This window comes from Pedobacter immunditicola, assembly GCF_037482985.1.
In the GTDB taxonomy this organism is placed as follows: Bacteria; Bacteroidota; Bacteroidia; order Sphingobacteriales; family Sphingobacteriaceae; genus Pedobacter; species Pedobacter immunditicola.
On record NZ_JBBHKC010000001.1, the window covers coordinates 1 to 57,671 of the forward strand.

Sequence of the window (57,671 nt, forward strand, 5' to 3'; positions counted from 1 at the left end):
TGAAAACTACAGGCTTTTCTTGTTTACAGGAAATTTGACTTCAGGCGGTTTTTGTTCATGTGTTCTTCAATCTAGTAAAGAATTGCTTGCACTTAAAGGTGATTTTACAGCAGTAATAAAGAATCCCTAACTTATCTCCACTGGATCCTCAATGCTTCGCTGGTTGACTCTGACAGCCGGGTTGCCCTGGTAAACTGAATAACTTTCCAGATCTTTAGTTGCCACTGACCCTACCCTCAGTACAGCATGTGATTTTACAGTAACACCGGGACAAACAATGGCTTTTGCGCATATCCATGCCCCATCTTCTAATACAATTGGCGCCGTCATTAAATTGAATGTAGAAAGCTTATAATTGTGGTTGCCTGTTAAAAGCATCGCTTTTTGAGATATACATACGTGTTTACCAATGTTAACTGCTGCTAAATTCTCTATATAGCAGTCGGCAAGCCAGCTATGGTCACCAAGTTTTAATTTCCACGGATATTTTATGACTACCGAAGGTTTAACCCTTACATCCTTGCCAATTTTAGCGCCAAATATCCTTAGAATAGCAACAAGAATGGTGCTTGAGGGAATTATTCCTGATTTAAAAAACAACAGATTGGCAATATACCAGGCGATCATTTTTGGCTTTGATGCTCCAATTTGAAAGCCTGATGTGTTAAAATCTCTTTTTAATTGAGTGGTGCTCATATGCAGGGTTTGTTTTAATGCTTTTTTGATTTAACCAGTAGTAAATAGAGCTCGCAATGATTAGATATATGATGCTATTGAAGATCTCATGCGAATTAATTTTCAACAGCATTGGCGCGGGCTTCCAGTATAAGGCGATAAGGATTAACCTCATCGTATTTAATACCTGGAAAGTAATTACTCCTGTTAGGAGAAAAAATAGCTTCTCTTTTATGGGTTTTGGATAGGCGAGTACAAATGCACTGAAAAGACTAAGAATGCCATAGCCTAAACAAGAATATACAAGGATGAAACCTGCTTTTCCTTCCACATGCAATCTGAATTCGTTGGTGATAACGTCATAACCGAAACTTTTAAGTATGGTTGCACTTGCCGCTATATTGAATTCCCTCCAATACTTGATATAATTGAAGTGTTGATCCAGGAAATGAATATATAATCCACCGGGACTGGTTAAACCGATGAATCCGATATTAAAATAATAGAGGACCAGGAATAACAAGGGAAAGAGTCCTGCAAATCTCAAAACATCTTTATTCTTAGGTTTGATGACCAGCGGCTGAGCGTTGTCTGTTTGTTTTATTTCATGTAGTTTTTCTTCTATTTTAATATCAACGATTAAACGAAACCAAAATCCCTGCAGGAAATGAAATACGATTCCTTTTTTACCATCCAATATTCCTTTTTGGACTAACATCCGGTAACCGAAATATAAAAATGGCCTGATATAACGAGGCAACTTCCACCATAACCGTTTCAACCATGCATTTCTGGCGTTCGGATCTCCCCATAAATCAGGTTTTATGCTTTGACCCCTTAAGTGTAACCTTCGCTCAATTTCTTCAGTCGCCAACAGGTCACTGTAATGGTTATGTTTTTCAATCCAGAAACTAACTGCATTTTCCTTTAAATTCTCTTCCATGATATGCCCTTTCTTCCATATCCTGGTTTTTCCCGGAACCTGAAATTTGTGGTCCATGTTCTCATTCAGGTCAGAATAGCCGATGTTAAACCTGAACATCTTTAATAAATAGAACGGATAATATCCTCCATGTTTGATCCATCTACCTTTGAATATATTTTTTCTGTTAAAGTAAATTCCATCTATATCCAAGTATTCGTCATTGCTAAATGTTTCCAGTAACTGGTATAACTCCGGCGTTACCACCTGGTCTGCATCCAGGCAGATTACCCATGGTGTTTTAATCGGGAAAAGCTTCAATGCGGCAACCCATTGTTTGGGGTGATTTTCGAAAGGATGATAAGCAACAGCAACATCATATTGGTTGCAAATGCTCCTGGTTTGGTCTGTACTTCCCGAATCCAAAACAAATGTATCGGCCATTAGCCCGGCTATTGATTTTACTAACCGCGGTAAATGCTGCTCTTCATTAAGGGTAAGGATAATAAAAGAAAACTCAGTTGACATGCTCCAGCAATTGATGATACATCGCTGTATATTTTGTAACCAGCGCTTTCTCCGTATAATCCTTACGGATAATCTTAGGTCCTTCTTTTCTTATCCTTGCCCGCTTTCCATGTTCGCCTGCAGCCTGCGTAAGCACGACGGCCATTTTCTGCGAATGTAATTCCGTAACCCAACCCAGGTTATTTTTTAAAACATAGGGCGCCAAGCCTACTTCTGTGGAGATCATCACAGGGGTGCCCGCAGAAAGACTTTCAATAACAACATTACCAAAATTTTCATTGTGTGATGGAAGTATCAACAGGTCATGATTCCGGTAAACCTCGTATTTTTTAGTGTTGTTCACCTCTCCGAGCCAGGTAATTTGCTGTTCAATCTTTAACTGCCTGCATAGGTTTTTCAATTTACTGACATAGGAAGATTCGCCCTGGCCTGCAATAGTTAGCTGCCAATGTATTCTAAGTTCATATAAGGCGATCAATAAGATTTCTAATCCCTTTTTCTCTTCTATCCTTGACAGAAAAAGAAGTTTAAAGGTGTGGGAGCTCTTGTTTGGAGATTGTACCTGATGGTCAAATGCCGGATACTTTACCAAATTCGGAATAACCAGAATTTCTTTATAACTTCTAGTTATTTTCGCGATATCCTTTTTTTCTTTTTCAGTGGTGGCATGTATCAAACATTGCTTTAATAAATGTTTACCGAGGAGTTTATGGATCATTTTTTTATAAAAGGAATTCCTATTGCTCCAAGTGTAAGGCGTTAACATTCCCCTGGGGGATAAAACAACCGGGATTCTGTATAAGGCGGCAGTTAAACAACTTAAGATGGCAATGGTATTCCACCAGGAATGTATGTGGATGACCAGTTGACCTGGATGGTTTTTTTTATTTTCCCTGATCATTTTAATCAGGTTAAAGATTAAAGACGGGCTAAAATGAGTATGGTCTTTGGTGAGCCGTTTATAATAATAAACTTCTACCTGGGCGACTTTATTTGGCATACTGGTGCTTACCGGCAATTCCGTTGTGCCATTGGCAGTAGTTGTTAAAACCTTTACTTGTAACTGCGTCTTATGGAGTTCCTCACATAATTTTGAAACCGATAAGGTTGGCCCTCCATAAAAATAGGCTGGCTTATAAGCTGGTGTAATTTGCAATATGGTTATCATAGGTTTTGAGTTTTAATGATTTTAAGGTGTTTCATTGTGTAAAAAAGCAGCAGCATTAAGATGAACCCATACACCATATTATTGATGATGAATTCCCAGTTGTTGCCTCTCCATAAGGGTTGGAAAATGCCGTTAAAGATGATCATACAGCCGAGTTCATAACTGCCAAAAAGCTCCTCACTTTTATTACAAAGCCATTGTGCAATTAAACCATAGACCAGCATAGAAATAAAAACGCCTGGTAATCCTGCACTTAAATAGCCATCAATGATGGTGCGTGTTTTAGCCGAAACGGGTGATAATCGGTGCACAACGCCTGCCTTGTAAACTCTTTCCATGGATAGCTTTTCAGTATTTGGTTTTTGAATCCATAATACCCTTGGTATTAATGCATAACCTGCATTTTTTAAAATTTTTGTACCATAGTAAGGCTGTTGTTCCGGCGTGTTTTTAATGTATTGACAGAACATCGCAATCTCACTTAAACGCCTTGTCAAAAATGCCCAGTTGTTATTGGTAATCAGGTCTTCATTACGGCCACTGGCAAATACCTCATATGCTTCAGCTCTTGCTTCCTGCGGACTTTTATTCCCTGTCCAGGATTCTTTTCGAACAACAGTAGTTAGCGTAGGTAAAGTGTACATCAATAAATACAGTATGGGAATAAAGAGGAAAGCAGTTGCTTTCTTAAAATACGGATAGGCTAAGAAACTGAGTGTAATAACATTGATCAGCAGGATTTCCTTATATCCGGTCAGGGTGGCATTTAAAATATGCAGGCCAAAAAATAAGCCGCCAAAAAGCAGGAGCATTGGTTTTTTCTTGTATAGCCCAATAATTAGGAGATAGGCCTGGGCTGCAACAGAAACCGCGAGAAGGTAATATTTGAACTGTAACATGGAGGGCAGGTAGTTCAATAATAATCCAACAAGCATGGTGGCGATACTTAGTTTGATCAGAGCTTCTTCTAGGGAAATCGTTAATTGATGTTTTTTAGAAAATTTGCTTTTTTGCTGGGAGATGATGCCAGCCACTAAAGCGATCTGTCCGAGTAGGACCATTCTCTGGCTTTTAGCCAGCAAATAGGTTTGTTCATTTACGTGGAAATCCCTGTAACTTTTTTGGCTTAAATATTCAAATCCCAAATGATCAGCAAAGTAAAAGATGGATGTGCAACACATGTAACCTGCAAAGATGAGTTGCAGTAGAATGATGGGGCGCATGATCTGTTGACTAGCCATCCGGTCAATACTGATACATCTTAGGGGAGATAGGATGGTTGCATAAAAGATAAAAAACGAGCCCATAAATGCCAGGATAAAAGACAACACAGGGTGGTGCGTCAAAAGCTGCGCAAATAACCATGGCAAAGTGATGGTAAGCAGGAGGGTGATTTTTGCAGTGTTTTCAGGCATACAGACATGTGATGATGTTTTCTACCTGAACATTGAAATTCCAATGACGGATGATTTCAAAAGAGTGCTTTCCTGCTTCCTTAAGAAACAGTGGCTGACGGAGCAAATAATTGAGTTGTCTTTTAAGATCTTCGGGTTCGTTACTTTTAAAAATCACCCCATTACCTGTTGTCACCAGGTCGACCGCTGCGCCACATTGGTCGGAAACGAGCACTGCCTTTCCGCATGCCATGGCTTCATTAATGGAGAGGCCCCAGGATTCGTTTTTTGATGGGAGGCAAAATAAATCGCAGACCTGGTATATGCCTGGCATGGCTAGCTGATTTTGAAAGGGTAAAAAATGAATATTCTTGTGTTGCATGGCCTCTTGTTTAAGTTGTTGCTCGAGGATGCCATTGCCTACAAAAAGAAGATGGGCGTTTTTCATGGAAATTTCGATAAATGCCCGTAATAACCCAAGCACATTTTTGTTGTCATTAAACTTTCCAGCAAAGAGCACCAGCGTATCTGTTTGTAACAAGCCCAGCTCCGCCCTCAAGTTTGATGGGGTTGGTTGTTGAAAGGAAAACCTGTCATTGTCAATGGCATGCGGTGCAAATGTCAACTGCTTTTCTTGTAATCCGTATTTTAGAAAATAAGCTTTGTTATGCGTACCGGCATAAACTGCATAGTTTACATGTTGATATACCCAGGTTAAGGCAAATTCTTTGAGCTTATCTTTCCACCAGGGCAACTTTTTAAGGAGGGTGGAATCTCCACTAAACACTATTTTTGTTTTATTTTTAAAATGCCTTAATAGCTGGAGATGCCCCTTAGATGCCCAGCCATAAATGAAAAGGCATTGAGGCTGGTAGCGGGAAATCTGCTCAATTCTTGTTCGGCCAACAATCCATTCATAATTATAGCCCGACAGCAAGGGGATATCCCATTGAATTTTACGTTGAAATTCTTTGTCATAAGTGTTGCCCAGCCCCTCTGTATAGAACACTTTTAGTTCAACTCTTTTTGCCAGTAGTTGAAACACAGGGGCGGCATATTGTACCGGGTGGGTGGATATTATAGCAAGTTTCATATGTGCGAAGGAGTATCTGTATGCAATAGTTTGTTAACATGCTGTTTATACGTCAGATAGTTAAAGTGTTGAATACAAGTTTGCTGGATGCTTCTGGTCTTATTTGAATTTGACTCAGCCTTTAAAAGTTGCCTGATGGTGCTTTGTAATTGTGCGCTGTTGTCCGGATCAATGATTTCTCCTAGCTTCCCGTCCAGAATTGCTTCTTTACTGCCATCCTGGCCGCCGCAAATGATCTTTCTCCCACAGGCAGCAGCCTCGATTAAGACCAGGCCAAAACCTTCTTTTTTACTAGTGAGTATAAATATATCGGCCAACAGGTAATGGTTGATCAGTTCTTCTTCAGGGATGAAGCCGAGCAGCTTCACGTGATCTTGCAAGTTGTTTTTTATCAATAGGTCGCTAAGTCGTTGTCTTTCCTCATGATCCGTTTTTCCTGCCATGAGGTAGCATAAATCCGGAAATTCTTTCAATAGTCCTGGTAAGCATTCAATTAATAGATCGTAGCCTTTCTCGCGTTCGTGCCTGCTTATCCTTGTAATCAACAGCAGAACCGGTTGTATTTCTGTGAGCTTGTACTTTTTTAACAGCCTTGGCGGCTTACTGAAATTAGCTGGAACAGGAAAAAAGGGATCCAGGCAGTTGTGGAGCACCTGAATATTTTCTGGAGCGATGCCATGTCTTCGCACTGTCTGTTGTGCTGTGAAATTGCTCACCGACCAGATAGATACCTTGCTACGTAGAAATGAAGATTTCCAGCATGGCAGGGCCCTCCAAACTTCCGTACCATGGATGAGTAAAATGACTTTGGTTGCTGGCCTGATCAGTTTGATGAGGAACACGATAGGAATCAGGTTGACATGGCTTAAAAGGATTTTTGTTGCCCCGAGACTTTTCTGAATGGCAAATAAGGTGAACCAAAACTTATTATAACCGAAGCCTTTAAACCAGCCGGTTTTTAGATAACGGTTATCCAGATCTTTTGTATGGTCACAGAGCGATAGCACCAGTAGTTCATTTTCGTTCACCATAAGATCTGCTAACGCACTGCTTATGGTTCTGCAGACTTTCTGTATGCCACCTGTTTCACTAAAAACACTTAGCGTAAGAAAGAGCAGTTTTTCTTTTTTGCTGCCAGGATTAGTTCGCATTGGCGCTATCATAATGTTCATACGATCGTTCATTGGACGAAAGGCTATAATACTTCTTATGGCTCCTGCCATGATTAAAGGCATTGAGCACAATGGCCATATTTGCTAATTTAAATTCCTGAGCTAATTTCTCGGGTAAGGTTGCCGCCTCACGCCTCGAGAAACCCTGACGGAGGACGAAGAAATTAACGTCCGCCATCCTCATTAAAGGAATGCTGTCTGACACCAGGCCGACGGGTGCTGAATCAAGGATGATGAAGTCATATCTTTCCTGCAAATACTTTATCAGTTCACACATATTATCTGATTGGATAAGTTCGGACGGATTTGGTGGTACTGGTCCCGCAGGTATAAAGTCTAAGTTTTTAAATCTGGTCTCCAGGCAAAGCTGGTCAATTGATTCCTGACCTGATAAATAACTACTTAAGCCACATTGATTGCTGGTTTGGAATGTTTTGTGCAACTGTGATTTCCTCAGATCCGTGGAAACAATAATTACTTTTTTATCAATCAGGCACAATGTTCCCGCCAGGTTAAGGGAGGTAAATGATTTACCCTCACCAGCAATTTCCGAGGTTACACAAATAACTTTTCCATTGTTACCCGAAACCATGAAATTCAAGTTAGCACGCATGGCACGTACAGATTCTGAAAATAAGGATCGGGGGCAATCAATTGATAAGATTTGATGCGCGTCAACATTTCCTTTGTAGTTACGAATAGAACCAATAATGGGAACATTACTCAATTCCTCAATCGTTTCTACATCATATAAGTATGGATTGAACTTGCGGACTGCAAAGATGGAAAGCGTACCTAATGCAAGTCCTGCAAGTACAAAGTCTTTATATATATTGGCTTCAACAGGATAACTTGGTTTAGAGGACACCACTGCTTCATCTATGATCTGTGCACCTGAAGTAATAGCAGCGTTTGAAATATGGGCTTCCAGTTTCTTTTCGGAAAGGTAGTTATACACTTTTTGGTTGATGTTGTAATCAGACTGAAGACTGATGTAATCTCTTTCTTTGGCAGGTACAGCTGATATACCTGACTTGATTTCCTGTATTTCCCTGTTGAGATAGGAAAGTAACTCCCTGTTTTGAAACTGCTGACTTTTAATATTGGCGGTGATGGCAAGTTTGAACTCATTTAACTGTTCTTCTAAATCAACCATGAATGCAGAACCCAGCTGGTAAGTTTTCATAGCGGCTGTCTTTTTGTCGATCAATAAATTGAACTTATTCAGGAGCGTTATTAACTGCGGATCCTCTACGCCCTGTAGATTAAAATTAGGTGCATTCACCCCATGGTTACTTTCCAGTCCTTTTTGTAGTGCTGAAGTAAATAAATTTTGTATCGTAAGGTTGTGTTTTTCAGTCTCAAGGCTGGTCAGCCGTGTGATCAGGCTCTCTGCGTTCGAAGAAACATCCAACATTTGGTGTTCCGCTTTGAATTCCTGTATGTCTGCGGCTGATTTCTTCAATACCACAGACATGTTTTGAAGGAGCGTGTCGATGTATAGTGATGTCTGTTTGATGGAAACCGAGCGTTGTGATCTGTCAAAGTTTTGATACTCCTCAAGAATGGAATTTAAAAGATCCCTGGCAAAATATGGGTTAGCATCAGAAAGTGTCAGGTGAAGAATGTTAGTGTTTTGATTATCGTCAATTTTTAAGGAGGCATTAGCGTCCGCTAATAATTCATGTAATGCATTAAATTTAAAATAAATAGTACCTGGTAAAGTTGAACTGTCCGGGTGATGAATTGTAAAAGAAAATCCTTCCATGTGTATTTGTTTGCCGTAGGCATGCTTACTTTTTGCCTTGAAATTATGGAAGGTGTAGGATAATTGGAATTCTTTAGGGTTAAGCGCTTCAAACTTAAACAAGGTGGTACTGGTTTCCCCTTTGGGAAGTTTTTCTAGTGCGATGGAAAATGGTTTTAGAGGATAAATATTTACAAGATTGAAGTGTTCATCTGTAAAAAAGGAGATTTTGTAATCCAATGCTATAATGGCTTTGGTTAACACATTCCTGGAATATAAAATCAGTTTCTCTGATTCCGACTTACTGGTTCGGTCATAAAGGTTTTTAATATTGATTAGCTCTGATAATTCAGATTTTTTGTCATCGAGTTTTACCGATGCATTCGAGCTGTAAGAAGGTACTGTAAAATAAAGAAATAAATAACCGCCTGCAAGTGATAAGAGAATCGAAATAACCAGGTAGTGCCATTTACTTGTGATGATTTTTAATGCTTTTAAATAGCTTTCCCTTTGTTCCATGTGGTAATGTTCTTAATTGCTATTACAATACTATATTTAATTAAATTAATATTTTACTTTAATTTTATTTTGTATTACGTTTGGTATAAATCCATTAATTATAAATGAAAGTTAGTATAATTACAGTCGTGTTCAATTGTGCTACCTATATTTCTGGTTGCATTGACTCTATTTTGAAACAAAAGCACAAGGAAATAGAATATATTATCATCGATGGCAATTCCACGGATGGTACAGTTTCCATCATAGAAACCTATGCGCCGAAAGTTCATTGTTTTGTTTCTGAGCCAGATAATGGCTTTTATGGTGCTTTAAACAAAGGAATCAATATGGCAACGGGTGATGTCATTGGCATTCTGAATGCTGATGATGTGCTGGCGGATGCAGATGTCATTACCACGATTGTGGAGAATTTCAAAAATAATTCATGTGATGCTGTCTATGGAAATTTAAATTATACGCACCGCAGTGACCTCAATCAGGTGATCCGGAAATGGCGGTCAAATTCATATCGAAGGAATGCCATTAAATATGGTTGGATGCCTCCTCATCCGACCATTTATATCCGGAAAGAAATATATCTGAAGCATGGTACTTATTCAATTGATTATGGCCATTCTTCAGATTATGAGCTCATCTTAAGGTTTTTTTATAAACACCAGATCAATACAGTTTATGTAGACAGGTTATTTGTAAAAATGAGATTGGGTGGCATTAGCAATAGCAGCTATAAGCAGTTATTTAAAGCTTGTTCTGCAGATTACAAAGCCATGATTTTTAACGATGTCCCACGTCCGGTAGTAGCAGTTTTAGCAAAAAAATTAAGAAAACTTGAACAATATTTCTGATGTATTATTTCATGCTAGCTGTTCTATCTTTTTTAAGTGTAACCCTATTTTTGTCGATAATTATTTGGTTTTCAGAAAAATACAAATTGTATGATAGAAATTATACGCTAATAAATAATGGTCAGAACATTTCCAGATTAGGAGGCATTGGTGTCTTTTTCACTTTTTGTTTCATCTTCATTTTGTCGGCCTGGGATACTGGTGAATACCCTGGTTATTATTTTTTTCTTGGTCTTTTTTTGCTTTTTATTTTAGGCTTGTGTGATGATGTTTATGACATCAAGGCTGGCACTAAGTTCATCGTACAATTGTTCATTGCAAGTCTGTTGGTCGTTTATGGGCAGGTGAAATACCATGTCTTGTTCTTTGATTCAATGGCCATAAATGTGATGATCGGGGATGTATTCTCTGTAGTGTTGCTGGTTTATGTGATCAATGCCTTTAATTTGATTGATGGCATCGATGGGTTGGCTGCCATGTTGGGTGCATTGATCAATTTGTTTCTGGCTATGGCACTTGCCCTGCATCATGAAGTATTGTATGCTGCAATGGCCATAGTTTTGTTCGGTACTTTAAGCGGGTTTTTAATATTTAATTTTTCTCCTGCAAAGGTTTTCATGGGTGATTCAGGTTCAATGATCATTGGGTTTATTTCTTCGGTGGTTGCTTTAAAATTTATCGAGTTGAACCTGGACGCTTATCCTTCTGTTTATACAGGTTCAGTGTTAGTTCTTGCTTTATTTATTGTTCCATTATATGATACCGTCCGTGTTTTCTTTATCCGCTTGAAGTTAAAAAAATCCCCATTTACTGGCGATCAAAACCATATTCACCATCGTTTGAGACGCATGGGACTTCAAGATTATCAGATTGTATTGCTGCTTGCTTTTTACACCTTGATGATGGTGTTCTTCGTTTATCTGTTACAACCAGTTGGTGATCTTTTACTCTGTTTCCTGTTGCTGATCGTCTGTATGTCCTTAAATTCGTTACTAGATTGCCGGTTGAAAAGGAGAATTCGTTCTAGAAAACTTAATTAGAAATAACCAATCTTTCTTTATAGATTATAGGTATTTTTGAGCCCAAATGAATATGAATATAGCTATAAATGGTTTCGGTAGAATCGGACGTAATTTTTTACGTGCTGCACTTCAAAAAAACCTCAATATCGTCGCCATCAATGATCTGGCCGCTCCTGAAACATTGGCCCACCTGTTTAAATATGATACAGTACACCGCAGTTTTAAAGGAATTGTAACTGCAGAAGAGAATGCAATTGTGATTAATGGGAAAAGAATTCTCGTGTATGCAAACCCGAATGCCATAGAATTACCCTGGAAAGAGTTAGGAATAGATTTGGTGTTGGAGGCAACAGGAAGGTATACCTCCAGGATTAAAGCTTCTTTGCACCTAGCAGCAGGCGCAAAACAGGTGCTCATTTCTGCTCCGGCCACAGATAAAGATATTCCGATGGTAATTCTTGGTGTAAATGAGAAGGACGTTGACCTTAAAGCTGCTATTCTATCTAACGCTTCCTGTACAACAAACAATGTAGCGCCTATGGTGAAACTACTAGATGATAACTGGGGTATTGAGGATGGTTATATCACTACCGTTCACTCCATGACGGGTGACCAGAATTTACATGATGCACCACATAAAGATTTGCGCCGGGCAAGAGCTGCTTCAGCCTCTATTATTCCTACAACCACGGGGGCTGCAAAAGCAATTACCTATGTTTTTCCTCACCTGGACGGTAAACTTGGTGGGGCTGGAATCCGTGTTCCGGTACTTAATGGGTCGCTGACTGACTTCACCTGTATTTTAAAAAAACCGGCTACTATTGCTGAAATTAATGAGGTCTTTAAAAAAGCATCATTAAATGAGATGAATTCCATATTGGAATATACAGAAGATCCCATTGTTTCTGTGGATATTCTTGACAACGAGCATTCCTGTATTTTTGATGCACAGCTGACTTCCATCGTGGGCGACCTGGTTAAAGTAGTTGGCTGGTATGATAATGAATCTGGTTATTCGGCCAGGTTAGTAGATCTGATATTAAAAATTTCTGCCATGAGAAGATAAATTCATCACCTATCAAAATATATATTCATGAAAAAAGCGCTACTTATTTTTGCAGGCACCTTGTTGATCATTGTACCTCAGTTACTTGCAGGAAATAGTTCTGAAGTCATCAACGCTTCATCACCATTCAAAAGCAAGCAATATACTGTTGAAAATAACCCAAACTCAGCGATCAGGGTTAATCAGTTAGGTTATTCGCCTGCAGGTGTAAAAGTGGCAGTATTTGGATTAAAGTCGGGCAATATTAATAGTCAGGATTTCGAGCTTGTTGATGCCGCCACCCATCAGGTGGTTTATAAAAATCAAGTGGGTGCAGATTTTGGTAAATATGGTCCTTTTGTTGCCACTTACAGACTGAATTTTTCAGCGTTTAAATCACCTGGAAACTACTATGTTAAAGCAGGAAGTAAGGTTTCTTCGTCTTTTAAAATTTCAAATGACGTATATAAAGGTACAGCCGATTTTGTCTTACGTTATTTACGTCAGCAAAGAAGTGGCTTTAATCCCTATCTAAAAGATTCCTGTCATACCAAGGATGGGTATGTAGTTTACGGTCCGGTACCAACAATCACCCGTATAGATGCTTCTGGTGGCTGGCATGATGCAAGTGACTATTTGCAATATGTTACCACCTCTGCAAATGCAACTTATCATCTTTTGGCGGCTTACCGGGATTTTCCAACGGTATTTACTGATCATCACCAGGCTAATGGCCTCGAAGGTTCCAACGGTGTGCCTGATATTTTAGATGAAGGCAAGTGGGGGTTACAATGGTTATTGAAAATGCATCCCCGTGAAGATTGGATGTTCAATCAGATTGCTGATGACAGGGATCATGCGGGCTTGCGGTTACCGAATAAGGATTCGGTAGATTATGGCTATGGAAAAGCCAATGGGCGTCCGGTGTATTTTATTACAGGGAAACCACAAGGACTGGGCAAATACAGTAACCGTAGTACAGGTGCTGCATCTACTGCTGGTAAGTTTGCCAGTGCTTTTGCATTGGGTGCAAGTATTTATGACTCCAAAGATCAGGCTTTCGCCGGGCTGCTGGCAAATCGTTCTATTTCTGCTTTTAAGTATGGCCTGGACAAACCCGGTGTGGCGCAAACGGCATCAACCTTATCTCCATATTTCTATGAAGAAGATAACTGGGTTGATGACATGGAACTGGGTGCTGCAGCAATTTTTGCAATGAACCAAGACAAAGCTTATTTGAAACATGCACTTAAATATAGCCGGAAAGAAAAGGTAACCCCATGGATGGGTGCTGATACCGCACGTCACTATCAATGGTATCCTTTCCATAATTTCGGACATTATGAACTGGCTAAAAATACCGGTGCATCGCAGAAATCGGCCTTATTGAAATATTACAAAGAAGGTATTGACAGGGTATGGAAAAAATCTGCTGGGAATGCTTTCTACAGAGGTATACCTTTTATTTGGTGCTCTAATAACCTGACGGTTTCTTTTGCTATTCAATGTTATTTATATCGTACCATGAGTGGTGACAATACCTATTTGGAGCTTGAACAAGCTTGTTTTGACTGGCTATTCGGCTGTAATCCATGGGGTAAAAGCATGGTTTATGGTATGCCCGAACATGGTGATACACCTCAAGATCCTCACTCGTCGTTTACAATGCTTTATGGCTATCCTTTAGATGGCGGTTTGGTTGATGGCCCTGTATATACGGGCATTTTTAATAACCTGCGTGGTATCAACCTCCGGGGTGCTGATAAATATGCAGCGTATCAATCTGACCTGGCGGTTTATCATGATGACTCAGGAGATTACAGTACCAATGAACCTACCATGGATGGTACAGCATCTCTTGTCTATTTACTCGCTGCCCGCGAAAATGAGTTTAAAAATACAGGCAAAAAAGAAAATTGATGACCTTGGATTTCACTTAGGTACAGTCGTAAATGATCAAATTGTCTGATTGCAAGTTTTCTTTCCTGAAGATCATGCAGATAGGGATACTGCAGGGTAGAAATTGCGTGGGATGGCTACAGATCCGGATTTTTTTGGAAAGTATTTATGGAACAGAGTTGATAAATTTTGCAAAAAATGAGCTAATAGCTGCTAATGCTTCTTATATTTGGTGCAATGCACGTAGTTCGGCAGTCCGGTTTTATAAAAATCAGACTTTGAACTCATCTCTGATGAATTTGAAATCCCCGGCATAGGCATGCATTTTACTATGTTATTCAATTTAAAAAATACGATGAATACAATTGACCAGTATAACTTTGAAAATAAAAAAGCGCTTGTTCGGGTAGACTTTAATGTGCCTTTGGACAAAGAATTTAACATCACGGATGATAAACGCATGCGTGCGGCATTGCCAACCATTACCAAGATCTTAAATGATGGCGGTTCTGTAATTTTAATGTCTCACCTGGGAAGACCAAAAGGTGGCCCAGAAGATAAATATTCATTGAAGCACATCTTAGGTGACCTATCAAGAATGCTGGACCTGGAAGTGAAATTTGCCAATGATTGTATAGGAAAAGATGCGAAGGATAAGGCATTAAACCTGGTTCCCGGACAAGTACTGCTACTTGAAAACTTACGTTTCTATAAAGAAGAAGAGGCCGGTGATAAAGAATTTGCTGGAAAGCTCGCAAGCCTTGGTGATGTTTATGTGAACGATGCTTTTGGAACTGCCCACCGTGCGCATGCCTCTACAGCTATTGTTGCAGAATTTTTCCCGGATGCGAAATATTTCGGTTACCTGATGGCAGAAGAATTGAAAAATGCTGAAAAGATTAACCATCACGCGGATAAGCCATTTACAGCGATCATGGGTGGTGCGAAAGTTTCAGATAAAATTTTACTGATTGAAAGCTTATTAGAGAAAGTTGATAACTTGATTATCGGCGGTGGTATGGCGTATACTTTTGCAAAAGCTCAGGGCGGTGAAATTGGTACTTCTTTGTTGGAAGCTGATAGAATGCCGCTTTGTCTTGAACTTTTGGAAAAAGCTAAAGCTAAAGGTGTTAATATACTTTTGCCTTTGGATACCGTAATTGCTGACAAGTTTGACAATGATGCAGAAAAGAAAAATGTAGATAGTGGTGAAATACCTGAAGATTGGATGGGATTAGATATTGGCCCTAAAACTGTTGAGTTATTTACCAGCGTAATTAAAAATTCAAAGACCTTGTTGTGGAATGGCCCGATGGGCGTATTTGAAATGGACAATTTCGCACATGGTACCCGTGCAATCGCTGATGCAGTAGTTGCGGCCACGAAAGAAAACGACGCGTTTTCTTTAATTGGGGGCGGTGACTCAGCAGCTGCAATTGCGAAGTTTAACCTTGAAGATGAGGTCAGTTTTGTATCTACCGGTGGTGGTGCATTATTGGAATATATGGAAGGAAAAGAATTACCTGGTGTTAAGGCGATTAATTCTTAGTCATTTCACTTAAGGTAATTGATTTAAAGCTTAACGTTGAACCGAAAGCGCCCTTTGGAAAAAGGGCGCTTTTTATTTTACCACCGTTTTTGGGGGTGCTGAGCACGTTTTTCAAGAGATTTGAATAAAATAAATGTTGTTGAAAACTTTTTGTGGTAAAATGTGGTAAATAGTGGTGAAAGTGTGTAGTTTTACACTACATAAAAAGTGTACTTATAAAAATGGTTCAACTACTGGGAGAATTTGATTGTAAATTAGATGCGAAAGGCCGCTTGATGGTCCCTTCGAATCTTAAAAAACAATTGCCCAACGTTGAGCAGGAAGGTCTGGTCATTAACAGGGGTTTTGAGAAACACCTGGTGATTTATCCTAAAAAAGTATGGCAAGCGATTGTAGAGGATTTAAGTAAATTAAATGCCTATGAGCAGAAAACCAGGGAGTTTATCCGGTATTTTACCAGGGGTGCTACTGAATTGACCCTTGATGCGACTGGTCGTGTTAATTTACCAAAACCTTTACTGGAGTCTGTTGGGATTTCGATCAGTACAGAAATTGTCCTGGCTTGTCAGTTTGATAAAATTGAAGTTTGGCCAAAAGTGGCTTATGAAGCTTTGTTTAATCAGGAGCCGGAAAACTTTGCCAGTTTGGCGGAAGAAGTAATGGGAAATTTGAATAAAAGGGAAGATGGAAAATAATTACCACGTACCAGTGTTGCTGGAAGCATGCATGGAAGGCTTGAATATTAAGCCTGATGGCGTTTACGTGGATGTCACTTTTGGTGGTGGCGGACATTCAAGGGAGATTTTAAAAAGGTTAAACAAGGATGGTGTTTTGATCGCTTTTGATCAGGACCCGGATGCGCAAAGGAATAAAATTGATGATCCACGCTTTTTGTTTGTAGATCAGAATTTTGCTTTTTTAAAGAATAACCTGCGTTTGTTGGGTTTTAAGCAAGTGGATGGTATTCTCGCAGATCTTGGTGTCTCTTCGCATCAGTTTAATGAGCCGGAGCGTGGCTTTTCAACCCGATTTGAGTCTTCGTTGGATATGCGGATGGATAAACAGGGAGATCTGACTGCTGCTGATGTGATCAATAAATACCCTGAAGAAGAGCTGCATAAAATTTTTGGCATTTACGGGGAGGTAAAGAATGCTAAATCTTTAGCTAAAGCTGTCGTAACAGCGAGAATGAATGAACCTGTATTAACGTTAGCCGATTTTAAAAAAGCGATAGCTGCACACATTCCGAAAGGAAAAGAGAATAAATACATGGCGCAGGTATTCCAGGCCCTTCGCATTGAGGTGAATGGGGAAATTAAAGTGCTGGAAAGTTTTTTGGAGCAGACAGCCGATGTGTTGAAGCCGGGGGGAAGGCTGGTTGTAATTTCATACCATTCTCTGGAAGACAGACCAGTAAAGAACTTCCTTGCTAAAGGGAAATTTAAAGGCGAAGTAGAAAAAGATTTCTATGGTAACCAGCAGAAACCATTTGAGGTCATCACCCGAAAAGCGATTGTAGCCGAAGAGGAAGAGTTGGCCCGGAACAGCAGGGCGAGGAGTGCAAAATTAAGAATAGGGGAAAAGTTATGAACCGTTTCCTGAGAAAGAATATAGAAGAAGAGTTAGAACCGGAAGATGAGCCGCAGTTAAAGGTTAAAAAAGAAAAGGTTAAAGATCCGGAAAACGGGAATGGCTTTTTTAAAAAACTGTTTACTGAAGGTGTAGTCACCAAGGAAGCTGCAACAGAAATGTTGCCGTTTTTGTTGTTTTTATCCTTTTTATGTATGCTTTACATCGCCAATAGCCATATGGCGGTGAACAACATCAGGAAAATAGATAAATTAAGTAAAGAAGTAAAGGAATTGAGTTGGGAGTATAAGTCTTTAAAAGCTGATCTGATGTTTAAAAGTAAACTTACAGAGGTGGCTAAAAAGGTAGATACCTTAGGTATTAAAGAATTAACTGTACCGCCTAAAAAATTAATAGTAGGTAACGATGAACATTAGAGCTAACATATTATTGCGTGTTTATCTGTCTTTTGGACTGATAGTGCTGTTTGCCGTGGCGGTATTGGTCAGACTATGCGATGTACAGTTTGTAGAGGGAGATAAATGGCGTGCCATGGCCGATAGTCTCTCTACAAAGTACATTAATGTAGAGGCAGCTCGTGGTAATATTTATTCTAATGATGGAAGTTTACTGGCAACCTCGGTTCCCGAGTATGAATTGCGAATGGATGCCTTTGCGGGGGGGATACAGGACAGTTTGGTTTTTTACACTAAAGTTGATTCTTTGGCTTTACGTTTGTCACAATTCTTCAAAGATAAAACGCCAAAAGAATATGCTCGTTACTTGCGCACAGCCAGGCAAGACGGTGCCCGTTATTTATTGTTAAAAAGAAAAGTAAATTACCAGGATCTTAAAACTATACGTACATTTCCTTTATTTAATGTGGGGAAATATACAGGTGGTTTGATTGCCATACAACAGAATAAAAGAATCCTGCCCTTTCAGGACCTGGCAGCGAGAACCATAGGTTATAGAAATAAAAATGTTTCAAATGCTGTTGGTTTGGAAGGTGCTTACAGTGACTATATCAACGGGGAAACGGGCAAAAGATTGGTTCAGCGAATTGCCGGGGGCGTATGGATGCCTGTAAATGAAGAAGCGGAGATCGCACCTAAAGATGGTGCTGATATTATATCTACTATTGATATCAATATGCAGGACCTGGCACAAAATGCTTTGAAAAAACAGCTCATCGCCAGTGATGCCCATCATGGTTCCGTGATCTTGATGGAAGTTGCAACTGGGGAAGTGAGGGCTGTTGCCAATTACACGAGGGTATCGAAAGGTGAATATAAGGAAATGTTTAACTATGCCATTGCAGGAAATCAGGATCCAGGATCAACTTTTAAGCTGGCTTCATTCATGGCTTTATTGGAAGATAAAAAAGTGGATACCAGTACCTTGGTAAATACAGGGAATTACAGGGTTCGTGGGCATACCATCAAAGATTCTCACGGCAGTATCGGTGTGGTAACTGTAAAGAAATCCTTTGAGCAATCTTCAAATGCGGCTATAGCGGAAATGGTGAACACCCATTATCGTGATAATCCAAAGCAATTTACAGATCATTTGTATAACTGGCATCTTCATGAAAGACTTGGCCTTCAAATCCCTGGTGAGGCTAAGCCTGTGATCAAAAATCCTAAAAACAAAAGCTGGAATAAAAATCTGACCCTGGCTCAAATGGCTTATGGCTATGAAATGCAGATGACTCCATTAAATATGGTTGCTTTTTATAATGCAGTTGCTAATGATGGTAAATATGTTGCCCCCCTGTTTGTAAAAGAAATCCGGAGATTAGGAAATCCGATTGAACAATATAAAGCAAGGGTAGTCAATGAAAAGATTACTTCTGACGAAACTATACGTATCGCGCAGGATTTACTGGAAGGGGTGTTTACAAATGGTACGGGAAAAACCCTTGCTTCTCCACATTATAAGATCGCTGGTAAAACAGGAACCGCGCAAGTGGCTGATGCCAATAGGGGTTATAGGGCGAAGAGACAATACCAATCTTCCATCTGCGGTTATTTCCCTGCGGATAATCCTAAATATTCCTTAATCGTCACCATCAATGATCCTAAAGGTACTTATTATGCAGCCTTGGTTGCGGGTCCTCCATTCAGAGAAATTGCTGACAAGATCTATGCTAGTGACATGCAAATGTATAATGAGGTCGAAGATCGCCTGGTAGGAAATACAGTAAGTCCCGAGGCTAAAGCAGGGCAATCAAAAGACGTTAAAAAAGTTTATCGTGCTTTTGGCATAAAGAGTTTATACGCGGCAAAATCTGAGTATTTTAACAGCATCGACAGTAGTAATGGTGTCGTATACCAAGAATATAACCAGGTGAAGGGTGCAATGCCAAATGTAACCGGCATGGGCTTGAAAGATGCCCTATACCTGGTCGGTAATGCTGGTTTAAAAGCGAAAGTTGTAGGAAGCGGAAAAGTGGTAAGCCAATCTATTCCTCCGGGAAGTAAAATTGGAAAAGGCTTAGCTGTTCAAATAGAATTAAAATAAAATGCAGTTACAAGATATACTATATGGTGTAGCAATAACAAAACTGGTAGGGATTACCAACAGGGAAGTGAGTGCCTTAACTTTTGATTCCAGGCAAGTGGTTAAAGATTCAGTATTCTTTGCCATTAAAGGCTCCTTGTCTGATGGTCATGCTTACATCAATCAAACGGTTGATGCTGGTGCTGCTGTTGTTATATGTGAAGTAATGCCACAAACTTTTGATGATGCTGTTACCTATATACAGGTAGAAGATTCTCATGTGGCTTTGGGCAAAATGTCGGCTAATTTTTATGGCCATCCTTCTTCAAAATTAAAACTTATTGGAATAACCGGTACCAATGGTAAAACGACCATTGCCACCTTGTTATTTAAGCTGTTTAGGGAATTAGGTTATAAAGTAGGGCTCATCTCTACTGTACAAAACCAAATCAATGATGAGGTTATTCCTGCTACTCATACTACGCCAAACCCGATTGCTTTAAATGAGCTGTTGTATCAGATGGTGGAGACAGGATGTGACTTTTGTTTCATGGAAGTGAGTTCACATGCGGTAGCACAGCACAGAATAGAAGGGCTGGATTTTGCCGGCGGAGTTTTCTCTAACCTGACTCATGATCATCTGGATTTTCATAAAACATTTGATAATTACCTGAAGGCTAAGAAAGCTTTTTTTGACGTGTTGCCTAGAACAGCTTTTGCATTGGTCAATACAGACGACAAACATGGCGAGGTGATGCTTCAGAATACAAAGGCCTTGAAAAAGACTTATGCCTTAAAGCAGCTTGCTGATTTTAAAGCGAAGATCATCGAAAACAGATTCAGTGGCCTTAACCTTGAAATTGACCATGTAGACGTATTCTTTAAATTGGTTGGTTCCTTTAATGCTTACAATTTGCTGGCAGTGTATGGCACAGCCATGATGCTTGGTGAAGATAAGTTTAACGTACTGACGCTGTTAAGTAATCTGACAGGCGCAGAAGGAAGGTTTGATTATGTAAGCAATAAGCAGCATATCATTGGTATTGTTGATTATGCACATACCCCGGATGCTGTTCAGAATGTGCTGAGCACTATTCAGGATATCAGGAAAGGCACAGAACAGGTGATTACGATCATCGGTTGTGGGGGCGACAGAGACAAAACCAAACGCCCGGTGATGGCACAGGTAGCTTGCGACTGGAGTGATAAAGTGATTTTAACTTCAGATAATCCACGTACGGAAAATCCACAGACCATTGTAGAAGAGATGGAAGTTGGGGTGTCACCTACCAACAGGCGCAAGACTTTAACTATTGTTGACCGAAAGGAAGCTATAAAAACAGCTTGTCATTTAGCCAGACCAGGTGATATCATCTTGCTGGCAGGTAAAGGGCATGAGAAATACCAGGAGATCAATGGCGTAAAGTACCATTTTGATGATAAAGAAATATTAATGGAACAGTTAAACTTGATCAGCTAATGTTATATCACTTAATCGAATATTTACGTCATGATTACGACATTCCAGGTTTAAGGTTGTTTCAATACATTACCTTCAGGACTTCCCTTGCAATCATCATTTCGCTATTCATTACCACGGTATACGGCAGAAGGCTGATCAATTACCTCCAGAAGAAACAAGTAGGTGAAACGGTTAGGAATTTAGGATTAGAAGGACAAATGCAAAAACAGGGTACACCTACCATGGGCGGGCTGATTATCTTGCTGGGTATTTTAGTACCTACTTTATTACTGGCCAACCTGACAAATGTTTATGTAGTTCTTATGATCGTTACTACGGTTTGGATGGGGGCTGTAGGCTTTCTTGATGATTATATCAAAGTTTTTAAAAAGAATAAAGAAGGGCTTGCCGGTAAGTTTAAGGTGGTTGGACAAGTAGGACTGGGCTTAATTATTGGTTATACCATGTATTTCAACCCAAATATTGTGGTTAGGCAAACGGTCTCTGATACCGAGAAACCTGCTGCTACCGCACCAATTATTTTAAGAGAAAGAGCTGGGAATTATTATTATACCCAGGATGTGAAATCCACCAAAACCAATATTCCTTTTTATAAGAATAACGAGTTTGATTATGCCAAGGTCCTTAAATTTATGGGTAGCGGCTATGAAAAATATGCGTTGATCGTATTTCTTATTTGCGTAGTGATCATTGTAACCGGTGTATCTAATGGGGCTAATATAACAGATGGAATAGATGGACTGGCAACAGGAACATCCGCGATCATCGGGATTACCCTCGGATTGCTGGCTTATGTTTCCGGTAACACGGTCATTGCCGAATACCTCAATATCATGTATATCCCCAATTCGGGTGAATTGATGATTTTTGCCGGGGCTTTTGTGGGTGCCTGTGTGGGTTTTCTTTGGTACAACTCTTATCCGGCCCAGGTATTTATGGGTGATACCGGAAGTCTGGCCATAGGCGGTATCATCGCTGCTTTTGCCGTTATGATCAGAAAAGAGTGGCTCATACCAATTTTATGCGGTGTGTTTTTAATTGAAATCCTGTCGGTTATGATACAGGTGAGTTACTTTAAATATACCAAGAAGCGTTTTGGAGAAGGCAGACGTGTGTTCCTCATGTCGCCCTTGCATCACCATTACCAGAAAAAAGGATATCATGAATCTAAAATTGTGACGCGGTTTTGGATCATCAGCATTTTGCTGGCTATTATCACCATCATCACCTTAAAAGTAAGATAATGAAACAGCGAATCGTCATATTAGGAGGGGGAGAAAGTGGAGTAGGGGCAGCTATGCTTGCACAAAAGCAGGGCTATGATGTTTTCGTGTCTGATTTTGGCGCTATTTCTTCAAGCTATAAAGAAACGTTGGAGCGTTTAAATATTCCTTTTGAAGAACAGCAGCATACCACAGATTTGATCTTAAATGCAACTGAAGTGATCAAAAGCCCGGGCATACCTGTAACCGCACCGGTAATTCAACAGTTAAAACAGCAGGGCATCCCGGTAATTTCGGAAATTGAATTTGCAAGTCGTTATACCACAGCCAAAACTGTTTGCATCACAGGTTCTAATGGTAAAACGACGACCACCATGTTGACTTATTTTATCCTTAAAAATGCCGGCTTAAACGTTGGTCTTGCTGGAAATATAGGTAAAAGCTTTGCCGCACAGGTAGCAACAGAGAATTTCGATTGGTATGTGCTTGAAATATCAAGTTTTATGCTGGATGATATGTATGCTTTTAAAGCGGACATCGCTGTGCTTTTAAACATTACCCCCGATCACCTGGATCGTTATGACAACTCGATGGCGAATTATGCAGCGTCAAAGATGCGTATTGCTCAAAATCAAACTGCCACCGACTATTTTATTTATTGTGCTGATGATGAAGAAATTGTCAATGCTTTAAAAAATGTAAACATTGCGGCTACAAAATATCCTTTTTCAATTTTAAAAGAAGTAGAACAAGGCGCCTTTCTAACAGATGATAATCTTCAAATCAACATAAACCCTCATAACCCCTTTACCATGTCTATTACAGAATTAGCCTTACAAGGCAAGCATAATATCTACAATTCCATGGCATCTGGTATTGTAGCCAAAATTTTAGATATCCGGAATATAACGATTCGGGAGAGTATGAGGGACATGAGAAATATCGAGCACCGCCTCGAGCATGTGGCGAAAATCTCTGGTGTTGAGTATATCAACGATTCAAAAGCCACAAATGTTAACTCCACCTGGTATGCACTAGAAAGCATGTCGACCAAAGTGGTCCTTATTATGGGCGGAGTGGATAAAGGGAATGATTATAGTATGCTCAAAGACCTGGTGAAAGACAAAGTGAAGGCGATTGTATGTCTTGGGAAAAATAATAAACGAATTCATAAGGCCTTTGAAAATGATGTTGATATTATTGTCAACACCTTTTCAGCAAATGAAGCAGTGCAGGTGGCTTATCACTTGGCGAAAAAAGGTGATACAGTATTGTTATCGCCTGCCTGTGCAAGTTTTGATTTGTTTCAAAATTATGAGGATCGTGGTAACCAATTTAAAATAGCCGTTAAGGAATTATAAGATATGAAAGTTGTTAATGCAATATTAGAAAAAACCAAGGGTGATAGATGGATCTGGCTGATCATTATTCTATTGTCCTTGATTTCTATTCTTGCCGTTTATAGCGCAACAGGTATACTTGCCTATAAACACGGGGAAGCGGTTGAAAAGCTGCTCCTCACTAAACACCTTATTTTTGTGGTGCTGGGAATTGGTATGATTTATATTTCACATTTGCTGGACTATAAATATTATGCTGGTATTTCAAAGGTGCTCATGATTGTGACCATCCCATTATTGCTCTATACCCTCCTTTTCGGCGCTAGTTTGAACGATGCTTCCAGATGGGTAAAAATCCCAATTATTGGTTTAACCTTTCAAACTTCAGATTTAGCGAAACTGGCTTTGATTACGTTCTTAGCACGAATGCTCACCCGCAAACAAGAGAATATTAAGGATGTAAAGAAAGCATTTGCCCCTATTATGGGTTCCGTGCTGGCTGTATTTATCCTTATTGCCCTCGCCAATTTATCTACCGCCCTGATGCTTTTTGGGGTAAGTATTTTGTTGTTGATCATTGGGCGGATCAGCATCAAGCAGATCTCCATTGTGTGTGCCGGCGGATTTATACTTCTGCTGCTGGTGGTGTTTTTAGGGCCACGTCGGGATACCTATAAATCAAGGATCAATTCTTTCCTTCATCCGGAATTGCAGCACTCTGATAAAACGTACCAGTCAGACCAGGCAAAGATTGCCTTGGCAGCTGGCGGATTATTCGGTAAAGGCCCGGGAAATAGTATACAGCGTAATTACTTGCCACATCCATATTCGGATTTCATTTTTGCCATTATTGTAGAGGAATATGGGCTTGCTGGAGCACTGGTCGTCATTATTTTGTACTTGGTGCTGCTCTACCGCTGTGTGAGGATAGTCACCCAAAGCCCCAAGGCTTTTGGGGCGTTGCTTGCTGCGGGTTTAAGTTTTAGTTTAACCATCCAAGCATTTGCTAATATGGCTGTTGCTGTTGGTTTAGGCCCGGTAACAGGTGTTCCATTACCTTTAATCAGTATGGGGGGAACATCTATGATTTTTACAAGTATAGCCTTCGGAATAATTTTAAGTGTGAGCCGGGACGTAGAAGAAAACAATAAAAAAGTTATTGTAGGGGAAGTTCCTGCAATGGCATAAGATATAAAGAATGAGACCAACAAGAATAATAATTTCAGGCGGTGGTACTGGCGGACATATTTTTCCCGCCATTGCGATAGCGAATGCGCTAAAACGCAGGGAGCCCGGTTGTGAAATTTTATTTGTTGGTGCTGAAGGCAGAATGGAAATGGAAAAAGTTCCTGCTGCCGGTTATAAAATCGTCGGACTTAAAATCAGCGGCATCCAGCGTGGGTCGATATTAAAGAACCTTTCACTACCTTTTAAAGTCATTGGCAGTCTGCGTAAAGCCTTACAGCTGTTGTCGGAGTTTAAACCTCATGTGGTGGTGGGTGTAGGCGGTTATGCCTCAGGCCCGATTTTATTTGCAGCCTCTCTCAAGAATATTCCTTATTTAATACAGGAACAGAATTCTTATGCTGGTATTACCAATAAATGGCTTGGTAAAAAGGCCGATAAAATATGTGTTGCTTTTGATGACATGGATCAGTTTTTTCCTGCTTCTAAAATCATGAAAACTGGAAACCCTGTAAGACAGGAAGTGATCAATGTAACGGGTAAACATTTACTTGGTGCAGAGCTGTTGAAACTGGATCCATCCAAAAAAACTATTCTGGTAACAGGGGGCAGTTTAGGTGCTGGCACCTTAAATAAAAGCCTGGAAAAACATATCCAGGAAATTGTTGATCAGGATATACAACTGGTGTGGCAAACTGGAAAGTACTATTACACCGGGATCATTGAACGTTTAGGACTTGATTTTCACCCAAACGTGCGTATTCTCGAGTTTTTAAACAGGATGGATTTAGCTTATGCCACTGCCGATGTAATTATTTCCAGGGCTGGCGCAGGTACCATTGCAGAACTTTGCCTGGTTAAGAAACCAGTGATTCTTGTGCCTTCGCCTAATGTGGCCGAAGACCACCAGACAAAAAACGCCCTGGCTTTAGCAAAGAATAATGCGGCTATCATTGTTGCTGACCGTTCTGCGGAAGACACACTCGTAAGCACCGCGTTGGCACTGCTAAATGACGTAGATAGGTGTGAAGCGCTTTCTTTAAATATAGGGAAAATGGCCCTTCCGGAAGCGGATGAGCTCATCGCAACAGCAATTTTTAAACTCGTAGAAAAGAATAAATAAGCATGGAACTGAACGCAATTAGCAGGGTATATTTTGTCGGCATCGGAGGAATCGGAATGAGTGCACTTGCCCGTTACTTTGTGAAACGCGGTACGCTGGTGTATGGTTACGATAAAACCAGGACTAACCTGACTATTGCTTTGGAAAATGAGGGGATAGTGATCAATTACCTTGACGATGTAGCTGCTTTACCTGGTGACTTTCAGGAGAGCCACGAGGATACTTTAATTATTTATACGCCTGCTATTCCTAAAAATTCTGCCATACTTAATTATTTTAAGGGAAATGGCTTTGTATTTAAGAAAAGGTCTGAGGTGCTGGGCATCATCAGTCGCGGTCAGTTTTGTGTTGCTGTTGCGGGAACACATGGTAAAACAACTACTTCATCCATCATCGCTCACTTGTTAACGGATAGTGGTTATGGATGTACAGCATTTTTAGGCGGTATTGCCACCAATTACAACAGTAATTTCCTTATTGGAGATAATAATGTGGTGGTGGTTGAAGCGGACGAGTATGACCGTTCTTTTCTGACTTTAAATCCTGATATCTCGGTAATTACTTCTATGGATGCTGATCATCTCGATATTTATGGAGATGCCGCGCAATTACATGAATCTTTTCATCTTTTTGCTGGCCAGTTAAAGTCAGGTGGCACTCTCTTTGTAAAGAAAGACTTACCCATTGATGGAATAGCTTATGGTCTGAATGAAGCGGCTATAAACGGCAGAAACATTAGGGTTGTAGATGCCAACTTTATGTTTGACTTTCAATCAGAAGAGTTTGAGATAAAAGATCTTTGTTTGATGCTGCCTGGAAAACACAATGTGGAGAATGCAGTAGCAGCAATAGCGGTGGCTTTGAAACTTGGAATAGCCCCAGAAGAGATTAAAAAGGCGGTTGCCAGTTTTAAAGGGGTAAAAAGAAGATTTGAACATATTTTAAAAACACCGCGGCATATTTATATTGATGATTATGCTCATCATCCGGAAGAGTTAAGGGCTTGCTTTGATGCGGTAAGACAACTGTATCCTGATAAGAAATTAACTGTCCTGTTTCAGCCTCATTTGTTTACCCGCACACGAGATTTTGTAGAAGATTTTGCTGAGGTATTAAGTACAGCAGATGATTTGGTGCTGTTGGAAATTTATCCTGCACGTGAATTGCCGCTGGAAGGAATTACTTCTCAGTGGTTATTAGATAAAATTACATTAAATAGTAAGTCGCTTACCGACAAGGAAAGTATATTGGAAATTATAAAAAATAAACAACCTGAACTGCTGCTTACAGTTGGTGCAGGAGATATAGATACATTGATTCAACCGCTTAAACAAATGCTTGATCATGCTTAAAGGCGTTAACTGGAAGGCTATTTTTAAAGGGTGTGCCTGGGTAATATGCCTGGCAGGCGTGGTTGTGCTCATGAGTTTTATTGATGTGAAGAAACACGATCTAAAATGCACCAACGTTAAAATACTGATACCAGGTGCAGACAACTTTATAGAGAGAGAAGAAGTTGATGCTTTACTACTGCAGAGCCAGGGTACTTTAATCGGTCGCGACCTCCAGCAGATTAACCTCAATGAAATTGAGGAGAAAATGGAATCAAACCCATATATCGCAGCTGCTAAGATATATGCAGATATGGACGGGGTGATCCACATTGAAATCAAACAAAGACAGCCTGTGCTAAGGGTAATTAATGCCGGTGATCAGGACTTTTATATTGACAGGTTTGGATTGAAAATGCCTGTATCGGCAAATTTTACGGCTAACGTGTTGGTCGCTACTGGAAATATTGACGAACCGTTTAATGGCAGGCTTGATTCGCTATCTACTAAAAAAGGCCGGGACTTGTATAAAGCTGCATTTTATATAAAGGAGGATACCTTATGGCATGCCCAAATTGAGCAAATTTATGTGGATGAGCGTAAAGATATGGTGTTGATACCGCGTGTGGGTAACCAAAGGATTATTCTTGGTAATGCCGATTCTCTTGATGTTAAAATGAATAACCTCCTTGCTTTTTATAAAAAGGTAATGCCTAAAGTAGGCTGGGATACTTATAAAACAATAAATATAAAATATACGAACCAGGTGATTTGTGAAAGAATCAAACCTGATTCATCACTGCTGGTTCAACCTGGACTATTTAATAACAAGAAGCCTCCCCCGGTAAATAAGGCTTCAGATTCAATTGTTAAGAATGAAAAAACATTACCGGAAAAAACCAATTAAGATAAAACGCAGTATTCAAAATATAAAGTTATGGGCAAAGAAAAATCTACCATTCAGTCTCCAATCGTAGTCGGACTGGATATAGGCACTACAAAGATCTGTGTCATCGTGGGGCGCAGAACAACACACGGGAAGATTGAAGTATTAGGTATAGGGAAGGCAGAATCCGCTGGTGTAACACGCGGGGTAGTTTCTAATATCCAGAAAACAGTTCAGGGCATTACACATGCCGTGGAAGTAGCAAGCGGCCAGTCGAATGTGGAGATACGTGTGGTTAACGTTGGTATCGCTGGTCAGCATATCAAAAGTTTACAGCACCGTGGTATTTTGACCAGAAGAGAACTGACTAATGAAATTGCTAAGAAAGATATTGACAAATTAATTGATGATATGTTCAAACTGGTGATGCCCCCCGGTGAAGAAATCATCCATGTTTTGCCTCAGGAGTTTACCATTGACAATGAACCCGGAATAAAAGATCCGATTGGTATGGCGGGCGTTCGTTTGGAAGCGAATTTCCACATTATCTCTGGTCAGGTTACTGCCGTTAAAAACATCATGAGGTGTGTATCCAATGCCGGATTAACCACGCAGGAGCTGATTTTGGAGCCATTGGCTTCTTCAGAATCAGTGTTAAGTGAGGAAGAAAAAGAAGCTGGAATTGCCTTGGTTGATATTGGCGGTGGTACAACTGATATCGCTATTTTCCACGAAGGTATCATCCGTCATACGGCCGTGATTCCTTTCGGTGGTAACAGCATTACTGAAGATATCAGGGAGGGTTGCTCGGTGATGAGAAACCAGGCAGAATTGTTAAAAACAAGGTTCGGTTCTTCCCTTGCCGAAGAAAACAAAGAAAATGAAATCATCTGCGTGCCTGGCTTAAGAGGCAGGGAGCCCAAAGAGATTTCCGTGAAAAACTTAGCTTATGTGATCCAGGCCCGTATGGAAGAAATCATTGAGCATGTTTACTACGAAATTAAAGCTTCAGGGTACGAGAAAAAACTGATTGGTGGTGTGGTAATCACCGGTGGTGGTGCCTTATTAAAACACTTGGCACAATTAGTGGAATATGTTACCGGTTTAGATTGTCGTGTGGGTTATCCCAACGAGCATTTATCTAAGTTTGAGGACATGCCGAAAACCATATATGACGATTTAAAAAGTCCGATGTATGCAACCAGTGTGGGCTTATTGATCAAAGGAATCCAAAAAGCGGAAGAATTGATTGAAGAGATGAAACAGCCAGGTGTGTATGTTGAACAACAAAAGGAAGTTAAAGAAAAAGCAAAACGTAGCGGTACAGGTTTATTTGATAAGCTTTTGGCGAAGACAAAAGACTTTATTAAAGACGACATGAACGTAAGCGATGAAGATTATATAAAACCTTAGTAATTTTCCACAATTAGCGATTTCTCCACAATCTCAACATTTGTGGAAAACCCTTGTTAAAAAAGTGTTAATATTACATAGGGTAAATGAACAGGTAAGGCAAATTTATAAACAACTGATTCATAAAGATATGCAGTTCGAAATGTTAAAAGATAAGTCATCAATCATCAAAGTAATTGGTGTTGGTGGTGGTGGTGGTAATGCGGTAAACCATATGTACCGTCAGGGAATTTCCGGTGTGGACTTTATTATTTGTAATACAGACGCCCAGGCATTAGAGTTTAGTCCGATTCCGAATAAAGTTCAGTTAGGTGCAAGTCTGACTGAAGGAATGGGTGCTGGTTCTATGCCGGAAGTAGGAAAAAACTCTGCAATTGAAAATATAGAAGATATCAAACAAATGTTGGGTAGTACAACAAAAATGTTGTTTATCACGGCAGGAATGGGTGGAGGTACCGGTACCGGTGCAAGTCCGATTATTGCCCAGGCCGCTAAAGAACTTGATATACTCACTGTAGCGATTATAACAACTCCTTTTTCATTTGAAGGTAAACGCCGGAAAATGCAGGCCGAAGATGGCCTGGATGAGTTGAAAAAATATGTTGATTCTTACCTGGTTATTTCTAACGATCGACTTCGGGAGATTTTTGGTAATTTAACCTTAGGTTCAGCTTTTGCACAGGCAGATGATATTTTGACAACTGCCGCTAAAGGTATTGCAGAGATCATTACCGTACCTGGCTATATTAACGTGGATTTTAAAGACGTGCGTACCGTGATGAAAGACAGTGGTGTTTGCATCATGGGTAGTTTCGCATGTGATGGTGAAGACCGCGCAATGAATGCCGTGGAAGGTGCTTTAGCCTCACCGTTGTTAAAAGACAATGAAATTGAAGGTGCAAGGTACATATTGCTGAACATCAGTTCTGGATTGCGTGAGGTAACGATGGATGAAGTAGCTATTATTACTGACTATATTCAGGATAAAGCGGGTCTATCTGCTGATTTAATCTGGGGTAATTGCATTGACGAAAACCTTGAAGATAAAATATCAGTGACCATCATTGCTACTGGTTTCCAAACGATGGAGCAGCGTGTTCACGAAAAAAAGAATGTAAAGAAGATTTCTTTACTGACGCCTGAAGAGGCACCACTGGTAAAACCGGTGGAGGCAGTGAATACCTTCATCACGCCAAAGCAGGACGTTTATTCGAATGAGCCTGTTTTGAAGGCTACAGAAGAAAAACAACCAGATCTTTTTGCTGACATGTTTAATAACAATAAGCCTAAGAAATCTGAAGAGCCTGAAAATATTATCAGACATACACTTGTAGAGGAAGAAACACCAGAACCTGATCCTGAAACAGGGTATGAGTTTGAAATTAAGCTTGCAGAAACTGATTATGTGTTCGAAACTCCGGTAGCTAATTTTGGATCGGTTCCAACCGCCCATAATGAGTCCAAACCTGAGCCAGGACTGGATGATGACAAAAGCGATGAATCCATTGAAGATCAGCTGAAGAAATCTAAAGAAAGAATATTAAGGTTGAAAGACCTGAGCATGAAACTGCGTACAACCAATGGTTTGCAGGAATTAGAAAATGAGCCTGCTTATAAGCGCAAGCAAATGCAATTACAACAGGTTCAGCATTCATCAGAATCTCAGGTGTCCCGATTTACTTTAAGTAATGATGAAGATGGCACTACCGAGATAAGACCCAACAACTCATTTTTACATGATAATGTTGATTAAAATACAATACTAATTAGGCAGGAGGCTGCATCATAAGACCAATAACTTATGATGCAGCCTCTTTGTTATATAGGCCAGGTTAATAAAAATTACCGGGCGTGCTGTTCCCTGTTGTATATCAGTGATAAAACCTTAAATTTGCAAAAAATAAGTTTACTTAATAACATATAAAATTGGATATTTTTGAAAAGATAGCGAACCATATGGGCCCACTTGGGCAACATCAAAAATGGTCGCATGGCTATTTCTCTTTCCCAAAACTAGAAGGTGAAATTGCACCTCATATGAATTTCCGCGGAAAAGAACATTTAGTGTGGAGTTTAAATAATTATCTTGGTTTAGCTAACCACCCTGAAGTTAGAAAAGCAGATCAGGATGGCGCAGCTGAATTTGGAATGGCATACCCTATGGGTGCCCGCATGATGTCTGGTAACACCAAATATCATGAACAACTGGAGCAAGAGCTGGCTTCTTTTGTTGGCAAGCCCGATGCTTTTTTATTAAATTACGGTTACCAGGGGATGGTGTCTATTATCGACTGTCTGGTAGATCGTAATGATGTAATTGTATATGATGCAGAATGTCATGCCTGTATTATTGATGGCTTAAGATTGCACATGGGCAAACGTTTCGTTTATAAGCACAACGATATCGACAGTGTCCGTAAACAATTGGAGCGTGCAACAAAATTAGTTGAACAAAGTGGGGGCGGTATCCTTCTCATTACAGAAGGTGTTTTTGGAATGTCCGGTGCCCAGGGTAAGTTGAAAGAGCTTATTGACTTAAAAAAAGATTTTAACTTCAGGTTGCTGATCGATGATGCACATGGTTTTGGTACCATGGGTGAAACCGGTGCAGGAACACATGAAGCACAAAACTGCATTGAAGGTGTAGATATTTACTTCGCTACTTTTGCGAAATCTATGGCTGGTATTGGTGCTTTTGTTGCCGCTTCAGAACAAATTACTAACTTCTTCCGGTATAACATGCGTTCTCAGACCTTCGCTAAGGCATTACCAATGCCAATGGTGATTGGGTTATTAAAGCGCCTGGAACTGCTTAAAAGCAAGCCAGAGCTTAGAGAGAATTTATGGAAGATAGCCGGAGCCCTGCAAAGTGGTTTAAGAGCACGGGGCTTTGATATTGGCATCACCAATACAGTAGTTACCCCAGTGTTTTTAAAAGGAGAGTTATTGGAAGCCACTGCGCTAACCATGGACCTGCGTGAGAATTACAGCATATTTTGCTCCATCGTAGTTTATCCGGTTATCCCTAAAGGACTGATTGAACTTCGCCTGATTCCTACCGCGGTACATACATTGGAAGATGTAGAACGGACCCTTGAAGCGTTTAGTGCGATTTCGGAACGATTAAATAACGGATACTATAAAGATAATAAGTTTGAAGTTTAACTTATATTTAATTGTTGAAAACGGCCTTCAATGCATTTGAAGGCCGTTTTTTGTTTTATACCGGATTTTTAATTAAAACTTATTATTGTGAAATAGCACGGTAAAGTGCTTTTAAAGGCCTTTTTTTATGGTGAAAAATTTTTTTATTAGAATAAACATCCTATTTTAGTAACAGTATTAACCTATAACCAATAAACCAAAAGAATTAAAATGGCAAAGATCGAGAAATTTAATGAACTTAAGGACCTGATCAATGGTCTGGAAGCAGATGCTGACAAGTTTTATAATAAAGCGAACAGCGCTGCTGGTACAAGAGTGAGAAAAGGGCTTCAAGATGTTAAAAATCTTGCTCAAACTATCCGTTTAGAAATTCAGGCTGCAAAAAACAAAGAAGCGTAACATATAACATACGTGTCTTTAACGGGTAAGAAAAACAAGAGCCTGTATCATTTGGCGATACAGGCTCTCTTTTTTTGTCTATATGGCTGGCAGAAATATTTATCCGTTCACCTGCTGAAATTGAGATGCACCAATTTTTTCAATCTCTTTGATGATGAGCTGCTCCAGGTTAGTGGTTGCACTTACTAAAGGTAATCTTACCTCAGCGCCACATACACCAAGGTATTTAAGCGCCGCTTTAACCCCCGAAGGGTTTCCTTCAGCAAACATTAAACGTGTAAATTCTATCAATTTTAAATGTACCGGTGCTGCGGCCTTGAAATTACCAGCCAGGCATAACCTGATCATGTCTGAAAATTGCTGTGGCAAAGCATTACCAATAACAGAAATCACACCTACAGCTCCCATGGATATCATCGGCAGGGCAGCAGGATCATCACCAGATATTAACATAAAATCCTTTGGCTTGTCGCGCAGAATCTGACTAAACTGGTCGAAGCTAGCCGAAGCCTCCTTGGTGCCTATGATGTTCTTAAAATCATGGGCTAGTCTGCATGTTGTTTCCGGACTTACATTACTCGCTGTTCTTCCGGGAACATTATATAAAAATAAAGGCAAGGGACTCGTTTCGCTTAACGCTTTATAGTGCTGATAAATACCCTCCTGGCTTGGTTTATTATAATACGGACTGGCAGACAGAATCGCATCATAGCCTGTAGTTTCGAAACTTTTAATATCCTGAATAAGCTCTGCTGTATTGTTGCCGCCTATGCCCGCAACCAATGGCAAACGGCCGTTGTTAACCTCCGCTGTAAATTCCCAGATCTTCTTCTTTTCGTCCTTATTGAGTGTTGATGCTTCTCCTGTGGTTCCTAAAGATACCAGGTATTCTACCTTACCGTCTATCAGGTAATTGATTAGGTTTTTTAACCCTTCAAAATCTACCGACCCATTTGCATTAAAAGGTGTTACTATCGCAACACCAGTTCCATGAAATTTTTTCATTTTTTTATTTATTTCAACATCTCTAATAATTCGTCCGCTGAGATCAGTGGAACATTCAGTTTCTGTGCTTTTTCCAGTTTTGAAGGTCCCATATTGTCACCTGCAACAAGATAATGGAGTTTAGCAGAAATACTGCTGAGTATTTTCCCTCCATTGCTTTCAATCAGGGCTTTTAACTCTTCCCTGTTGAATTTTTCGAAAACCCCCGAAATTACGAATGTTTTTCCAGTAAATTTATCACTTTCTAGTGTAATTTCAATTTCTTTTGCTTCAAATTGTAAACCATGGCTTTTTAAAAGCTCAATTTGTTGTAAATGTTCCGGCTTACTGAAGTATTCCCTGATGCTTTCCGCTATCCGCTGACCTATTTCATCAATGGCCACCAGTTCTTCCAAAGACGCCGTGGCCAGCCTTTCCATATTTTTTGTGGCTATGGCCAGTTTCCTCGCTACAGTTTCACCAACATAGCGGATACCCAGGCCGAACAGTACTTTTTCAAAAGGCATCTGTTTAGATAATTCAATACCTTTTAACATATTATCAATGGACTTCTCCCCAAAACGGGCGATGGTTTTCAGCTCCACCGCTTTGTCCTTTAAAGTATAAAGATCACTGATATGCCTGATCAAGCCTTTCTGGTAAAAAGTTTCAATCGTTTCATCACCCAGTCCATCAATATTCATGGCCTTCCTGCTAATGAAGTGTTGTATTTTACCCACGATCTGTGGTGGACAACCTTCGTCATTCGGACAATAAAAAGCGACTTCCCCATCTTTCCTGATTAAGGCGCTGCCACATTCCGGACAAATGACCGGATAAATGACTTTCTCTGCTGCAGCCTGCCTTTTTTCGAGGTTAACATTAATTATTTTGGGGATGATTTCTCCCCCTTTTTCCACAAATACACTGTCGCCCACATGTAAATCCAGTCTTTCAATTTCGTTGGCATTATGTAAGGTAGCCCTTTTTACAGTTGTACCTGCCAATAGCACAGGTTTCAAATTTGCTACAGGGGTTACTGCACCTGTTCTGCCCACCTGGTAAGTCACCTTTTCAAGGATGGTTTCCACTTCCTCCGCTTTAAATTTATACGAAATGGCCCATCGCGGAGATTTAGCAGTAAATCCTAATTCCTCCTGCTGCGCATAACTGTTTACTTTCAACACTATCCCGTCGATATCATAACTCAGCTTGAAACGTTCAGTTTCCCATTTTTTGATAAAAGCGATAACTTCTGTAATCGTCGGTGCAAGTATACTGTGTTCGCTGATGTGGAAACCCCAGGATTTTAAAGTTTGCAAACTCTCCCAATGTGTTCTGAAATACGTTTTATCCGTATGCAGGGAATATAAAAAGCAATCCAAAGGCCTTTTGGCCACCTCTCTTGAATCCTGCATTTTAATGGTGCCGGCAGCAAAATTTCTTGGGTTGGCATAAGCAAGTTCACCCAATTCTTCCCTATCCTTATTTAGCCGTTCAAAAGCGGTACGGTGCATGAATATTTCTCCCCTTAGTTCAAAAAGTTCCGGCGCCGCATTGGTTTTTAGGTGATGGGGGATGTTACTGATGGTCTTTACGTTGCAGGTTACATCATCACCTCTTCTTCCATCGCCGCGGGTTACTGCACGAACCAGTTTGTTTTGTTCGTAAGTAAGACTGATGGATAAGCCATCAAATTTCAGTTCACATACATATTCAAAATTATCCCCGATCGATCTTTTGATCCGGTCATCAAAATCAAGTAAATCCTGTTCATTATAGGTATTGCCCAAAGAAAGCATGGGCCATTTATGGTCTACGGTGACAAAGCTTTTGGTAATTTCTCCGCCAACTTTTAAGGTTGGCGAATCAGGGTCCGCAAATTCTGGATACTGCTGCTCCAGTTTGCTCAGCTCCTCTAGTTTTTTATCAAACTCATAATCTGCAATGGTAGGCATTGCAAGAACATAATAGTTATACGAATGCTGGTTAAGCTCCTTAACCAAAGCATCCATTGTATCTTTTATAGCTGAAATTGACATAAATGCGAAGGTACAAAAAGATGGCGATCATGAGGATGCACAATTGTGACCATTATAATTTCTTTTCAATCTCCTTGAAAATGCTCATATATTCAGGCTCAATGGAGTTTCTGTAAACAATTAAACAGTCGGTAAGCTGGTTGATTTGTGCATCTGTGAACGGGTCATTCCACAACCGCATGCAAATGCGGTTAAGGGCATAAGAAATGTTTTCTATCTTTTGATAACTGAGCAAATAGCGGCTGGAGATGAAGCCGTTTAAAAAATTAAAAAACAAATCCAGGTCATTAATGCCGGCCTTTAGTAAAAAAGATTCCAGACATGAGGTATTGGCGCGGTGTAAATGTTCGTAAAAGCGGTTGATGTTTACCAGGCCCCGGGTGGTCAAGAGGTGGTCTAACACCAACTCCAGTCCGATATGTGCTAAAAAGAAAGGCTTTACAGGACCGGTGTGCAAGGCAGGCATCAGCAGCTGCTTTAAAATAGCTGTTTGGGTAATAAAAAAATCTGAACAATGAAACAAACGGTCTACCTCTAAATGCCTGTTCCATCCCTTTAAAATCGATGCCTCACCAGGGTGATTTAAAAATAGATGCGCTTCTTTTTGTGGATTCAGGTTCCAGTCTTTATGCGCATTTTTGATAAAATCAGGCAATACCACCCCAATGATCAGATGACAATCTGATTCCTGCTTCTCGAAATAATAATGGGATAAAAAGTTCATTGCATTAAAAATACTTAATTTCTTTGTAAATTTTGGATATCGCGGTTTCAATTTTACCTGATCCCGTAGCTTTTCCTATATTTGCGGCAAAAGGATAAAGATGACCAATTTTGTTGAAGAGTTACGTTGGAGAGGGATGTTACATGATATCATGCCCAATACAGAAGAGAAATTAAATGAAGGTATGACTGCCGGTTATATCGGATTTGACCCTACCGCAGACTCTCTACATGTTGGCCATTTAACCCAGATCATGACGCTGATACATTTTCAACGTGCTGGCCATAAGCCTTTTGCATTGGTTGGTGGTGCTACCGGAATGGTGGGTGATCCCTCAGGTAAATCTGACGAAAGAAACCTGCTGACCGAGGAGATTCTGGCTAAAAACCTGCAGGGTCTTAAAGACCAGTTGAGCCGCTTTTTAAATTTTGGTGATACTGGAAATGATGCTGTAATGGTGAATAATGCCGATTGGCTGAAAGATTACCATTTTCTTGATTTTATCAGGGATATTGGTAAACACATTACCGTAAATTATATGATGGCCAAAGACAGCGTTAAAAAACGTTTGGAAGGGGATGGTGGTGCTGGTTTATCATTTACAGAATTCTGTTACCAGTTGATACAGGGTTATGATTTTTACTACCTGTGGAAAAATCACAACTGTATGTTACAGATGGGTGGATCAGACCAGTGGGGGAATATTGTTACCGGCACCGAGCTGATCCGTAGAAAAGACAGTGGAACTGCTTATGCGATTACCACACAACTGATCAAAAAAGCTGATGGTACAAAATTCGGAAAAACAGAGAGCGGCGCTGTGTGGCTTGATGCTGCTAAAACATCGCCTTATAAATTTTACCAGTTCTGGTTAAATGCTTCTGATGATGATGTAAAAAAATGGATCAGGATTTTCACTTTAAAAACCAGAGAAGAAATTGAAGCCTTAGAAATACAGCACGATGCTGCCCCGCATTTGCGCATCTTGCAAAAATCCCTTGCCGAGGATATTACCATTAAAGTTCATTCTGAAGAAGCGCTGGAAACAGCCATAAAAACTTCTGAATTTTTATTCGGTAACGGATCACTGGAATTCTTCGCTACCTTAAATAATGAGCAGGTGATGGAAATCTTTGAAGGGATCCCTCAATACCAGGTTGCCAAAGCGGACCTTGCAAATGGTCTTGATGCGTCGACATTACTGGCAGAGCAAACCAAAATTTTCGCCTCCAAAGGGGAAGCTAAAAAATTAATCCAGGGGGGTGGAGTATCACTTAATAAAGAAAAAATTAAAGATGGCTCTACGGTTTTTAATGCAGCAAACCTGCTCAATAACCGGTTTCTTATCGTACAGAAAGGAAAGAAAAACTACTTTTTGATCATTGCTGATTAAACTTTAAAATAACCTCAACTCCATAGCGGAAATCATTTATGGCAAATTTTGGCACTCAGGCATTTCGATGAACTGAGTGCTAGGCTATTTTCATGTTTAATAGGGCGTTGGTTAAGGGTTGGTAGGGCATTGGTAGGGCCTAAGTAGGGCAATTAGCCCTAACAATGCCCTGCCAATGCCCTGGGGAAGCCCGGTAAAGGGTTTGTGAAATATATTGTTATTTTAATTAAATTCATTTGTTTCAGGTCAGGCTGTTGTTTATCTTTATGTAAACAATTCTCACCATGAAGCCAATTCTACTACTTTTATTGCTGGTAAATTTCAGCATTGCAGTTCATGCTCAATTCAATACCGAGAAGGATCCCTATTTAACACAATCTCTAAAGGGGAAATCTATCAACAAGGTAAATGCGCGAACCTCTGGGGGCAGCATCACCGTTACCTCGGTTCAATCAGGTGAACCCAGGCTCGAAGTTTATGTGAGGCCATCCGGGAATACAAACAGCCGTTTAAGTAGGGAAGAGCTTCGCAAGAAACTGGAAGAAGATTATGATTTGAAAATAGCGGTGACTAACCAGGTGTTGAATGTAACCGCAAAACCTAAAGGCAGTTTCAACTGGAAAAGACAACTGAGCATTTCCTACAGAATATATGTTCCTCAAAATGTATCCACGGAGCTCAATACCAGCGGTGGAAGCATCAGCTTATCCGGTTTAACAGGGAGCCAGGATTTTACGACCAGTGGTGGCAGTTTACACATCAATCAGCTAAAGGGAGAAGTTAATGGCAGAACATCCGGTGGTAGTATACACGCTGAAAACAGCAGTGGCACGATTTCACTCAGCACTTCCGGTGGTTCGCTAAAGCTTAACGGTTTGCAGGGAACAGTCAATGCCACAACAAGTGGCGGAAGTATCAATGGCAGTGATATCAAAGGAGAACTGATCACCAGCACTTCTGGCGGTAGTGTTAATTTAAGTGGACTAAGCTGCAGCCTTGAAACATCTACGAGTGGGGGCAGCATGAATATATCCATCAAAGAGCTCGGCAAGTACGTTAGTGTAAGCAGTGCCGGTGGAAATATCAATGTTGAAATTCCGGGCGACAAAGGGTTAAACCTGAAGGTGGATGGCGATCGTTTAAAAGTTGGTCCGTTAAAAAACTTCAATGGTCAGAATGACCAGCGCAGCATCCATGGAACATTAAATGGTGGCGGCATCCCGGTGAAGGTTCATGGCAACAGCGGCGTAACGGTGGTGTTCCTTTAAACTTAAGTACCAGCAAGTGTTACTGTACCAGTAAATTACAGCCCCGGATATCAGCATGGTCAAAACGTCCCAGGACTTCAAATGAGCCATCAGGATGAAGCCTTCCTAAATCCTGCGTGGCGATAAAAGAACAGGAATTGATATTGGCTAGGTCAATCACATTGATCCCGCCGGTTTGCTTGTTTTTCAGTAAACTTAATGGATCATTGGTATCTCTGAGTACCACTTTCATCCATGGAGGGCAATTGAATATTCCTTCCCCGGCCGAGTAAGCCTGGGATAGCAACTCCGTCATTCCGTATTCGCTATGAATAGCCGAAACACCAAAGCCCCCTTTCAATACTTCATGCAGCTCTTCCCTGACCATTTCTTTCCTTTTTCCTTTCATGCCACCAGTTTCCATCACAATAAGTTCAGGGAAATTCAAGGGAAAGGCCTCCAGAAAATCAAGTAGCGCGTAGGTAACACCAATCAAAATTGTTTTTTGTCCGGCCAACTGCAATTGTTGCAAGGTTTTGTACAGCTCCTCGTAATTGTGCAGGAAATAACCGCTCTCCGGGTGTTTGCTTTGCTTTAACAAGGCATCAACCATGTAGATCAATGAAGATCCGTCTCTTTCCAGGTAAGAGGGAAGCAGAGCCAATAAACAGGTGTCTTCAATATTTCCGTAAAACTGCGCAAAGGTTTTATTGAAGCTATCTTCATAAACCTTTACATCCGTTACCAGGTGTTTACTTTGCACCATGCCGGTGGTACCTGAACTACTGAAAACAATTTCCGGTTTACGGTTATCGCTCAGCACCTCATGGGTCTTGAAAAATGAAATCGGTAAATAGGGGATAGCCTCAACCTGGTTAATCCTGGCAGGTTCAATTCCCAAATGGTACAGATAAGATTTATAAACGGCACAATTTTCCGCCTGCTGCTTAAATATAGCGACAGCCTGTGCCTCAAAAGCCGCTACGCTGTTGATAGTAAAAATTTCATTGATTGCATTCACCCGGTAAAAATACGCAACTAGATTTAGTTTGAGGGTTGCAATTCTTTTTTAATAATGCTTTTTCTTAACAGGGCTTTGCGGAAATGATAACCACAAAAGCCACTGATTGCAGCCACAAAACCACCCATGATACCACTTAAGAGCAATATCGGGATCCATGATTTTACCATCATCATTTCGCCCACCCTTGTGGCCAACACATGGTCGTTCGGAATACTTTTAAATAACGCCATGCCTATCCACAGTAATAATATCGCTAAAAAAGGCGACCAGAGTGCAATTTTGGCGGTTTTGCTAAATAAACCGCACACAGCAAAAGAGATGATCACGATTGCCCACCATGGAGCGATAAACTGCAAAACAAAGGAAGCAATTAAAATAATAAGGAAAACCATAGTTATTTATTAGTGATTTTTAAATTAGAAATAATTTTAGCAGAGGCGTCATTTGCTGTTTTCATTAAATAGAGATCGTAAAGTTCTCCCTCGGCCCAGGTAGCTGTCATATCATTATAGAAAGGACTTCCTGGATTGCCTGATTGTCCGCCGGGATATACGCCATAACCTTTGGGTGTTTTGCCCAATTCCACCACCATTCTCCAGGATGGCCCATTGGTTTCGCTCAGGGCATTGATGGTGCTTTTAGACCCGCCGTTATAAATTGTTTTAGTGCCGAACCCAGGGATTCGTGCCAGGTGGGGCACATGGGTGGCTTTAACATTTGCCCATTCCCATCCCTTGCCGATAGATCCATATTTTTTTTCCAGGCTATCACAGGTATATTTGAAGGACTCATTCACCAGATCTTTCAAGCTTTCTTTTTTAGAAGTTTTCACATTATCAAACCATGGCGCATTGGGTTCATTTAAGATCAGTTCAATGGTTCGGTCTCTCGAAGGATAGCGCATTGGCACATTGGCAATGGTAAACTCATCATCCCAGATGTTAAAGAAAAGGCGCTTGGACCATAGTTCAAAAATACTCGCCGCAATCTCGTCGGCGTTATAATATTTATTCCATTTGTTGACAAGAATCAAAGCCTCCCTTTGCGTGGCATTTAACTGGCTGAATTCTATTTTTGGTAATATGCCCGGAAGCAGATTTTCTGCAAATAAGCTGTAAGCATCACGTTGCATGACTTTCATGCTGTCGGCCGTAACCTTATCCATTTTTGAAAGCAGGTCATTGATGCGCTTACCACGTTCGTAAGAGCTGAATTCCCAGTTGATGTAATAAGGGTATGACGGATCTGTGGAGCTTTGGTTAGCGGAACTGACGAAATTTCTTGGCGGATTTTTAACGGTCGGGTTTTGCTCCGCCGGAATCCAGCCCTGCCAGTCGCTTTTTGGATCCGTCCCATCCAAAATAAATTTGCCCTGGTTTTTCCATTTTAACGGGAACTTTCCTGTAGGCGTAATGGCAATATCGTTATCTACCGAAGCAAAAGCAAAATTCTGCGCCGGTGCAGTATAGTAGGTCAAGGCTTTGCGATAGTCGTTATAATTCTTTCCCCGATTTAAATGATAAAAGGTGAGCAGTTCATTGGACTTGTCGTGTGCTATCCAACGTAAAGCATGGCCTACAGGGATATTCTTGGCTAAGTCCAGATTTTTTGGCTTTTGGAAATACACGACCGGACCATGGTGGGTATAGGTAACGGTGTCTGTAACTGTCTTTTTGCCCCGTATTTTGATGGTTTCCAGTCTTTGGCTGGTATTATTCCATTTGTTGTTGTACCAGTAGCGCTGGTGACTGTTGTCTTTAAATTTGATCTGGTAGTAGTCCAGCACATCTGCGGCCACATTGGTAACACCCCAGGCAATGCTTTCGTTGAACCCGATGGTGATGCCAGGTGCGCCCGGCAATGAAACGCCATAAGCATTTATACCTGGTGCATGCAGTTGGATCTGATACCAGATAGAAGGTAAAGTAAGGTTTAAATGGGGGTCATTAGCAAGAATGGGATAACCGGAAGCTGTTTTCTCTCCCGATAATGCCCAGTTATTACTTCCTATGCCATCCACTTTTTGCTTCGTTTCAATGGTCCCGGTGCTCAACTGGTTAAAGCCTTGGGGAACTGCCGGAACACGCAGGGGTGTAAAATCCCATCTGGTGTCCTTAGGGATAATAGGGTCTTCTCTAAAAGGATAGTCAGGGAAAAGGTTATTGGTTACTTCAGGTCCAAATTTCTTTAGGATATTGCTCATGTTAAATTCATCAGAACCCATCGCTAAAACCGCTGACATCTGTTTCAACAAAATTGCACATTTAAGTGGTGTCCAATCTTCAGGCTTGAAATCAAGTATCTTATATTCTACGGGTAAATTAGCATTGGAGAGGGAATGGATATAAGCATTGATGCCTGCGGTATAGGCCAAAATCATCGCTTTAGACTTAGGATTCTCCATCATACCTTCCAGTGATTTTTCCGCTCCATAAACCATACCAATCCGGCGCTGGTAACGGTCCAGTTCTATGGCCTGTATGCCCACCACCTCAGACAGTCTGCCGGCAGCAAAACGCGTTTGAAAATCCATTTGCCATAAACGGTGCATCGCGGTTACATAACCTTGCGCAAAATACAGGTCGTCATCATTTTTGGCGAAAATATGTGGGATCATGCGGTCATCAAACGTGATATCTACAGTTTCCTTTGTTCCCTTTAGAACCACTGCATTGCTGCGGGTAACTTTTAAGGGTTCGGCATTCTGCCAGAAACCAGAAAAGGGATTTAAAAATTTCAATAAGGGTGGTAGCTGTCCAAATTTCGTGTTGAATCCGTAAATTAACAACAATGGAATGAGCAGGCAAATGAGCGCTTTTACTTTATTCATCTCTTTAAAATTATTCAATTTGGCAAGGCAATTTAATAAAACTTAAATCAAATACAACGTAATGTTGTTTGGTGACAAAATCATTAGTGAAATACTGTTTGGGAGTTTAATTAATTATGTTAAATTTATATAAAGTTAAACCAAATAATAATTCAGTGTATGATTAAAAAAATTACAAAAGCAGTTTTAATGCTTCTGGTTTGCTTTGCGACAGCCTTATCTGCGCAGGCCCAAAGCATCGTGGTTAGTGGAACCGTCAGGGATAAGCTCACCAGAGAACCAATACCGGGTGTAAGTATTACTGTAAAGGGAACCACTGTTGGAACCGCCACCAACGAAAATGGAAATTTCTCATTTAGTACCACTGAAAGACCCCCTTTCACGGTTGTGATTTCTTTTTTAGGCTACACTACTGCAGAAAGAACGATCACCGAAAGCAGTACGCAGCTGCAGATTGAATTGGAAAGTACAGCAATTTTAGGCCAGGAAGTTGTCATTTCAGCTTCGAGAACGCCAGAGCGTATCCTTGAATCTCCGGTAACCATTGAGCGGATGAATGCCAACATCGTTAGGGAAACACCTGCAGCCTCTTTTTATGATGCCATCAGTAATATGAAAGGGGTGGAGATGAGCACACAAAGTTTAACTTTTAAATCCATCAATACCCGGGGTTTTAACTCTAATGGTAATACCCGTTTCAATCAGTTTGTCGATGGTATGGATAATCAGGCACCGGGATTGAATTTTTCTGTAGGAAATATTGTCGGCCTTTCAGAATTGGATGTCGATAATGTGGAATTACTACCGGGTGCTTCCTCGGCATTGTATGGTGCGGGTGGTATCAACGGAACCTTGTTAATGACTTCAAAAAATCCATTTGATTACCAGGGAGTCAGTTTTCAGTATAAAACCGGTATTAACCATGTTAATGACGGAAATAGCTCTGTTGAGCCTTACAACCAGATGGATCTTCGTCTGGCCAAAGCCTGGAACAATAAATTCGGGATCAAGACCTCTTTCTCTTTTTTACAGGCGAAGGACTGGTTTGCAACAGATAACCGGAATTTCGACCGTGTGGCAAGACAATTGAAGAGTGGCGACAGAGGCTCTGATCCCAATTATGATGGGATAAACACCTATGGAGATGAGATTAACCAGAATATGATTAACGTGTCTCAAAGTGTGGCCTCACAAACGATTGCCGGCATTCTTGCTGCCACAGGAGGAACGCTCAATATCAAAAATTTGCTGGATGTAAGCTTGCCAGCTGCAGCTACTACAGCACAACAGGCCGCATTTTTAGGTAATCTTCCTGCTGCTTTAAGACCTACGGTTCAAAATTACCTGCCTTTTTATTTTGGCTTAAGAAACGGTGCCATTCCTAACCAGTTTGTGTCCAGAACGGGCTATGCCGAGCAGGATTTAGTGGACTATGATACAAAATCATTGAAAACTTCCACTTCCCTTAATTATCGGTTTTCTAAATCTTTAGAGGCTATAGCACAAATTAACTGGGGTACTGGAACTTCTGTGTACACTGGTACAGATCGTTATTCGTTGAGAAATTTCAATATCGGTCAATATAAATTGGAATTGAAAGGACAGGATTTCTTTTTAAGGGCTTATACGACGCAGGAAAGATCTGGAGAGGCCTATAATGCCACTATTCTAGGGACGTTTATCAACGAGGCCTGGAAGCCATCCACGCAGTGGTTTCCACAGTATATTGCCAATTACTTAGGTGCCAGGGCTGCGGGGCAGCCTGATGAAGCGGCACAAGCTTTTGCACGATCACGGGCGGATGTCGGAAGGTTGCTGCCAGGTTCTGCAGGTTTTGAAACTGCTAAAGAAGTGATCACTTCAAAACCGATTGGTCCACAAAACGGGGCTAAGTTCCAAGATAAGACCAATTTGTATCATTACGAGGGTATGTATAACCTTACTAACCTGTTCAATAATGTGGTCGAGTTCCAGGTGGGTGCCTCGTACAGAAATTATTTCCTGCATTCTGATGGTACCATCTTTGATGACCTTACCCGGGATATTGTTATCAATGAGGCTGGTGCTTTCGCACAGATTGGTAAAAGGCTTTTTGCTGACAAGCTGAAACTTACCCTGGCCGGCAGATATGATAAGAGTGAAAATTTTGAAGGACGTTTTACACCCCGTATCACTGGTGTATATACCGTAGCGCCTAACAACAACATCAGGGTATCATATCAAACCGGTTACCGGAACCCGACCACACAGGATCAATATATCGATCTTGCAGTGGGTGGTGGCTCAACCCGCTTAATTGGGGGCTTGCCTGAATTGATTAATAAATATGGACTGCTAACCAATATCCCTGTTACTGCGGCTAGTTACCGGGCTTTCCTTGCTACTGCGGCAGCAGGAACGCCTAACCCTGGGGTACTTGTCAACTATAATTTAGAGCCAGGAGGAATACGCCCTGAAAGTGTACAGTCTTTTGAAATTGGTTACAAAGGCTTATTAGGCCCTAACTTAATGATTGACACTTATGGTTATTATAGTATCTATAAAGATTTCATCGGTGGGGTAGATCTTTATCAGAATCCTATTCCTAATCCTTCAGGACCAACACCAACGACCACTACCAAATTTAGTGTGCCTACAAACCTTGCTGAAAACCTGGATTCATATGGTGCAGCATTCGGACTTGATTACATCATTGGAAAATTTAACGCTTCTGGTAACGTTTCTTATAATAAAATCGGTGACGTTCCTGAAAACTTCATTAACAGTTTTAATACGCCAGAAATCAGGTATAATTTGGGATTCGGCAGCAGGGAGCTGGTGAAGAACTTTGGTTTTAATGTGCAATACCGCTGGCAGGATGAATTTATGTGGAATTCTACTTTCTCCAGTGGAATTGTACCAGCATACAGCACTTTTGATGCCCAGGTTAACTTAAAAATTCCTTCTGTAAATTCAGTCATTAAATTAGGCGGATCAAACCTGCTCAATAAATATTACAGCACTTCTTTTGGTAACCCAATGGTTGGTGCTATCTATTATCTTTCATTAGCTTTCAATCCTTAATTAGGAAGAAAAACATAATCGAGTGTTAAAGGCCGGATAATTCTTTTAAGAATTATCCGGCCTTTTTTTTTAACCCCCGTTACTCCTGAGCTACAAACTTGTTACGTCGATTTAATCAGAACTTAACACTGTGTTAACCTAAACGAAGCGATTTATGCTGTCCTTTGCTCCAAATATTTGCCAATCATAAAGTAATAATTCATCTTTAGGCAAAATATTGAGAAAACACACAAATTATATGAAACCGTCATAAGCTTGGAGTCCAAATGGCAATGGACGAGCTTGATAGCTTCATTACGCTTAAAACACAAAAATCTATCAATGAAAAAAACGCTACTAAAATTTTACGGGGAGCACATCAAAGGAGTTTTTACCTTTTTTTTGCTCCTGTTGTTCAGTGTGCAAGTCGCTGCACAAAGCAAAGTTGTAACAGGAACTGTTGTTTCCCAGGGGGATAATGAGAGTTTACCTGGAGTTATTATTACTTCTTCGGGAAGTAAAAAAAGTGTAAGCACTGATAACCAGGGGAAGTTCAGCATAGAAGTTAATGCGAACGATCAGCTCCTGGTAAGGATGATCGGATTTAAAGATCAGAACGTTCCTGTAAGTACACAAACAAACCTGGTGATCAGGTTAAGCTCTTCAGAAGAACTACTGGATGAGGTTGTAGTGGTTGGATATGGCACGCAAAAGAAAGCCAATTTAACAGGTGCCATCAGTACGGTCAGTGCCGAAGCTTTCAAAGGAAGGGCAGCTCCCACTGCAGGATCTATGCTTCAGGGACAAATGCCAGGTGTAACGGTTGTCAATTCAACTGCACTACCCGGTAGTAATGGCGGAACCATCAATATCCGTGGTGTAGGTACTTTGAACGACTCGAGTCCTTTGGTCGTGATTGACGGTGTTCCAGGTGGAAATCTAAACATCTTGAATCCAGATGATATTGAAAGCATCACGGTATTAAAAGATGCCGCATCATCCTCCATTTATGGGGTAAGAGGTGCTAACGGTGTTATTTTGGTAACTACAAAAAAGGGTCAGCATAATGCAGCACCAAAATTATCTTATAATAATTATTTTGGAGTTCAAACCCCGACAGCATTGCCGGGTTTTTTAAGTTCTACTGACTATATGGAGCTTCTAAACGAAGCAAAAGTGAATGCTGGAGCGAATCCAACCTATACCGAAGAGCAGATTGGTATTGCAAGAAGCGGATCAGATCAGAATTATTATGCCAATACCAATTGGATAGGGGAGATGTATAAAGCAAGTGCCCCTCAGCAAAACCATAACCTGAACTTATCAGGCGGTGGCAATAACATGAATTACTATGCATCTTATTCCTTTTTAAAGGAAGGTGGATTAATTACAGGGGATAGTTTTAATGCTAACCGCCATAATGCAAGGTTACGTTTAAGTTCTACCCTATTCGACCGTTTACAAATTGATGCGAACCTGGGTTATGTGGACAGGCTTGTATCAGGCTCGAGCGCGGGAATTGGTGCTGGAAGTGGCCCTATTTATACTGCTCACGTCATTTCTCCTTTAGTCCCTGTTCGATTTACCAATGGAAGCTGGGGTTATTTGGGTGGCTCGGCAAATCCTATTGCCATTGCAACCGACGGTGGAACAAATGTTTTTACCTCCCAGGAAATTACGGCAAATTTACAGGCAACTTTAAATATCACCCCCGAATTTAGAATTAAAGGTCAATATGGCCTGGTAAAATCTAACTCTTTTAGAGAGATCTTTACCAAGACCATTGATTATTACAGTCCCATTGATAATTCTTTGATTTATCAAACCAACGATCCTAATAAAATAGATAACCGTGACTACAGCGGATTATATCAAACGGTGATCGGTACTGCAGAATATGAAAAAACCTTCGCAGGAAAACATTACGTAAAAGCCCTTGCCGGTGCATCTTCTGAAGAAACAGGGAACACCCATTTTCTAGCCAGCCGTACCAATGTACCTACACAGGATGTTGGAAGTATCAATCTGGGAACGCTCAACCAGTTAAACGATGGTGATGCTTCAGAAAACGCATTGCAATCGGTATTTGGTCGGTTAAATTATAGTTTCGATCAGAAATATTTATTGGAAGGTAATTTCAGGTATGATGGATCTTCACGCTTTGCACCAGCCTTACGTTGGAACACTTTCTTGTCAGGTTCTGCAGGCTGGATTTTTTCTGAAGAAAACTTCTTTGCACCTTTAAAAGGTTTCATCGAATTTGGAAAAATAAGAGCTTCTTATGGAAACCAGGGTAATGATAAAGTAGGATCAGATTACGCTTACCAGGCCGCAATTACGTCTGTAAATACCATGCCAATTGGAAACGAAATCACAGTGGGTTACAGACAAACGGGAATCCCAAATCAATTACTGACCTGGGAATCTGTTACTAAACAGGATATTGGAATTGACTTAGTGATGCTGCAAAACCGCCTGAGCGTGACGGCAGATTATTATGTGAACAAAACAAATAACATTCTATTAAATGTGCCGCTTCCTGATGTGCTTGGAACTGGTTATCCGCCACAAAATGCGGGTAAAGTGGAGAACAAGGGCTGGGAGTTAATGGTTTCGTGGAAAGACAATATACAGGATTTCACCTATGGTGCCAGCTTTAATGTTTCTGACGTAAAGAATAAGGTAATCAGTCTGGGTGATGCCCCTGCAACCGTAGGCGACCGCATCAGGATGGTGGGTCACCCAATAGATGCTTTTTATGGATTTGTAGCAAATAGAATAAGCCAGGTGTCTGATTATACCCTTGATCCTGCAACAAACAAGTATACACCAAATTTCCCTTATGATTCCAGCTACCCAATGCAACCGGGAGATATCATGTTCAGTGATTTAAATGGTGACGGAAGGATTACGCCTGCGGATGACCGTGAAGTAATAGGAAGTGCGATACCAAGGTATACTTATGGTTTTAGAGGTAATTTTGGTTATAAAGGTGTTGATATGAGCTTTTTCTTCCAGGGTGTAGCAAAAGCTGATGGTTTGATTGGCGGCGGTGCAAGACATGCTTTTATCAATGACGGATCTAATCCTCAGGCGGTGCATTTAGACAGGTGGACGCCGACGAATACTGCTGGAAGTTACCCTCGGTTAAATTATGGGTATTCTTACAACCAGCGTTTGTCTACGCATTGGTTGGAAGATGCTTCCTATTTGCGTTTAAAGAACGTCCAGGTAGGTTATACCCTTCCTAAAAATGTTACTGAAAAGCTGCGCATAGACAGGTTGCGGATTTTCGCTTCAGCAGATAACTTATTTACGGCAAGCGATTATTTCTATGGGTATGATCCGGAGTCACCAGTTTCAACAGGTGGTTTTTATCCGCAAGTAAAGACGTTTATGTTCGGTATTAACATCAATTTTAAATAATCATGAATAAAAACATTATATATTTATTTGTTGGCCTGGTGATCTTCATCAGCTCCTGCAGAAAAGACTTTTTAGACCGTACACCTCTGGATACCATTTCAGATGGCACTTTTTGGAATACGGAGGAACAACTTACCTTAGCGGTAAACGGCCTTTATGCAAATATTAAAAATAACAATACGGTAGCCTTGGATCAAATGGGTGATAACAGTATCAACTCCGCTACTGGAGACAGCTACAGGATTTTCAGCAGTGGAAATTTTGGCGCTGACCTGGCTTCTGTTGATGCAGAATGGAGGAGTCAGTATGCTGGTATACGTCAAGCCAATGTATTTCTGGAAAACTACAACAAAGCCACCGGTGTAAGTCAGGCGTTAAGAGACCAGATGGCCGGAGAGGCAAAAACCATCCGTGCTTATATGTATATGAACCTGGTTTGTTATTTTGGAGATCTTCCGATTGTAACTAAACCTTTAAATATCGATGAGTTATATGGACCGAGAAATCCTAAAAAAGAAGTGATCGATTTTATCTTGACTGAATTGGAAGAAGCGGCTTCATTGATGCAGGCAGCCCCACAAACGGGTAAGAAATTAGGCCGTTTAAGTAAAGGTGCTGCCCTTGCTTTCAAATCCAGGATCGCTTTGTTCGATGGACGCTGGGCAGTTGCAGAAAAGGCAGCGAAAGATGTAATGGATCTTGGGGTGTATAGTTTATATACTACAGGAAAACCGGAAGAAGATTATCATAAACTTTTTTCTTATGCAGGTAAATTATCCCGTGGCGCAAACAAGGAAACTATTGTTGCCCGTATGAACCTTGCTGATGTAAGCATGCATAACATCAGTCGCGAATCACAGGTTCCTGACCAGGCTTCCCGTTATAATCCGACAAAAGCACTGGTAGATGCTTATTTAAGTATTGATGGTCTGCCAATTGATAAATCGCCTTTATATAAGGAAGATTCGTATGCCAATATGTTTGAAAACCGTGATCCACGGATGAAACAAACCATACTTGCGCCAGGAAGTGCTTGGGGAGGCAGAAAAGACGGTAACCCGGCTAATACTGACCCTAATATATTTACTGCACCAAAATTTGTTTCTGATAAATTAGGGAGTGTAACGACTACCGGTTTTTATTTCACTAAATATGTAGAAATAGAAGCAGTTTCAAGGGTTTCAAAAGATGAAAACGATATTCATGTCATGCGCTTTGGGGAAGTTTTATTAAATTACGTGGAAGCTAAAATGGAGCAGGGTACGCTTACCCAGGCAGATGTAGATTTAACCATTAACAAATTACGCGACCGTGTAGGCATGAAAAGAATGCAACTCTCAGAATTGGCTGCAAATGGTATGGATGTGAGAACAGAAATCAGAAGAGAGAGAAGGGTGGAGCTGGCACGTGAAGGACAAAGGTGGTATGATATCATCCGCTGGAAACAGGGTAACCTTTTGGCCCAGGATGTAAAAGGGATGAAAAAATCTCTTGCTGCGGTTCCTGCACAGGTAAGCAAATTTGCTGCGGATGCAAACGGCTATATCATAGTGATGTCGGGCAGACAATTTGTGGAAACAAAACATTATTTGTGGCCTGTTCCATTGATTCAGCTTCAGCGCAACCCTGCTTTAGGTCAAAACCCAGGCTGGAATTAAATTTATTAACATAGATATATGAAGTACATTAGAATTCTGTTTTTCTTAATGAGCATGACAATGCTTATTTCCTGCGCTGAAAAGCTTACTTCCACAGGGAAAAAGAGTGATAACGATATAGCACAAAACCTCCGGGTGTTGTGCTATAACATTCACCATTGCAATCCGCCCTCTGTTACGGGTAAAATAGATCTTGATGCGATTGCTGCGGTAATCAAAGCACAAAACCCTGACCTGGTTGCCTTGCAGGAAGTAGATGTGAATACCATTCGTTCGGGTAAAATTAACCAGGCGAGTTTGCTGGCAGAAAAACTGAAAATGAATTTCTTTTTTGCCAAAGCAATTGATCATGAAGGGGGTGACTATGGTGTGGCTATTTTATCAAAATATCCGCTTTCAGAAAATGAAATCCATCGTTTATCTACACAAGCAGGTACAAAAGGAGAGCCGAGAGTGCTTGCAACAGCTTTAGTGACCCTTCCTGGCGGTAAAAAGATCAGGTTTGGTTCTACCCACCTTGATGCGCAGAAGAATGACGCCAATCGCCTGTTACAGGTTAAGGAATTGAACGAGATTGCAAAGCGTGAAAAGTTGCCGTTTATTATTGCTGGCGACCTAAACTCCATGCCGGGCAGTGCACCGATCAATCTTTTTGACGAGCAATTTATTAGAACCTGTGAGAACTGCGAATTCACCATTCCGGTGATTAATCCAAGCCGGGCAATAGACTTTGTTGGCTTCAATAAAACGGATAATTTTGAAGTCATCAGTCACCAGGTGATTCCTGAAAGGTATGCCTCTGACCATTTACCTATATTATCTGTGCTTCGATTAAAAGACAGTCAATAATTGATGAGATCCCGGACTTTCCGGGATCTCATTTCTTTAGCGCTTCTGCAACTTCAATGGGCAGGTCGGTTTCTAAAATATCGGCGCCCTGTTCAAAGATGTCCCCGTAATTTTCGGCTCTTTCTTCTTTACTTTTTAATTTATCATAAGTTGGTGCTGCCGAGATCATGCATTTTACTCCTCTGGCGTGCAAGAGATCTATTAATTCTTTGTTCTCGGGTTTATTGACAGAACCAATATAAGCAATCATACACTCCCAGGGTATACCGGCGGCTTCATATTCCAATAATGCTTCTTTTGTTTTTACAAAAGCAGAAAACATTCTGTCTGGATTTTGATCATAATAATACCTGGCGTGTTTGGCATTATGTACAGTAATCATAATGACCTTGTTAGGATGTTCTCTTAAAATCTTTTCCTGTAAGTGCAGTGGTACATCTTTTCTGTCGAGGTTTAAAACAGTTTTACCCGCACTCCATTCTATGGCTTCGTTCAGCGTAGGAATGGTGTACTGCGTTAAATTTCCCGCTATGTCTTTCAGTCTCAGTAGTTGTAATTCTGCATAAGTATAATCCGCCACTTTGCCCTTGCCATTGGTTGTCCGGTCTAGTGTTTCATCATGCATCAGGACCACCACGCTATCTTTTGTCAAGCGTGGATCTACCTCAAAAAAAGCAGGTGTATGTTTTAGGGTGTTTTCGAAAGTTGCAATGGAATTTTCGGGGAAGCCTCTAACCATGCCGCCCCTGTGCCCACTAATTATTGGTTGATTCTGTTCTTTATATTTAAAGAACGTGCGCAGCTCTTCGATGTCTCTAATTTTCAGGGCATGAATTTTATTTTGACCAAAAGCGTGCAGTGCGGCACCAATAATTAATAATGCACTTAGGGTAGCTGGTTTAAGGTTCTTCATCTGCAAGTTTATGCTTTTTATATAATCACACTGTTAATGTAAAGTTAACTGATCAAGTGGATAGCCTAAAACTAAAAATCTTTTGTCATTTATATAAAAAATAACACATTAGCTTATAAATGGCACGATCTCCGCAATACTAAACTATACATCAGTTTCATGGAAGAATTAAACGAAAAAGGTAAGGAAGTCATTCACAAGGATAACATTCAGGAAATTGTTGAAGACACCATACAGCATTTAAATAATCCGGTCAGCTTGCTTAAACCGATAGAGAAACGGTATTTGTCTGCGGTAAAAGATGTAAAGCAGGATGGGAATAAGTTTTATTTTTCTGATGGCGATGCCTGTGTGGAAATTAGGGTAGTGAGTGATGAGATGATCAGGGTAAGGCTTGCGCCTCATGGCGTTTTTTTGGAAGAGTTTTCCTACGCTGTTCCCTTTGTGGATCAGCAGGTGAATTCTTTTAATCTACAAGAATTTGATGATCATTATGCAGTGACAACGACTGCTGTTACCTGCAGCATCCGTAAAAAAGATTTCTGTGTATCATTTGTAGATAATATAACCAGGCAGGTGATGAGCGAAGATGCCGCGCCGATGCACTGGAAAGAAAATACGGAGTTTGGTGGGTATTACGTTTTTGCGACCAAGACCTGCATGCATGAAGAGAATTTCTTTGGCTTGGGTGACAAAACAGGGAACTTAAATCTTCGCGGCAGGCGCTTTCAAAATTGGAATACGGATGCCTACTCCTTTAGCTGGGAGCAGGATCCACTATACAGGACCATCCCATTTTATACGGGTGTGCACCAAGGTGCTGCTTATGGCATCTTTTTCGATAATACCTTCCGTTCTTATTTCGATTTTGGGAGGGAAGACTACACGAAAACCAGCTTTTGGTCTGATGGCGGCGAGTTGCAATACTATTATATCCATGGCCCGCAACTGATGGACGTTGTTAGACGTTATCAGCTCCTGACCGGCACCCATCCTATGCCCCCTAAATGGGCCCTCGGGTACCACCAAAGCCGGTGGAGTTATTATCCGGAGAATAAGGTAAAAAAAATAGCCGAAGAATTCAGGTCCAGAAGTATTCCCTGTGATGCCATTTACCTTGACATTGACTACATGGATGGCTACCGTTGTTTTACCTGGAATAAAAAGCATTTTCCTGATCCCAAGCGCATGATTGCTGAACTTTCTGCCATAGGTTTCAAAACTGTAGTCATGATAGACCCGGGTATTAAGGTAGACGACAATTACTGGGTGTTTAAAGAAGGTAAGAAGAATAATTATTTCTGTCGCCGCAGTGATGATTATTATATGGAAGGCCATGTATGGCCGGGAAGATGCCAATTTCCTGATTTTACCAATCCTAAAGTGCGGGAATGGTGGGGAGGGCTCTATAAGGGAATGGTAGATATGGGCGTTGCCGGGGTTTGGAATGACATGAACGAACCTGCTGTATTTGGGTCAGGCACTTTCCCAAATGATGTGCGGCATCATTTCGATGGTCACCGCGGCTCGCACCGTAAAGCCCACAATGTGTATGCTACACAAATGATGCGTTCTACCTATGAGGGGCTGAAGAAGTTAATGCACAATAAAAGACCTTTTACGATTACCAGGGCCGGGTATGCAGGTATGCAACGCTACGGCAGTGTATGGACGGGAGATAATATTGCATCCTGGGAACACCTTAAAATGGGAAATATCCAATGCCAGCGCATGTCGATGTCCGGCGTTCCGTTTTGCGGTACTGATATCGGCGGTTTTAGCGGTGAGCCTGATGGCGAACTGTTTACGCGCTGGATGCAGCTTGGAACTTTTTCGCCATTCATGAGGGCACATTCTGCCGGAGACACAGCTGCACGTGAGCCCTGGAGCTTTGGAGAGCCTTTTACCAGCATCAACCGTAAATTTATTGAATTGAGGTACAGGTTAATGCCTTATCTTTATTCTGTGTTCTGGGAACACCATCGTTTTGGTTTTCCTATTCTCCGGCCCATCGTGATGCTGGAACAAGAGATCGGAATAAATCATTACCGTGAGGATGAATTTACTTTCGGCGATAAGATCCTGGTGTGCCCGATTTTAGTGCAGGGGGCCATCTCCAGGACGGTTTATCTGCCGAAGGGCCAATGGTATAACTTCTGGACTGATGAACTATTAGAAGGCGGCACCGAGCAGCATATTGAAGCATCTATTGAAACCATGCCTTTATTCATTAAGGCAGGGGCAGTTATCCCTGAGTACCCGGTCATGCAGTATGTAGGTGAGAAAATACTTGAAGAGGTGATGTTAAATGTGTATTTTGCTGAGCATGAAGTAAACTCTTTCTTATATGAAGATCATGGGGATACTTTTGCGCATGAGCAGGGTATATACTCTGAAAAAAAGTTTATGGTGAAAGGAGATGAAACTTCACTTGAAATTCAACAAAGCACCGTTGGCTTGTATACCGTTCCTTATGAAACTTACAGCTGTAATATTACGGGTATACCTTTTAGAGTAAGGACAATTACAATAGATAAGCAGATAATCACTGATTTTTTTACAGATAAAGATGGTAATGTGTATTTTAAGGCCAGTAAAAATTTCAGTGTCATTCATATAGCTGATAGTTAATACCATTACAACCCTATTTAAACCATTCAACCTTAATTAACGCCATGCCGAACCTACAAAATCCTCAAAAGCAAGATACCGCTGTTTGGATACATAGTTTATTTACTGATTTTGACACTTCCTTATTTGTGATGGGCAAGCATTTTCGTTTATACGAGAAACTTGGTGCCCACCTGATGGAAGTTGCAGGAACGAAAGGGACCTTTTTTGCCGTATGGGCCCCTAACGCACAGCAGGTTTCGGTAATCGGAAACTTTAATGAATGGAATAAAACGGCACATCCTTTATATAAACGTTTAGATGAGTCAGGAATTTGGGAAGGTTTTATACCGGGCGTAGCGAAGGAAGCCGTTTATAAGTATGCCATAAAGGGTTTTGATGGACAGGAGCTGGAAAAGGGAGATCCTTTTGCACGAAAGTGGGAGCATCCTCCGCGTACGGCTTCCATTGTCTGGGATACGGATTATAAATGGAAAGATAAAAGCTGGTTGAAAAAGAGGCCTAAGTATAATGCATTAACGCAGCCGATGTCGGTTTATGAGGTGCATTTGGGTTCCTGGCAAAGAGATCCCAGTGACCCCCAGCGAATACTTACCTATAAGGAGATCGCCAATACCTTAATCCCCTATGTGCTGGAAATGGGCTTTACCCATGTGGAGCTGATGCCTATTATGGAATATCCTTATTACCCTTCATGGGGATACCAGATTACGGGTTATTTTGCAGCAAGTTCCCGCCATGGCACCCCACAGGAACTGATGTACCTGGTGGAGCAATGCCATCAGCACAATATTGCTGTCATTTTAGACTGGGTCCCATCGCATTTCCCCGGAGATGCGCATGGTTTATATCATTTTGATGGTACCCATTTATATGAGCATGCCGATATGCGGAAAGGATTTCATCCAGACTGGAAGTCTTTTATCTTTAATTATGACAGGGCCGAAGTGCGTTCCTTTTTAGTGAGCAATGCGTTGTACTGGTTGGATCTGTTTCATATCGATGGCCTGCGCGTGGATGCAGTGGCTTCCATGCTCTACTTTGATTTTTCCAGGGAAAAGGAAGATGCCGGAACTAATATATATGGGGGCAGTGAAAACCTGGGTGCCATTCAATTTCTACAGGATATGAACCTGGCGATTGAAGAGAACTTCGAAGGCGTGGTTACCATTGCTGAAGAGAGCAGTACCCATCCTGGTGTCACTCATCCTGTAGCTACCGGCGGATTAGGCTTCAGCCTGAAATGGATGATGGGCTGGATGAACGACACGCTGAAATATTTTAAACTTGATCCCATTAACCGGAAGTTTCGCCATCACCAGCTTACTTTCAGCATTACCTATGCTTTTACCGAGAAATTTATGCTGCCTTTTTCCCATGATGAGGTGGTACATGGTAAATCCTCTATGATCTACAAAATGCCGGGTGACGAGTGGCAGAAATTTGCCAACCTTAGGGTGCTGTATACTTATCAGTTTACGCAGCCTGGCAGTAAGCTGTTGTTTATGGGCAATGAAATTGCCCAGAACAGTGAATGGAATTTCACCAAATCGCTGGACTGGGATTTGCTGAAATTTGCTTCTCATAAAGGGATGCAGGAAACGGTTAAAGCGCTTAATCATTTGTACCGGACCGAGCCGGCCTTATATGCCAATAATTATTCACATGATAGTTTTGAGTGGATAAATGCTGACGATGAACAACATTC

The 57,671-nt window shown here is 40.8% G+C and carries 42 protein-coding genes (1 of these 42 running past the window's edge); 28 read left to right on the plus strand and 14 right to left on the minus strand.

What is annotated here, in order from left to right; translation table 11 throughout:
- Positions 1-126: 126 nt before the first annotated feature.
- Genes WG905_RS00005 through WG905_RS00035 form a run of 7 tightly spaced genes read right to left on the minus strand, consistent with a single transcriptional unit; the run spans position 127 to position 9,218 of the window.
- Entirely contained in the window at positions 127-696 is a 570-nt protein-coding gene (locus tag WG905_RS00005; RefSeq protein WP_339589626.1) for a WcaF family extracellular polysaccharide biosynthesis acetyltransferase, read from the minus strand.
- A complete protein-coding gene (xrtY, locus tag WG905_RS00010; RefSeq protein ID WP_339589627.1) occupies positions 665-2,125 on the minus strand; it encodes an exosortase Y in 1,461 nt (486 codons plus the stop codon). The genes WG905_RS00005 and xrtY overlap by 32 nt, the downstream gene beginning before the upstream one ends.
- Positions 2,115-3,293 carry an XrtY-associated glycosyltransferase XYAG1 gene (locus tag WG905_RS00015; RefSeq protein WP_339589628.1) on the minus strand — a complete coding sequence of 393 codons (1,179 nt, stop codon included), beginning with the start codon at positions 3,291-3,293 and terminating at the stop codon, positions 2,115-2,117. The genes xrtY and WG905_RS00015 overlap by 11 nt, the downstream gene beginning before the upstream one ends.
- The gene (locus WG905_RS00020) at positions 3,290-4,708 is read right to left on the minus strand and encodes an exosortase Y-associated Wzy-like protein (protein WP_339589629.1); all 1,419 of its coding nucleotides are present in this window, start codon (positions 4,706-4,708) and stop codon (positions 3,290-3,292) included. The genes WG905_RS00015 and WG905_RS00020 overlap by 4 nt, the downstream gene beginning before the upstream one ends.
- A complete protein-coding gene (locus WG905_RS00025; protein ID WP_339589630.1) occupies positions 4,701-5,780 on the minus strand; it encodes a glycosyltransferase family 4 protein in 1,080 nt (359 codons plus the stop codon). Before WG905_RS00025 ends, WG905_RS00020 begins: the two co-directional genes overlap by 8 nt.
- Positions 5,777-6,952 (minus strand): glycosyltransferase family 4 protein, encoded by a 1,176-nt coding sequence (locus tag WG905_RS00030; protein WP_339589631.1) that lies wholly within the window; start codon positions 6,950-6,952, stop codon positions 5,777-5,779. The genes WG905_RS00025 and WG905_RS00030 overlap by 4 nt, the downstream gene beginning before the upstream one ends.
- Entirely contained in the window at positions 6,921-9,218 is a 2,298-nt protein-coding gene (locus WG905_RS00035; protein ID WP_339589632.1) for a GumC family protein, read from the minus strand. The genes WG905_RS00030 and WG905_RS00035 overlap by 32 nt, the downstream gene beginning before the upstream one ends.
- Positions 9,219-9,322: 104 nt before the next feature.
- Here WG905_RS00035 and WG905_RS00040 point away from each other — a divergent pair, with 104 nt between their 5' ends.
- The 20 genes from WG905_RS00040 (at position 9,323) to WG905_RS00135 (ending at position 33,200) form a co-directional block, all read left to right on the plus strand.
- Positions 9,323-10,066 carry a glycosyltransferase family 2 protein gene (locus WG905_RS00040; RefSeq protein WP_339589633.1) on the plus strand — a complete coding sequence of 248 codons (744 nt, stop codon included), beginning with the start codon at positions 9,323-9,325 and terminating at the stop codon, positions 10,064-10,066.
- Positions 10,067-10,116: 50 nt separating this feature from the next.
- The gene (locus tag WG905_RS00045; protein ID WP_339589634.1) at positions 10,117-11,106 is read left to right on the plus strand and encodes an MraY family glycosyltransferase; all 990 of its coding nucleotides are present in this window, start codon (positions 10,117-10,119) and stop codon (positions 11,104-11,106) included.
- Positions 11,107-11,158: 52 nt separating this feature from the next.
- Complete coding sequence (gene gap / locus WG905_RS00050) at positions 11,159-12,154, plus strand: type I glyceraldehyde-3-phosphate dehydrogenase (RefSeq protein ID WP_339589635.1); 996 nt, start codon at positions 11,159-11,161, stop codon at positions 12,152-12,154.
- A gap of 27 nt (positions 12,155-12,181) precedes the next feature.
- Entirely contained in the window at positions 12,182-14,053 is a 1,872-nt protein-coding gene (locus WG905_RS00055; RefSeq protein ID WP_339589636.1) for a glycoside hydrolase family 9 protein, read from the plus strand.
- 334 nt (positions 14,054-14,387) lie between these two features.
- Positions 14,388-15,581, plus strand: coding sequence for a phosphoglycerate kinase (locus WG905_RS00060; protein WP_339589637.1), 1,194 nt, complete (start codon positions 14,388-14,390; stop codon positions 15,579-15,581).
- 221 nt (positions 15,582-15,802) lie between these two features.
- Positions 15,803-16,276, plus strand: coding sequence for a division/cell wall cluster transcriptional repressor MraZ (gene mraZ, locus WG905_RS00065; RefSeq protein WP_339589638.1), 474 nt, complete (start codon positions 15,803-15,805; stop codon positions 16,274-16,276).
- Positions 16,266-17,171: a 16S rRNA (cytosine(1402)-N(4))-methyltransferase RsmH gene (rsmH, locus tag WG905_RS00070; protein ID WP_339589639.1), complete on the plus strand. Its 906-nt coding sequence runs from the start codon at positions 16,266-16,268 to the stop codon at positions 17,169-17,171. The genes mraZ and rsmH overlap by 11 nt, the downstream gene beginning before the upstream one ends.
- Positions 17,168-17,587 (plus strand): FtsL-like putative cell division protein, encoded by a 420-nt coding sequence (locus WG905_RS00075; RefSeq protein WP_339589640.1) that lies wholly within the window; start codon positions 17,168-17,170, stop codon positions 17,585-17,587. Before rsmH ends, WG905_RS00075 begins: the two co-directional genes overlap by 4 nt.
- Entirely contained in the window at positions 17,577-19,673 is a 2,097-nt protein-coding gene (locus WG905_RS00080; protein WP_339589641.1) for a penicillin-binding protein, read from the plus strand. Before WG905_RS00075 ends, WG905_RS00080 begins: the two co-directional genes overlap by 11 nt.
- Before the next feature lies 1 nt (position 19,674).
- Positions 19,675-21,132, plus strand: coding sequence for a UDP-N-acetylmuramoyl-L-alanyl-D-glutamate--2,6-diaminopimelate ligase (locus WG905_RS00085; RefSeq protein WP_339589642.1), 1,458 nt, complete (start codon positions 19,675-19,677; stop codon positions 21,130-21,132).
- Positions 21,132-22,379: a phospho-N-acetylmuramoyl-pentapeptide-transferase gene (mraY, locus tag WG905_RS00090; RefSeq protein ID WP_339589643.1), complete on the plus strand. Its 1,248-nt coding sequence runs from the start codon at positions 21,132-21,134 to the stop codon at positions 22,377-22,379. The genes WG905_RS00085 and mraY overlap by 1 nt, the downstream gene beginning before the upstream one ends.
- Positions 22,379-23,719 carry a UDP-N-acetylmuramoyl-L-alanine--D-glutamate ligase gene (gene murD / locus WG905_RS00095; protein ID WP_339589644.1) on the plus strand — a complete coding sequence of 447 codons (1,341 nt, stop codon included), beginning with the start codon at positions 22,379-22,381 and terminating at the stop codon, positions 23,717-23,719. Before mraY ends, murD begins: the two co-directional genes overlap by 1 nt.
- A gap of 3 nt (positions 23,720-23,722) precedes the next feature.
- Positions 23,723-24,886, plus strand: a complete 1,164-nt coding sequence (locus tag WG905_RS00100; RefSeq protein WP_339589645.1) for an FtsW/RodA/SpoVE family cell cycle protein — start codon at positions 23,723-23,725, stop codon at positions 24,884-24,886.
- 10 nt (positions 24,887-24,896) lie between these two features.
- Positions 24,897-26,006 carry an undecaprenyldiphospho-muramoylpentapeptide beta-N-acetylglucosaminyltransferase gene (murG, locus tag WG905_RS00105; protein WP_339589646.1) on the plus strand — a complete coding sequence of 370 codons (1,110 nt, stop codon included), beginning with the start codon at positions 24,897-24,899 and terminating at the stop codon, positions 26,004-26,006.
- 2 nt (positions 26,007-26,008) lie between these two features.
- Positions 26,009-27,358, plus strand: a complete 1,350-nt coding sequence (gene murC, locus WG905_RS00110) for a UDP-N-acetylmuramate--L-alanine ligase (RefSeq protein ID WP_339589647.1) — start codon at positions 26,009-26,011, stop codon at positions 27,356-27,358.
- On the plus strand, positions 27,351-28,244 hold the full coding sequence (locus WG905_RS00115) for a cell division protein FtsQ/DivIB (RefSeq protein WP_339589648.1): 894 nt from the start codon (positions 27,351-27,353) through the stop codon (positions 28,242-28,244). The genes murC and WG905_RS00115 overlap by 8 nt, the downstream gene beginning before the upstream one ends.
- A gap of 30 nt (positions 28,245-28,274) precedes the next feature.
- Positions 28,275-29,636 carry a cell division protein FtsA gene (gene ftsA, locus WG905_RS00120; protein ID WP_339589649.1) on the plus strand — a complete coding sequence of 454 codons (1,362 nt, stop codon included), beginning with the start codon at positions 28,275-28,277 and terminating at the stop codon, positions 29,634-29,636.
- 130 nt (positions 29,637-29,766) lie between these two features.
- Positions 29,767-31,389 (plus strand): cell division protein FtsZ, encoded by a 1,623-nt coding sequence (ftsZ, locus tag WG905_RS00125; protein WP_339590124.1) that lies wholly within the window; start codon positions 29,767-29,769, stop codon positions 31,387-31,389.
- Positions 31,390-31,562: 173 nt separating this feature from the next.
- Entirely contained in the window at positions 31,563-32,801 is a 1,239-nt protein-coding gene (locus tag WG905_RS00130) for an aminotransferase class I/II-fold pyridoxal phosphate-dependent enzyme (protein WP_339589650.1), read from the plus strand.
- Between the two features lie 210 nt (positions 32,802-33,011).
- Positions 33,012-33,200 carry a histone H1 gene (locus WG905_RS00135; protein WP_339589651.1) on the plus strand — a complete coding sequence of 63 codons (189 nt, stop codon included), beginning with the start codon at positions 33,012-33,014 and terminating at the stop codon, positions 33,198-33,200.
- 99 nt (positions 33,201-33,299) lie between these two features.
- Here WG905_RS00135 and dapA read toward each other — a convergent pair whose 3' ends face one another.
- Genes dapA through WG905_RS00150 form a run of 3 tightly spaced genes read right to left on the minus strand, consistent with a single transcriptional unit; the run spans position 33,300 to position 36,950 of the window.
- Positions 33,300-34,205 (minus strand): 4-hydroxy-tetrahydrodipicolinate synthase, encoded by a 906-nt coding sequence (gene dapA / locus WG905_RS00140; RefSeq protein WP_339589652.1) that lies wholly within the window; start codon positions 34,203-34,205, stop codon positions 33,300-33,302.
- A gap of 8 nt (positions 34,206-34,213) precedes the next feature.
- Positions 34,214-36,226 (minus strand): NAD-dependent DNA ligase LigA, encoded by a 2,013-nt coding sequence (gene ligA, locus WG905_RS00145; RefSeq protein ID WP_339589653.1) that lies wholly within the window; start codon positions 36,224-36,226, stop codon positions 34,214-34,216.
- Between the two features lie 52 nt (positions 36,227-36,278).
- A complete protein-coding gene (locus WG905_RS00150; RefSeq protein ID WP_339589654.1) occupies positions 36,279-36,950 on the minus strand; it encodes an ACP phosphodiesterase in 672 nt (223 codons plus the stop codon).
- Positions 36,951-37,050: 100 nt separating this feature from the next.
- Between WG905_RS00150 and tyrS the strand changes: the two genes are divergently transcribed.
- Entirely contained in the window at positions 37,051-38,343 is a 1,293-nt protein-coding gene (tyrS, locus tag WG905_RS00155; protein ID WP_339589655.1) for a tyrosine--tRNA ligase, read from the plus strand.
- A 284-nt stretch (positions 38,344-38,627) separates the two neighbouring features.
- Positions 38,628-39,611 (plus strand): DUF4097 family beta strand repeat-containing protein, encoded by a 984-nt coding sequence (locus tag WG905_RS00160; RefSeq protein WP_339589656.1) that lies wholly within the window; start codon positions 38,628-38,630, stop codon positions 39,609-39,611.
- A gap of 19 nt (positions 39,612-39,630) precedes the next feature.
- Here WG905_RS00160 and WG905_RS00165 read toward each other — a convergent pair whose 3' ends face one another.
- The 3 genes from WG905_RS00165 to WG905_RS00175 are packed head-to-tail and all read right to left on the minus strand — an operon-like array spanning position 39,631 to position 43,444.
- Positions 39,631-40,611, minus strand: coding sequence for a LuxE/PaaK family acyltransferase (locus tag WG905_RS00165; protein ID WP_339589657.1), 981 nt, complete (start codon positions 40,609-40,611; stop codon positions 39,631-39,633).
- Positions 40,612-40,634: 23 nt separating this feature from the next.
- Positions 40,635-41,006, minus strand: a complete 372-nt coding sequence (locus WG905_RS00170; protein ID WP_339589658.1) for a hypothetical protein — start codon at positions 41,004-41,006, stop codon at positions 40,635-40,637.
- A gap of 2 nt (positions 41,007-41,008) precedes the next feature.
- On the minus strand, positions 41,009-43,444 hold the full coding sequence (locus WG905_RS00175; RefSeq protein WP_339589659.1) for a penicillin acylase family protein: 2,436 nt from the start codon (positions 43,442-43,444) through the stop codon (positions 41,009-41,011).
- 159 nt (positions 43,445-43,603) lie between these two features.
- Between WG905_RS00175 and WG905_RS00180 the strand changes: the two genes are divergently transcribed.
- The 4 genes from WG905_RS00180 (at position 43,604) to WG905_RS00195 (ending at position 52,419) form a co-directional block, all read left to right on the plus strand.
- Entirely contained in the window at positions 43,604-46,507 is a 2,904-nt protein-coding gene (locus tag WG905_RS00180; protein ID WP_339589660.1) for a TonB-dependent receptor domain-containing protein, read from the plus strand.
- A gap of 321 nt (positions 46,508-46,828) precedes the next feature.
- The gene (locus WG905_RS00185) at positions 46,829-49,912 is read left to right on the plus strand and encodes a SusC/RagA family TonB-linked outer membrane protein (RefSeq protein WP_339589661.1); all 3,084 of its coding nucleotides are present in this window, start codon (positions 46,829-46,831) and stop codon (positions 49,910-49,912) included.
- 2 nt (positions 49,913-49,914) lie between these two features.
- On the plus strand, positions 49,915-51,570 hold the full coding sequence (locus WG905_RS00190; protein ID WP_339589662.1) for a RagB/SusD family nutrient uptake outer membrane protein: 1,656 nt from the start codon (positions 49,915-49,917) through the stop codon (positions 51,568-51,570).
- A gap of 18 nt (positions 51,571-51,588) precedes the next feature.
- Positions 51,589-52,419: an endonuclease/exonuclease/phosphatase family protein gene (locus WG905_RS00195; RefSeq protein WP_339589663.1), complete on the plus strand. Its 831-nt coding sequence runs from the start codon at positions 51,589-51,591 to the stop codon at positions 52,417-52,419.
- Positions 52,420-52,447: 28 nt separating this feature from the next.
- Here the strand turns inward: WG905_RS00195 and WG905_RS00200 are convergent, their stop codons facing one another.
- Complete coding sequence (locus WG905_RS00200) at positions 52,448-53,332, minus strand: glycerophosphodiester phosphodiesterase family protein (protein ID WP_339589664.1); 885 nt, start codon at positions 53,330-53,332, stop codon at positions 52,448-52,450.
- A 159-nt stretch (positions 53,333-53,491) separates the two neighbouring features.
- Between WG905_RS00200 and WG905_RS00205 the strand changes: the two genes are divergently transcribed.
- The gene (locus tag WG905_RS00205) at positions 53,492-55,963 is read left to right on the plus strand and encodes a glycoside hydrolase family 31 protein (protein ID WP_339589665.1); all 2,472 of its coding nucleotides are present in this window, start codon (positions 53,492-53,494) and stop codon (positions 55,961-55,963) included.
- Between the two features lie 44 nt (positions 55,964-56,007).
- Positions 56,008-57,671, plus strand: partial view of a 1,4-alpha-glucan branching protein GlgB gene (glgB, locus tag WG905_RS00210; protein WP_339589666.1) — the 5' portion only. It continues 274 nt past the right edge of the window; 1,664 of the gene's 1,938 nt are visible here — the first part of the coding sequence; it begins with the start codon at positions 56,008-56,010; its stop codon lies off the right edge, out of view.

Coding starts and splice junctions, on each gene's coding strand:
- WG905_RS00005 (WP_339589626.1), bottom strand. CDS start 696: ATGAGCACCACTCAATTAAAAAGAGATTTTAACACATCAGGCTTTCAA.
- xrtY (WP_339589627.1), bottom strand. CDS start 2,125: ATGTCAACTGAGTTTTCTTTTATTATCCTTACCCTTAATGAAGAGCAG.
- WG905_RS00015 (WP_339589628.1), bottom strand. CDS start 3,293: ATGATAACCATATTGCAAATTACACCAGCTTATAAGCCAGCCTATTTT.
- WG905_RS00020 (WP_339589629.1), bottom strand. CDS start 4,708: ATGCCTGAAAACACTGCAAAAATCACCCTCCTGCTTACCATCACTTTG.
- WG905_RS00025 (WP_339589630.1), bottom strand. CDS start 5,780: ATGAAACTTGCTATAATATCCACCCACCCGGTACAATATGCCGCCCCT.
- WG905_RS00030 (WP_339589631.1), bottom strand. CDS start 6,952: ATGAACATTATGATAGCGCCAATGCGAACTAATCCTGGCAGCAAAAAA.
- WG905_RS00035 (WP_339589632.1), bottom strand. CDS start 9,218: ATGGAACAAAGGGAAAGCTATTTAAAAGCATTAAAAATCATCACAAGT.
- WG905_RS00040 (WP_339589633.1), top strand. CDS start 9,323: ATGAAAGTTAGTATAATTACAGTCGTGTTCAATTGTGCTACCTATATT.
- gap (WP_339589635.1), top strand. CDS start 11,159: ATGAATATAGCTATAAATGGTTTCGGTAGAATCGGACGTAATTTTTTA.
- WG905_RS00055 (WP_339589636.1), top strand. CDS start 12,182: ATGAAAAAAGCGCTACTTATTTTTGCAGGCACCTTGTTGATCATTGTA.
- WG905_RS00060 (WP_339589637.1), top strand. CDS start 14,388: ATGAATACAATTGACCAGTATAACTTTGAAAATAAAAAAGCGCTTGTT.
- mraZ (WP_339589638.1), top strand. CDS start 15,803: ATGGTTCAACTACTGGGAGAATTTGATTGTAAATTAGATGCGAAAGGC.
- rsmH (WP_339589639.1), top strand. CDS start 16,266: ATGGAAAATAATTACCACGTACCAGTGTTGCTGGAAGCATGCATGGAA.
- WG905_RS00075 (WP_339589640.1), top strand. CDS start 17,168: ATGAACCGTTTCCTGAGAAAGAATATAGAAGAAGAGTTAGAACCGGAA.
- WG905_RS00080 (WP_339589641.1), top strand. CDS start 17,577: ATGAACATTAGAGCTAACATATTATTGCGTGTTTATCTGTCTTTTGGA.
- WG905_RS00085 (WP_339589642.1), top strand. CDS start 19,675: ATGCAGTTACAAGATATACTATATGGTGTAGCAATAACAAAACTGGTA.
- mraY (WP_339589643.1), top strand. CDS start 21,132: ATGTTATATCACTTAATCGAATATTTACGTCATGATTACGACATTCCA.
- murD (WP_339589644.1), top strand. CDS start 22,379: ATGAAACAGCGAATCGTCATATTAGGAGGGGGAGAAAGTGGAGTAGGG.
- WG905_RS00100 (WP_339589645.1), top strand. CDS start 23,723: ATGAAAGTTGTTAATGCAATATTAGAAAAAACCAAGGGTGATAGATGG.
- murG (WP_339589646.1), top strand. CDS start 24,897: ATGAGACCAACAAGAATAATAATTTCAGGCGGTGGTACTGGCGGACAT.
- murC (WP_339589647.1), top strand. CDS start 26,009: ATGGAACTGAACGCAATTAGCAGGGTATATTTTGTCGGCATCGGAGGA.
- WG905_RS00115 (WP_339589648.1), top strand. CDS start 27,351: ATGCTTAAAGGCGTTAACTGGAAGGCTATTTTTAAAGGGTGTGCCTGG.
- ftsA (WP_339589649.1), top strand. CDS start 28,275: ATGGGCAAAGAAAAATCTACCATTCAGTCTCCAATCGTAGTCGGACTG.
- ftsZ (WP_339590124.1), top strand. CDS start 29,767: ATGCAGTTCGAAATGTTAAAAGATAAGTCATCAATCATCAAAGTAATT.
- WG905_RS00135 (WP_339589651.1), top strand. CDS start 33,012: ATGGCAAAGATCGAGAAATTTAATGAACTTAAGGACCTGATCAATGGT.
- dapA (WP_339589652.1), bottom strand. CDS start 34,205: ATGAAAAAATTTCATGGAACTGGTGTTGCGATAGTAACACCTTTTAAT.
- ligA (WP_339589653.1), bottom strand. CDS start 36,226: ATGTCAATTTCAGCTATAAAAGATACAATGGATGCTTTGGTTAAGGAG.
- WG905_RS00150 (WP_339589654.1), bottom strand. CDS start 36,950: ATGAACTTTTTATCCCATTATTATTTCGAGAAGCAGGAATCAGATTGT.
- tyrS (WP_339589655.1), top strand. CDS start 37,051: ATGACCAATTTTGTTGAAGAGTTACGTTGGAGAGGGATGTTACATGAT.
- WG905_RS00160 (WP_339589656.1), top strand. CDS start 38,628: ATGAAGCCAATTCTACTACTTTTATTGCTGGTAAATTTCAGCATTGCA.
- WG905_RS00170 (WP_339589658.1), bottom strand. CDS start 41,006: ATGGTTTTCCTTATTATTTTAATTGCTTCCTTTGTTTTGCAGTTTATC.
- WG905_RS00175 (WP_339589659.1), bottom strand. CDS start 43,444: ATGAATAAAGTAAAAGCGCTCATTTGCCTGCTCATTCCATTGTTGTTA.
- WG905_RS00180 (WP_339589660.1), top strand. CDS start 43,604: ATGATTAAAAAAATTACAAAAGCAGTTTTAATGCTTCTGGTTTGCTTT.
- WG905_RS00185 (WP_339589661.1), top strand. CDS start 46,829: ATGAAAAAAACGCTACTAAAATTTTACGGGGAGCACATCAAAGGAGTT.
- WG905_RS00190 (WP_339589662.1), top strand. CDS start 49,915: ATGAATAAAAACATTATATATTTATTTGTTGGCCTGGTGATCTTCATC.
- WG905_RS00195 (WP_339589663.1), top strand. CDS start 51,589: ATGAAGTACATTAGAATTCTGTTTTTCTTAATGAGCATGACAATGCTT.
- WG905_RS00200 (WP_339589664.1), bottom strand. CDS start 53,332: ATGAAGAACCTTAAACCAGCTACCCTAAGTGCATTATTAATTATTGGT.
- WG905_RS00205 (WP_339589665.1), top strand. CDS start 53,492: ATGGAAGAATTAAACGAAAAAGGTAAGGAAGTCATTCACAAGGATAAC.